This window comes from Turicibacter sp. TJ11 (genome assembly GCF_021497505.1).
In the GTDB taxonomy this organism is placed as follows: Bacteria; Bacillota_I; Bacilli_A; order MOL361; family Turicibacteraceae; genus Turicibacter.
In genome coordinates this window covers 57,672-115,342 of record NZ_CP069349.1, presented here as the reverse complement: position 1 = coordinate 115,342, position 57,671 = coordinate 57,672, and the positions used below count along the sequence as shown (strand labels likewise).

Sequence of the window (57,671 nt, the reverse complement as noted above, 5' to 3'; positions counted from 1 at the left end):
ATGAAAAATAACTAGCTACCATAAACATAGCAGTCACAGCACCACAAGTATGACGTAAGCCCCCCATACCACTTCCAAACCCCTCTGCTATTTTGAAAGCTTGTCTTTCCTCTAGTCCGATTAAATCATGATACGCACACAATACCGCTTGAGAGCAGTTATAACCCTTTTGATGATTATTAATGGCTCGTTTAATTCGCTTTTCCATAATCTTAATCTCCTAACTGTATCAAACCAAATAAGTACTCTATAGCTGGGGTGTCCTCGTTCCAAGACCGTCTAACGTTCACCCATTATTTTAAAAAAATATGAATCTAGACTTCTCTATTTTATCATAAACCAATTTTATTAACTTTATTTTTCGTTTAAAATAACCTACATACAATAGAGTTTATAATTGTTTTTCTCCTATAAACGGAATTGAAACATAGATGTGATCTTTAAAGAACTAGTTAAGTTTGATTTTTCTTAGAAACTAACTAACAGGGCATAATAAAAAACTACCTGTTTAACAGGTAGTTTTTGTTTAGTGTGTGTGATTATTGCGCTAATTCTAACGCTGCATTATAATCTGTTAATGCTTTTTCAGCAGCTTCTTCTGGAGTTGATAATCCTTCCCATACTGAACGATACATTGTTTCAGCTGCTCCCCAGTAGCTAGACATTTCAGGTAAAACTGGCATTGCTTGTGTGAATTGTGCTTGTTCTAAAATACCTAATACATAAGGATCTTCATTAATTCCCTCAATAACTGTTGCATCTTTTAATGCCGGAATTGATCCTTTAACATCATACATTACTTTTAATCCTTCTTCAGATCCTAAAAATTCTAATACTTGTTTAGCTTCTTGTGGATGCTCTGTGTAGGCGCTAATACATGCAATAATATTTCCTGAGAATGTTTCAGGTTGAACCCCATTAATGGTTGGAATTGTTGTAATTCCCCATTCAAATCCTGCATCTTGTGTTGTTACCTCTTGAATTGACCATGGACCAGTGATAATATAAGGCACATTTCCTTTAGCAAACTCAACTTCAACTGAATCCCAGTTTAAATCTGCATATGGAACATTTAAATATTCTTTCATTGATTCATAAAATGTTAAACCGTCGATAACACCTTGTGAATTTAAGTTAACTTGTGAAGCGTCATCATGAGTTGGGCCATATAATTCAAATCCACCTGCAGTTAAGAATAAATGCATGGTATATGAATTTCCTGCTTCATAACGCATTAAGAATTTATTTGATGAAGCATCATTATATTTAGCAGCTTGTTCTTTAATTTCTTCAAATGATTTGGCTACATCAAATCCGTTTTCATCTAACAATGTTTTGTTGTAGAATAAAGCAACTGTTTCTGTTGATAACGGCATTCCATAATAAGTATTATCTACTTTTACAGTTCCAACTGATGCATCAATGAAACGTTCTTCAATATCTGCTCCCATATCTGAACTTAATGGTAATAGCATTTGTCCGTTAATTCCTGTACTCATATTATCATGAGGAATAATAAAGACATCTGCTCCAAGACCTGCTGGTCCATCAAGTTCTAATTTACTTAAAGCATCTACTGATCCAACATTTTCAAAGATGATATCAATGTTTGGTAAAGCAGCTTCAAGTGCTTCTTCCATCGCAGCCCCATAATCATCATTATCTAACCATAATTTAACCTCTACCTTATCCCCACTACTTGATCCATTAGAATCAGATGTTTGTGACCCTTGTTCTGATGAATTTGGCATCGTTGTTGAAGAGTCATTTCCTCCCTCATTGCCACAACCGATTAGCCCTGCTAACGATAAAGAAGCGATTAAACCCATTGATAATAATTTTTTCATTTTCTTTGCCCCCCGTATTTAATTAACTGCTTACATTAAACAATATAGCATTGTAAGCGAATACATTCAATGAGACACCCATCTTATGTAACCGTTTTTAACCATTGAGATAACGGTTACACAAAATGCATAAAATTTATTTATTCTTTTAATTAGAATTTTAATCTAAGATCACTTACATCCTTTTTAATACATCCCATGATGTATTCACTCTCTTTTTTACTCATTTCCCCATGACAATCACAACCGACTGTAATCATTAAATCATGTTCTTCACAAAACTTAACACAGTACTCTGTTAATTCTTGACTATGAATAGGGTAATAACACTCGATTCCATCAATATGAATTGAAACTAACTGTTCAAAGTCCGCACCCACTTCACTCATTGAATGATGACGATAATACTTTCCAGGATGAGCTAAAATAGCTTTTCCACCACATTGATGAATTTGTTTAATGGCTTCTTCTACTGTTGGAAAGTCATAATCTTTATAAAAGATATGATAATCACGATAAATCTTTAAGCCGTCCATAAGCGTCTCAGTTAGTCCTCGATCATGTAAGTAGTGAATTCCTTTAAATCCACCTAGACGACGATCATAACTATAAGCTTCGTAGTCTTGCGATGAAAGATGATCATAATCTTTTTCCATCAGTTTAATTAAATCAACTCCCATTTGATCCAGTTGTTGACGTGATTTTTTAATAATAGCAGCAAATTCGTCATTCACTTTAAAATCGTATGCTAATAAATGAATTGATCGATTGTTAAAAACACAATCTAATTCTACACCTAACACGTAGTTCATTCCTAATTCTTGACAAGCTAACTCAAATTCTTCATGAGCTTCAATCGTATTATGATCCGTAATTGAAATAAATCCTAATCCTTTTTCCTTGGCTAACTCTACCACCTCACGTGGGGAAAATGAACCATCTGAATAATAAGAATGCATATGTAAATCTACTAACACTAACTCCAACCCCTCACTTTACTCTTTTAATATTATAACAAAATCTGACATAAAAAACGAACATCAATCCTTTAATCTATACTCTTTTTATAACTTTTGTACCAGATAATTAACTAAGTATACTTTGCCATGTAAAGAATTTTAACGGAATAAAAATCTTTATAACTTCTAAAAAATCTTAAATCAGCAGTGATACTAAGGTTTAAAAAATTTTTAATATTCTTTTTTTTCTTATTAAGATCTACAAGAGTTCTTTCATTTATTTTTTTTATGAGTGCAAAAAGAGATAGCCAATAGACTATCTCTTTTTAATTTAGTTTAAACCTAATGCTTTTAAAGCTTCTTCAATCGCTTGAGCTGGTTCCATGTTATTTAATACAACATTTTCAACTGCTACACCAGCTTGTGAACGTACATTATATGATGTGAAATCATCATTTGTAAAGACAACATCATAGAAGTAGTAGTCTGATTGAGCAGGACCTGCTTCTTTTGTCATGTCTCCAGATTCAACGATGTAGTTTTGATATTCTTCTGAATCTACAACTGTTTGACGGATTGGTAAGTATCCTGTATTCATTGTCCAGTAAAGGTTAGCATCATAAGTTCCTAAAAACTTAGCGAATTCATAAGCTCCATATACTTGTTCATCTGTTGTTTCACCTTGTTTCATGATAACAACGTTTGTTCCTTGTTGGATAACTGCTTTAGTCTCTTCACTTTGTTGTGGAATTGGTGCAGCCGACCATTCAAATTGATTTTCTGCTTCTGCAATTCCGTTCATAACATGTGATGCTCCTGATGTTGATCCTACATACATTTGTACTAAACCACTGATGAATGGTCCTGACATGTATTTATCTTCACCAGGTAAACGCCAGTAACCTGCATCTGTATTACGTTTGATCATTTCTAACATTTCAACAGCTGCATCTGTTTCACCGAATAATACTTCACCATTTGATGTTGTATATTCTCCACCAAATTGTTTTACTAATGTAATGAATGTATTTTCAGCTGAATCAAATCCAAGTGCTGGATGTCCTGTTAATTCTGTGATTTGTTTAGAAACTTGTTCCATTTCTTCCCAAGTTGTTGGAACTGTTAAGTTATTTTCTTCGAAGAATGTTTTATTATAATATAAAACTTCTGTTGATTTGTTAAACGGTAAAGAGTAGAATTTATTTCCTTCATATTGGCTATTTTCTTTACGATATGCTTCAGCAATATCTTCAAAGTCTTTAATTCCTACTTCTTCATCAAAAATATAATTATCTAATTCAACAACTGCTCCAGACTGTAAGTACTCTGCTACCCAATCAGGATATGCTTGAGAAATAGCTGGTGCATTTTTTGCTTTAATAGCTGCTGTTACTTTTGATTTTAAATCGTTATAAGCCCCTTGATAAACTGGTTTAACTGTAATTCCTTTTTCTTGACCAACTGTTCCATTGAAATCTTCAACTAATTTATTAACTGCTTCTTCGTTTGGTCCTGACATTGCATGCCAGAATTCGATTTCAACTGGATTTTCAATTGAAGTAACTAAATCTTTGTTTTCTTGTTCTTGGTTTTCTTCATTTCCATTTGAACAAGCTACCATAGCTGATAACCCAAATAATACTGCGCATGATGCTGCTAATTTTTTCACTTTCATGTCCTCCTATTCAATATGGCCATTGAATTTTAGTAATTTTTATTAAGAAGTGTTATCCAATAAAAGGATTATTTTACTTCTTTTTACTTATGAGAGCATTATATCCAATTATTACACAAAAATCAACATATTTACCAATATTTTTAAATAGAACACAAAAAGAACATGTTTAAAAATCTGTATGATTTAAAATTAATCTCTTTTAGATCTTAAATTAACGCTCTTTATTTCTTCTTTTAAAACTCTTATTTTCGTAACTCTTCTGCACGTTTTAATAATTTCTTGTAGATCGGGATCATTTGTGGTTCCTGACAATAATGCTCTATTTCATTAACCGAAATCCAGCCCACGTTACTATTTTCATCTTCTTTAATACGAAGCACATCTGATTCATCTGCAATTAATAAAAATGAAACATTTAAGTGCTGATGTGAACTCACATAGCTTCCCTTTTTCATATGACCCCATACAGGTAAAATATCTAGAGATATGATTTCATCAGTTAGTGGACAAATATGCACAATACCCGTTTCTTCTTTTGCTTCTTTTATAGCGACTTCTAATAAATCTTTTTCACCATCAGCATGTCCACCAGTCCACCCCCAGCTATCATAAAGGTTATGATAAATCATTAAAACTTTATCTCTTGTTTCATTTAAAATAAATCCTGAACAAGTAAAATGAGCAAAATCATTTTCTCTTGTTAAAATGTTATCTTCAAATAACTTAATATACTCAAGCATCACTTTTTGATCCTGTACTTCCTGCTCATTTTTTGGAACATATGATTCAATTTTATTTTTCCACATGATTATCACTCCTTAATCGTATTGTTATAAACTCATCTAGTGAAAATTCAAAAATCTCACTTAAGACGCCACCTTTTTTATAAAGAACTAAATCAAGACTTTCAAACATCTCATGAAGTTCCATAACTAACTTGTCACTTCGTCGTTTATATCCAAGCTTTTTTAAAAGCGTTCGAAACTTAATCTTTACATAGTCAGTCTCTGTATACTGAATTCTAAGTTTGATCACTTTTAAATAGTGTGCCATATCTTGATTAAAGCGACCACTAATGATTTTCCCATTTCTAGTCGATTCAATTTTAATCATCTCGTTCATGACCTGATCATCCAGTTGCTCTAATTGTTCATCAACTTCAATCATGAATTTTGAAAGTGATTCAGTGGGTGATAATGCTTCATGTAATGTTTTAATAAGCTTCCGTTCTTGTAAGTAAGATAAATCTGCTATGGATAAAAAGACCGCAATATCGTACACATTAATGATTTTCATGTTTTTCACCTTCTATTAATTTTCTTAGTTCGATGTTTAATTGGCGAATAAAGAATGCTTTTTTATGGAAATAAATCGAGAATAATTCTTCTGGATCAGACCACAATCGATTAATATAATCTCTTTGTTGCGATCGTGTTAAATTTTCATGAATGATGTAGGAAGCCACTGTTTCTAAATTGACACGTTCTCGATTGATGTCATCAAATAAAATAAAAGGTGGCGCTTCTTGATGCACACTAAAATAGTGTAACAAAGCTTTAATATCTCGCTCATCATAGCCTGGAATCATCGTTCCTAAAAAACAACGTCTCGTACATATATCAGTGAGTTTTTGCAATAACTTAGCAGAGGTAATTTCTCCTTGAATTTGATGATACTCAAAAAACTTAGGTAGTTGTGAAATTAAATGTTCGTATCGACGCTTCGTACTATCATAAATTAAAATCTGATGACTTCTTTCAATTCCACGATCAATCAACGTAAAAGCATACATTCCTAGTGGAACACGTTTCATGAATGAAATAGACTCTAATTGCTTCGTGTCAACACTGGCATCTAAAAGATGAATATATTCTTCTAATTTGGCAAAAGAAATACGTTCATAAATCTTTTCAATCTCTTTATCCCCTTGCTCTTCTCTCGTTGCTTCTTTCCCATTCACTAGTGTTTGAGCATTAATCCAGGCAATTTTATCTTGCCAATCATCAATAAAACTTACAATATATGCTTTCTCAGTTCCACCAGCTTTACTTCCACGTAACGCACGACCAACCATTTGAGTCATTAGAGCCATTGACGTCGTCGGCCTTGTTAAGAAAACAGATTGAGTTTGTGGTAAGTCGACCCCTTCTGTTAAAATGTTCACATTGATTAGCACATGAATATCACCTGTTTGATAAGCTTTGATGGTTGCTTCATTTTCTAAACCAAATTGTTTCATTTCCAAGACATCATCAGTTTCCTGGGAAATAATAACGCCACATTTCACGCCTGCTTTTTCAAATAATGTTTTTAAGACAACCGCATGAATTCGATTAATCGCAAAAATAATCGTCTGACCATATTTTTGATAGTTATACCGTTTTACAATTAACGCATTTCTCACTTTGTGCTTAGCCATAGTAATAGCTATATCTGGTGGAATGACGTCATCTAATTCTAAGCGTTGCTTTTCTTTTTTATTTAAATCTAAGACTAAATCAGTTTGACATTCCTCAAAATGAGGTAGCGCTAAAATTCCTCTTTTAATTAAATCTGTTAGATCAATTTTATACGCGATATCATCTGGAAAAACCTCACTCAACTGTCGCGCATCACTTCGAAAAGGAGTTGCAGTTAAACCTAATAACTTGAGATTAGAAACTTTTTGTTTTAGATAAGTTAAAATTTTTTGATAAGTGGGAGCACTCGCATGATGAGCCTCATCAATAATGACGTATAATTCTTTTTCTTGTTTTAACCAACGATTTAATTGCTTCGTTTGTTTAACTAAGCTATCTTTACTCACAATTAATAAATCGTCAGTTGATTTAATCCTATTGGCGGATTGATGAACTCCAGAAATGACACGATAACTGAAGTTTAGACGTTCCTTCATCACATTAGCATAGGCGTTTAACTCAAACGTTTGGATAGCTTGTTCAAGTAGAAGTTGTCGATGTGCTAACCATAGAACCTTTTTTCCTTTATTTAATGCACCATTTAATAGCCACCAACAAGCCGTCAATGTTTTTCCACCACCAGTTGGAATAACTAATACCGATTGAAATGATGAATGTTTATCCATTTCCTTTAATACCTCTAAAGCTTCTAACTGATGCTCATATAATTGTTTAGGATTCACTTTCGTTTTAACCCAAATTTGTCCTTCATCTCTCATGTTGTCTCTTCCTTTGTTTAATCTTAAAGTTATTATATCGATATTTTATATTTTTTGACAAATTAAAAGAGCGGTGATCCGCTCCTTTAATGTCCTGAGATAACTTCTAAGCCACCCGGTTTATTATGAATCGCACATTTTTCAAGAAGCGCTTCACATGCAGGGCTTAATCCTATCAAATGAGTTTTAATTCCATTTTTATGTAAACGAATAACAACTTTATCAACAGCGTCCACTGCAGATTCATCCCATAAACGAACATGCGTAAAATCAATTGTTACTTCTTCCACCTTTTCTTGATAATCAAACGATTGAATAAAGTCTGAAGATGAAGCAAATGATAACTGTCCCGTAATCATATAAACAATTCCATTATGATCTATTTTATCAACATGAACTTTAGAGCTTTTAATTCCAAAGAAGATAACACTTAATAAAGTACCTGCAACTACACCGTATGCCAAGTTATGTGTCGATACAACGATGATTACTGTTGTTATCATCACAAGATTATCACTCAGTGGCACACATTTCATACGCTTAAATGATTGCCAATTAATCGTTGTTAAAGAAACAACAACCATGACGGCTGCCAGTGAAACAACGGGTACCTTGACCATGAAGTCACTAAATAAAATCATAGAACTAAGCATTAACGTTCCAGCGACTGCACTTGCTAAACGGCCACGTCCACCGTAACTTAAATTCAACATTGATTGTCCGATCATCCCACAACCCGCAATTCCACCAAAAAAGCCAGACACTATATTGGCTAATCCTTGAGCAATTGTTTCACGGTTTTTATCGCTTGGTGTATTGGTCATCTCATCAATCAATTGAGCGGTTAAAAGTGACTCAACAATCCCTACAATCGATAATGAAACAGCATATGGGAAAATAATTGATAATGTTTCTAAGTTAAATGGTACGCTTGGAATTATTAATTCAGGTAATTCACTCGTCATACGTCCCATATCACCTAATGTTTTAATATCTATATTAAAAACTAAAACAATCGTTGTAATGCACGTGATAGCAACAATTGGTGATGGAATTTTTTTCGTTAGTTTTGGAAATAGATAAATAATCATAATTCCAATGGCACCTAAAACGAATAAGATCGAATTTCCTCGGAAATGTTCTAATTGAGAAATAAACATCATAATTCCAAGAGAATTAACAAATCCATGCATGACTGGTTTTGGAATAAACTTTAATAAGTTCCCAATCTTGAAGTATCCGAAGATTACTTGTAAAATTCCAGTTAAAATCGTTGCTGCAAACATATACTCGATTCCATAATCACGAACTAAACTTGCCAGGACTAATGCCATTGCCCCCGCTGCTGCTGATACGAGACCTGGACGTCCACCAAAAATAGCTGTAATCAGTGTAATACAAAATGTCGCATAAACCCCAACCATAGGATCGACTCCTGCAACAATCATAAACCCCATTACTTCAGGAATGAGCGCCATAAACACAACAATTCCTGCTAATACATCACCTTTTATATTTCCTAACCACTCTCGTTTGAATTCTTTCATGAATAACCTCACTTCTACAAATAATCACATACAGCTTTTTATTATATAAGAAGGCGTTATTGTCGTCAATGAAGTAAAAGTAAGAGTCACTTAGCGTATATCTTAGTTAAACATAACTACTTTTAGTAACTTTAGGGCCAACTCCTTACTAAGTCACTGATTATTGCTACTCATGAAGTTTTAATTCATCTAAGACATCTCTTTAAAAGTTTATCTTTTCGTTTAAGCTCATTTTAAAAAAACTCTCTAATACGAGGTTATCCACATCTATCCTCTTGAAAGTTCTGGGATAAACTCATAAAATAAAGTTATTCTAATACTAAAGAGGGTACCCATTAATGACTGAAAAAGATTATGAGACATTATTGAATATTGAAACCGGTGGGACAGATAAATATCATACTTCTCACCTTTATCATCGATATGAACCAACACCTTATGAAGTTCTTCATCACTTATTTGAACATTACGAGATTAAACCATCTGATCACGTGGTTGATTATGGCTGTGGGAAAGGACGTCTAAACTTTTATATTTATCATTACTTTCACGCTCGTGTAACAGGCATTGAAATGAATGAAACCTTTTATGATATTGCAATCAATAACAAAGCAAGCTATCTAAAAAAACATCGTCGTCCAACAGACTCTCTTAATTTTTATTGCTGTTTAGCAGAAGATTATGAGATTGATCCAACAGATAATAAGTTCTACTTCTTCAATCCATTCTCCATTCAAATTTTTAGAAAAATTATTGAAAATATCCTTATTTCTCTTGAACAACATCCGCGTGAGGTAGAGCTGATTCTTTATTATGCCTCAGATGAGTATCAATATTTTTTAGAACATCGAACGGCTTTTACACTTAAACAAGAAGTTCTTTTACCAAGTCATCAGCGTGATCATCGCGAACGATTTTTAATTTATCAACTTACTTATTAAAGACTACAAGTAGCTGTAGTCTTTTTTATATTTCTAACAAATTCTTTTCATTTGATTTCAATCGTTAACTACAAGTTTTACATAATGAAAAAGTCATTCGATATGGTAAATTATGTATTTTATTTTAGCATTTTTTACGCTTTTGCTCTTTAGACTTAGCGACAACGGTTCGCTTCGTTACAGGTTGTTTTTTTATAAATCGAATAAACTTTTTTAATTTCTCATCATTTTTTAAAGCTTCAAGTGTAAACAATCGAAGGGCTAATTCTTGATTTGAATATAGGGCATGAATTTGACGATGACAATCGGGACAAATCATCACAATATCTTTCTCCGTTCCGCCCTCCTCTCTTGGAATAATATGATGCTTTGTTAGTGTAATTTCACTACGTTCGCATAATTCGCATCTGTTTTCCATCACGATCACTCCTTCAACTATTATTTTTCCTATATTCAAGAAAACTAAGCTAAGAAAGAGTCATTTTTGTTTTATTTAAAAATTCAGGTTAATAAATGCAGTCAAATAAAAAACACAACTCACACGAAAAACTTCTTCTCAACAAAGTAGCTGAATTTAAACAAAATATAACCACCAGTGCGAACTGGTGGTTTTCTCTGCGGCTGAAAGCCTCTATTGCCGGCCTAGGCCTGAAAGGCCTCCTGAAGTCCTTAACTTCTGCACCACATTCACTTATTAATCCTCAAAGGATTTCTTGCTTACTCTCTTCATCTTGTTTTTCAGCAACCACTCATTCAAGCGTCATCAGACCAGTTACCTCTTTCCTATCTCTTTACTAGCAGCTTATCGAATTTTTACACGAATTATCTTGTCACCTTTAGCCTTACTTTCTAAATAAAGTGAAATCTTCTTTTATAATTACATTCTACCTCTTATCTCACTTCTCTTAATATTCGTCTACTTTTTACTCTAAGTACCCTTTGATTACCACGCTAAAAGCTTTCCGGAACCACCCGCATAGCAGGTGGTTTTCATTTAACACAAAAAAAGAGTAGATCACTTGATCTACTCTTTTTTTGTGTTAAATGAGTTCATATGAAAAATTCCACTGCTAAGAAGCTTGATGACTTAATTTTTCTTAAAATGTTAATGGATCTAAATGCCAAATTTGATCTGAATATTCTTGAATGGTACGATCCGATGAAAACTTACCTGAACGTGCAATATTAATCATTGACATTTCAAGCCATTTGTCTTGATTTTTATATGTTTGATTCGCTCGTTCTTGGGCACGAACGTAAGCATCAAAATCTTTTAATACGAAGTATTCATCCCCGTGATGAGTCACTGCATTAAAGATATCGCGGAACTCCTCAGTATCCGGTGTTAAGAATCCATTCACTAATTGGTCAAGAACACGGTGAATACGAGCATCAGAGTGGTAAAGATCCCATGGATTATAACCACCATTTTGATAATAATCATTCACCTCGTCTGCACTTAAACCAAAGATAAAGCTATTATCATCTCCAACTAATTCGTGAATTTCAACATTAGCTCCATCCATTGTTCCAATCGTCATAGCTCCATTTAACATAAACTTCATATTTCCTGTTCCTGAAGCTTCTTTGGATGCCGTTGAAATTTGCTCTGATAAATCGGCTGCTGGCATAATTAACTCTGCATAAGTTACATTATAGTTTTCAACGAATACAACTTTTAATAACTGATTGGTATCTGAATCGTTATTAACTTTTTCAGCAATCGAATTAATTAATTTAATCACTTTTTTAGCAAAATAATATCCTGAAGCCGCCTTAGCTCCAAAAATAAAAGATTGCGGATGGAAGTTCGCTCTAAACACTTCATCCTCTTTTAAGCGATTATATAAATACATGATATGCATCGCATTTAGTAATTGTCGTTTATACGCATGTAGACGTTTAACTTGAATATCAAAAATAGAATTTGGATCTAATAAGACGCCTTGTTCTTTATAAATGCGATCTGATAAAGCTTTTTTACGTGCATACTTCATTTTTTTAATTTCATCTTTAACGTTTTTATCGTTAATTTTTTCTTCAAACTTCGCAAGTTCAAACGTATTAGTATGATACTGTGTTCCAATTTGTTCGTCTAATATTTTTGTTAATTCTGGATTGCAGTGTAACAACCAGCGACGGTGTGTAATTCCGTTTGTTTTATTATTAAAACGATCTGGGTACATGTGATAAAAATCTTTCATTTCAATATGAGTTAAAATATCTGTATGTAACTGTGCCACTCCATTAATACTGAACGATCCAACGATAGCTAAGTGTGCCATACGTACTTGATCATGTCCAATGATCGCTAATTGAGCAACTTTTTCTGGTTGATTTGGATAACGATTTAATAAATCTAAGCAGTAACGACGATTAATTTCTTCTGTAATCATATAAATTCTTGGAAGTAATGGCTTAAATAAGTCAACTGGCCACTTTTCAAGTGCTTCAGCTAAAATGGTATGATTCGTATAAGCGCATGAATGTTGCGTAATAAACCAAGCTTGATCCCAGTCATATCCTTCTTCATCAATTAAAATACGCATGAGTTCTGGAACAATTAAAGCTGGGTGAGTATCGTTAATATGAAGTACATTTTTTTCATGGAAATTATCTAGCGTTTGATAAGTTTCTTTATGCTGACGAACGGCCCAACGAACTCCCGCTGCAACAAAGAAATATTGTTGTTTTAAGCGTAATACTTTTCCTTCTCTTGTTGAATCATCTGGATATAAAAACTCTGAAATATTTCGAACGCCTTTTTCGTAGTCAACAGCCGAAATATGATCGGGATAATCTTTTTCTGTTGGCTCTGATGACCACAAACGTAAGGTGTTCACTGTTTTATTACCACTTGTAATGTCTCCAACGACAGGGACATCATATGGAACTGCACGTACGTACTCTGCTGGTAAATGAGTATAAACATCACGTCCATCAACTTTATCAACTTTTATTTCTCCGTAAAATGGAATTTCCACTGATTCATTTGATTTGCGAACTTCCCAAACATAACCGCGTTGTAGCCACTTATCTGGAACTTCTACTTGATATCCATCAATAATTTTTTGCTCGAAGAATCCGTAGCGATAACGCATCCCATTTCCATGCCCTGGTAGTGCAAGTGAAGCAATTGAATCCATAAAGCATGCAGCTAAACGTCCAAGTCCTCCGTTTCCTAATCCAGCATCAGCTTCGATTTTTTCTAATTCATTTAAATCAATATTTAAATCATTCATTGCCGCCTCAATAGTTGATCGGATGCCTAAATTCATAATATTATTAGTTAATAAACGCCCCATCAAAAATTCCATTGAAAAATAGTAAACTTGTTTATGTTTTCCTTCTACAATTGCCTGATTCGTCTCAATCCAATTTGATGAGATATACTCACGCACAAGTGTTCCTAATGTAAAATATCTTTGATGTGGAGTGCTTTCTTCAAATTTGATCCCATAAATTTGTTCTACACGTGTCTGAAACGCCTCTTTAAATACATTCTTATCAACAAATACATTAGTCATTAGAAGACATCTCCCTTCCATTTGTGTAATCGCTTTACAATTACATTTTTTCCATCCCATAAATTTATTATAGCAGATAATGAACTAGATGAAATCACCCTCTCCCCCTGTAACGCGTTCCTTTTTATCAATCCGTCAAGATCGGTTTTTTATTGGTGAAAAATAATAAAATTCTGTAAGTATGACATACATGTTTTTTGAAATTATTCGGTTAGCGCCTATCTTTATAATAAAAAGATAAACGTACTTCATTGAGTTTAAATAGTGATAAACAAACTTATCTTTATATAGATGAAATGACTTTTTATTGATGTGGATGGTGATTCATAGTATTAAATCTTTCCGTCATGTCATGATCAAAAAGTTACCCACTTTTTAATCAATAACGTTCATCTAATCCATTCACTTCATCTTTAATCATGATGTTGCTACTCTCATGACATCGTTTTAAATCCAATTTTTAACTAAATGTATTATAGCGTCTTAACTCGAATTTATTCATCAAATTATTGTATGATTCATAAATTGAATTCATTACATTATATTGTTATTTTATATTACTGTCTTAGCTTTTTAGTACACTTTTCCTTATTATTCTATAAATAAAATAAAGAGCCTCATCATTTAGGCTCTTTATTCTTCATTTATTAAATTTCGATAAAGGTTAATGTACTTGTCCGTCGATTTTTTCCAGCTTAAATCTTGAGTCATTGCACTTTGAATCAGCTTATGCCAATGTTCTGGCATATGATAAAAGTTAATCGCTCGTTTAAGTGTAAATAACATATCATGAGCGTTATAATGTGCAAATCCAAATCCATTTCCATGCTGAATAAACTCATTATATGGAATAATCGTATCTTTTAGGCCACCTGTTTCCCGAACGATTGGAATTGTTCCATACTTGAGTGCAATCATTTGGCTAATTCCACATGGTTCAAAGCGTGATGGCATTAAAAAGATATCACTACCTGCATAAATCATTTGTGAATTATACGAATAAAAACCAATATTCGCTGATACTTTTGTTGGATATTTTCGTGCCATCTCCTTGAAGAAGCTTGTATATTTATCATCGCCATCACCTAATAAAACAAACTGAACGTCTTCAAGCATTAGTTCTTCAAATACTTTAAGAATGAGATCAAATCCTTTTTGTTCTACTAAACGTGAAACCATCCCAATGACAGGTATATTTGGATTGACTTTTAAGCCAAGTTCTCGCTGCATTTGGCACTTATTTTCTTTTTTAACTTCAATGTTTTTAGTAGAGTATCGTTTATAAATACTTAAATCCGTTGCCGGATTATTATAGTTGTAATTCACTCCATTAATAATTCCATGAAGATGATTTTTACGCGCCACAATAAAACGATCTAATCCTTCGGCAAAGTAAGGATAGCAAATTTCATTACAGTAAGTTTCTGAAACCGTTGTGACTTCATCGCTAATCACAATTGCTGTCTTCATAAAGTTGACCTTTTCAAATAGCATGACTTCGTTTGGAATGGTCTCAAATCGCGAAATAATAGCTAAATCAGAAACATCGCAAATACCTTGGTAATGAATGTTGTGAATCGTAAACACAGTTTTTGTATACATGAAAAAATTACTTCTTTTCATAAATACATACTTCATAAAATATGGAATTAATCCAGTTAGCCAGTCATGACAATGAATGACGTCATACTTCATCTGACATTTTTCAATAAAATCAAGTGTCAAATAGCAGTAAAGTTCATAGCGTTGACAATCGTCTTTATATCCATATAATTTTTCGCGTGTTAATTCCCCACATGAAATAAAATAATAATTAATCCCATCTTTTGAGTAACGATACACATCATAAGGAACCTCTAACTCATCAAGAACAATTAATGACCTAAATTCATGACTTAAATTTTCTTGATAACGCTCAGCTAATGAGTTAAGCAGCGGTAAAATCACATCAACATTTAATCCTTGATTAATTAATTCTTGCGTTAACTCTGATGTTACATCGCCTAATCCACCCGTTTTGTAAAAAGGAACACACTCTGTTGAAACTTGAAGGACATTAATTCCTTTATTTCCAACGACACGCTGACCTTTTCCAAGGACGAGTGGCGTATAATCTTGCCCACTCAACCGAGCACCATCACTAATGTAGACATGTTTATCTGTAATCACTTGCTCAACGATACTATTTTCTCCGATTACTGTTCTTGGTAAGATCACAGAATTTCTTACAATTGCTCCTCGTTTAACGGTCACATCTCGAAAAAGAATACAGTTTTCAACTTTTCCTTCAATATGACATCCGTTTGCAATCATTGAATTACTGACATCTGCCTCTTTTGTATAAAATGTCGGTGACTCATCCTTTGTTTTCGTTAATACCGGACGATTTAATAAGAAAATTTGAAATCCATACTCATAATGCAACATGTCTAAATTTGCTCGATAATAAGATAAAATGGAATCAATCGTTCGCGTATATGAATCGTGTTCATAGCGATTAATTTTAATTCCATCATTCATCTCCACTAAATCCATCACGGTTTGATACGGAGAAATTTCATATCTTAAAATTAATTCAATTAAATATTCTCGAGACAAGACGAAAATATTAACCGGCTTGTTTCGGTAATAGGCTTGTGTAACCTCTGCTCCTGATTCAATATGAGAATTAACTAATTGTTCGAACGAAATGGTGGTGATAATGTTGGCGTGATACAAAACAACATAGGTTTGACGTGATCTTAAAAAATAATCAATGTATTCTCTCATTCTAGCAAATGTTAAGGTATTAGCAATTGCACTAACATCCTTTTTAGGAGGAAGTAAAAATAATCCGTCTACTTTACGATCAAGACCCCAAAACTTTCCTGACCGAATATGATCACTTAATGAGTGATAATCACCATCAGGAAAAATCGAAACATTCGTAATTCCTGAATGAACGGCATTAGATAAGGCAAAATCAACTAATCGATAACGACCAGCAAATGGTAGGGCTGCAACACAACGTTGATTCAATAAATTTTGTAGTGATTGTGATGTATTTGTTCCATCAATCACACATAAAGCTTTATTTTTCATTAGTCATCCCCCCTACCTTGGCTTTCTAATATTTCTTCAAGATTGTCGTTAGTCACCAATATAATATGATCTTCATCTCCTAAAATATCAGTATATGGTGGAATGATAACTTCATCCCCAATAATCGCATACCTAATTCGGCAGTCATGCTCAATCTTAGCCTGGCTTAAAACCACACTTTTTTCAACTATTGATCGCTCATCGACGACACATCGATGTCCAATAATGGAATCATAAATCTCACCAAAAATCATACTACCTTCATTTAACCAAGTATTACGAACTTTAGCTCCTTTTAAGATGTGATGTGGAGGTAAGTTAGGAGTTTTTGAAAAGATAGGCCAACTATAATCATGTAAATTTAAATCATTGTCAGGATCGAGTAAATCCATATGTGCTTTCCAATACCCATCAACCGTTCCAACATCTCGCCAATAACCTTTATATTCATAGGCAAATACCTTACAATTCTCATTAATAAAGTGAGGAATGACGTCTTGAGCAAAATCAACGCCATCATAAATATGCTTATAATACTTATGAATAATATCTTCTTTAAATTTTTGCCAACTAAAAACGTATACTCCCATAGAAGCAAGTTGGCTATCTGTTTTGACTGGCTTTTCTTCAAAATCTATAACACGATTTTGTTCATCTACTTTTAACATTCCAAAACGTTTCGTTTCTTCCTTTGGAACTCGAATCGTTGAAATCGTTAGTTCTGAATTTTGCTCGATATGATAATCAATTAGCTTTCGATAATCCATCTTGTAAATATGGTCGGCTGATAAGACGAGTAAGTAATCAGGATTATACTGTTCAATAAACGGCATATTTAAAATAACTGCCTCTGCCGTCCCACCTTGCCATAAAAATCCATAGTCACGCGACGTGTAAGGTCCCATTACTGTAACGGAAGCTCCATAGACATCTAAATCCCATGAACTCCCTTCTCCAATATAGCTATTTAATTCTAATGGTTCATATTGAGTTAAAACACCTACTTGATCAATGCCTGAGTTCGTACAATTACTTAAGACAAAGTCAATTAAACGATATTTTCCTGCAAATGAAACGGCTGGTTTAGGACGATGAATGGTTAATTCTTTTAAGCGAGTTCCCTTTCCTCCCGCTAATATAATAGCAACCACATTAACAGCCATTCTTTCATCCCCCCTTCATAACCTAAAATCGACAGTTTATCGATTCCTTATTCTTATAACCCTACAATCTCTTCCTCAATGACTTCTTCATTTTTTAAAAGACTTGGTTGATATTTTAAAATCACGGCTCCATATGGTGGAATCGTCATGTCAATGTAATATGGTTTACCGTGTATCATCCCTTCTTGTGCAACTAATGGTAATCCATTATATTGATTTGATCCATGATAATAATCACGATCACTATTTAAAATCTCAACGTATTCTCCCTTCATCGGTACGCCAATCTTATAGTGATTATATGAAATTGGTTTAAAGTTTAAGACAACGACAACAAAATCATCTGTATCTTTTGCCTTACGAAGATAAGAAAACATACTTTGTTCGTTATTATGGACATCAATCCATTCAAATCCCTCAAATGAGTGATCTAACTCCCAAAAAGCAGCGTCATTTAAGTAAGTAGCATTTAAGTCTTTAATATAACGATTTGAAGCATCATGCGCTGGATATTTTAATAAATGCCAATCCACTTGTTCTTTGTCTTTCCATTCATGAAATTGTGCAATCTCATTCGTCATAAAGTTTAATTTTTTACCAGGCAGCGTCATTTGATACGTGCATAATAATCTAAATTGCGCCATCTTTTGCCAATAATCTCCTGGTGCTTTATCAACTAATGATTTTTTACCATGCACCACTTCATCGTGAGAAAATGGCAAGATAAAGTTTTCGCTATAAGCATAAGCCATTGCAAAGGTAATGTAGTTATGATGATATGGACGATAAATATTATCTAATTCAATATAATCAAGCGTATCATTCATCCATCCCATATTCCATTTATAACTAAACCCAAGTCCTCCAACAGAGACTGGTGCTGTTACTAATGGATAGCTGGTTGAGTCTTCGGCAATCATTAAGATTTTTTCATCTTCTGCAAATAATTCTGTATTTAATCGTCTTAAAAACTCAATGGCTCCTTTATTTTCTCCGCGTGATTGATTTCCCCCCCAGTAAATCATGTTGGAAACTGCATCAACACGGAATCCATCAATATGATAATACTTCATCCAAAATAGTGCGTTAGAAATTAAGAAGCTGCGTACTTCTCCTTTACCTAAATCAAAATTCGCTGTTCCCCATTCTGAAATAGCAGCGTCTGGAAATGGATATTCGTAAACAGCCTGTCCATCAAATTCAAATAATCCGTGTGCATCAAGACAAAAATGACCAGGAACCCAGTCCATAATAACACCGATTCCCGCTTCATGACATTTATTGATTAACATCATTAAATCTTTTGGTTCTCCATAACGACTACTTGCCGCATAATATCCAGTTGCCTGATACCCCCATGATCCATCAAATGGATGCTCATACATCGGCATTAACTCAATGTGCGTATAACTATGCTCTAGTACATAGTTGATTAAGTCATCCATAATTTCAGCATATGAATGAAAACTTTCTGATTCCACTAATCCTTCATGACGACGCCATGACCCTAAATGTAATTCATAAATATTAAGTGGTTGTTCAAAAATATTAGATTGTTTTCTTTTTTCAATCCAAGCATCGTCCGTCCACTTAAATCCTTCAATATCATAAATAACAGAGGCAGTATTTGGACGTTGTTCAGCATAAAACGCATAAGGATCGGCTTTAAGAATTTTCGTTCCAGAAGCTGTTGTGATTTCATATTTATACGTCTCTAACGTATTTAATTTTGGAACATATAATGACCAAATTCCATTCTCACCTATCATTTCATGATATTGACCATTCCACTCATTAAAGTCCCCAACAACACTAACAGCTTGAGCATGTGGGGCATAGACACAAAAATAAGTTCCTAACACGCCCGATTCATTTTGGATGACATGAGCCCCAAACTTTTTATATAACTGTCTATGAGTTCCTTCAGAAAAGAGATAACGATCAATTTCTGTAAACTCACAGTACGGTTTTATTTGTTTAACTAAGTTCTTTTTTAAATCATTTTTAAATAGCTGATGATTCTCCCTAGCTAGTTCAATTTCAAACATTCCAATTTCCCCCTTAAAAATATATATACTTCATGCACACTTTAATCTCTTTAATCATAACCCACCTTTATTTATGTTTGAAAAAGATTATACGTGTAAACCATTACACTTTTTAATACATGATTAGATAGTTTTTATTTTATTATAACGGAGAATCTATACTTGTTTTGTCTAATTGTGCCACATCATCTTTATTATGTATATTTTATGAAATAAAAAAAAGATTCCTTTTTTCAATTCATTCATCCTTAGAGACGCACACTAGCCATCATCTACATAGATTCATTAATTGATTAAAGAAATCTTTCTGCTCACTTGAAGACTTAACTCTATCTTACTCAGTATCGCAATATAAATCTAAACGATCTCAATCATTCATTAGACACTACGAAGAGCATCAATAGGATTTAGGCGACTAGCCTTACGTGCAGGTACAATTCCAAAAATAATACCTACGCTCGCTGAAAACCCTAAAGCTAGGACAATCGCACCAATTGAAATACTTGGTGTAAATCCAATGACAAGCGCTACAATGATTGAAATGATTATTCCTAAGATAAGTCCGATCACACCACCAAAAACAGATAAGAAAATCGACTCAATTAAAAATTGTAATTGAATACTTCTAGGCTTCGCTCCTAACGCTTTTCGAAGTCCAATTTCTGTTGTCCGTTCGGTTACTGAGACTAACATCATATTCATGATTCCAATTCCACCTACTAATAAAGCGATTGATGCAATTCCAACTAGCATCATCGTCATCATTGAATTCATGGTCTCCATCGTATCTAATAAACTTTCCATATTAATAATACTATAGCTATCTTCTTTATAGTTAAATGCTTCATTCAATATATGTTCAATATCACTAATAATTTGATCAGCATAACTAGAATCACTCATGTAAACTTCTAGTGCATTCATTTGTCTGACTCCAAATGAGCTCATCATACTAGTAGCGGGAATAATCATTTTATAATCACTATTTCCTTGTCGAGACATCATCGCCATCATATCAGTCGGTGAATCTTCTTTAATGACTCCAATGATTGTATAAGAGACGCCGTTTAAAGTCATCTTTTTGTTTAACGGATTGACTCCTAAATAAAGTTCATTAGCAATCGCTTCATTAATTAAGGCGACATTTGTTTTTTGAGCAATATCTATTGGATTAATTAATCGACCTTGAGCTAAAGATAGATGATTATTTTTGAAATAAGCTTCATTCTTTCCCTCAATCATCGTATTTTCAATCACTCGATGATTCCCAACAACTGATAAGCTTGTTTTAAGTGTGGGAGAAATTCCATCGACATAATCCACTTCTTCAATTAAATCTAAATCCGTCTCTACCAACCCTGTTTTAAACGGAGTTCCGGTGATCTGGATCGTTAATTTATTAGCTCCAAGTTCTGAGAATTGTCCCATCATTTCATCACTAACCCCTTGAACGATTGAAATTAAAGCGATAATTGACATGACACCAATCACAATTCCAAGAACAGTTAAAAAGGAACGCATCTTGTTATGGATGATATTTTGCCAAGACATAAAAATACTTTCTTTAAACATCCATAGACACCTCCTCCACAATGTTTCCATCTAAAATACGTACAATACGTGTAGCTTGTTTAGCAATTTTTTCATCATGTGTAATCATAATAATTGTCCGACCCTCTGCATGAAGCTCTTTAAATAATTCCATCACTTGATGTCCTGTTCGCTGATCGAGTGCTCCTGTTGGTTCATCAGCAAGTAAGATGGTCGGATTCGTTGATAATGCACGTGCAATGGCAACACGTTGTTGCTGTCCACCAGATAATTGATTAGGGTAATGATTTAATCGATCTGAAAGTCCAACTCGCTCAAGCATCTTTTTAGCAATTTGTTTACGTTTAACTGGGCTGACTCCTGAATAAATCATGGGTAATTCAACATTTTGCAGTGCAGTTAAGCGTGGAAGTAATTGAAAGGACTGAAAGATAAACCCAATCTCTTTACTTCGAATCTCTGCTAATTGATTTTCATCTAAATCTTTAATGTCTCGCCCTGACAGCATATACTGACCACTAGTGGCTTTATCTAAGCAACCGATAATATTCATCATCGTTGATTTTCCAGAACCCGATGGCCCAAGGATTGAAACAAACTCTCCACGATTAACCGTTAGATTAATTCCTTTTAAGATGATTTGTTCCTCTTCTCCTAAGTAATAAGATTTAGTAATATTTTTCATTGAAAGAATGTCTTCTACCATTTACATTCCCCTCCTATCACTTAGATTTTTTCATCATTTCAAATGGTGTGGTAAATTCAAGTGTTTTAGGAGTTAAAATTTCTTCTCCTGATTCAATACCCGATTTAATTTCAATGACTACGCCGTCTGTAACACCAACTTCAATGGCTTTAGTCATCACTTCCCCTTTATCATCACGATAATAAACATAGGGTGAATTTTTGTAATCAAACTGAATAGCGTTCATTGGAATGACGATAGCCTCTTTAACACTTTCATTGACTAACTTGACTTCTGTTGACATACCAACACGTAGTTCGCTATCCTCATTTAAATCAATCGTTGCAAGAAAATAAGAAACTCCATTTAATGATTGAGCTTCTTTTGAAACGTGAGAAACCGTTCCGTTAATTTCTTTATCTAAAGCATTGACTGTCACTATTGCTTCTTTTCCTACTTCAATAGACTTAATATCATACTCATCTACTTTAACTTTAACTTGTAAGTTAGTGTAGTCTGTAATATCAACAGCAATCGTTCCCGGTGTTACAACTTCTCCTTCTGTTACATAAATGGTTGCAATTTCTCCATCAATACCGGCCTTAAACTCATTTCCTTGAATGGTCGTAAATAATACATCACCTTTTTTAACTAGATCCCCCTCTGATACATTCAATGTTTGAATTTGCGTTGTCGTCGTTAAAATGATTGATTCTTTATCATTAGCTTCAATATTTCCGCTAAAGCTATAATAAGTTGTTATATCTTCAACAACTGCTGTGACTGTTTCATAGCTAACATCTTCTTTTTTCTGACTCCCGATCATGATAAAGACAAAAATCAATATCAATAAAATTGTCCATACGATCCATTTATTTTTTTTCATCTTCTATTCCTCCTAATCAAAATGATATTTTTATCACTCAATAAACTAAGTGATTACTTCGTCAAACAATTCTTTGACTAGATGTTAAACTATACTATAGTTTCATAAACTCAATGTAAACTTAATTCCATTGTAAAAATAAAATAACTATAATAATGGTAAATATTACTCAATAACTATATAAGTCCAGATAAGTTTTTCATATCGGAAAACTTTTAGCTGGACTATAGTCTGCCTCAGTATTAAAGTAATTGCTCAACTAAGACTGATATACAATGATAAAATACATTTCTGTTTCTATATAGTTTAGTCATTTTTTCAAAAAATATATAAAAAAAGTGTCTTTTCTAGAAGAATCAGACACTTTTTTCATTATTTACTTTTCTACACTTTTAGCCATTAGAACTAATGCATCTTTTCCGATTGTACCAGGTTTAATTCCTAGTTCATCACAAGCAATTGTGACTTTTGCTAAAGGAGCCTCTAACAATTGCTCAATACTACGGACACCTTCTGCGCGTCCTGCAATAATTTTTCGTGCTCGAAGTTTTTCTGAGTTATTAAAGAAATCAATATCAAGTGCTGCACACATGATGTATCCGACTTCATTAGCTACAACAAACAATGTTGTCTTAGGTAACTCAACCTCATAACTTAAAAATTCATAACCTTCAATGTTAATTTTATTTACATGTAACACAATTATCACCTCTCTATAAACTATACAAAAAGCCTAGATTTGGTGACAATTACTGATCAAAAATTGATTCATTTGAAACTTTGTTTGAATAAGGCATAACGTTTGATGGATTGTATAAACTAAAAATGAAATTTTTATACAAGGAGTACTAGATATGAAAATAAAACAATTTATGACTGATGGCATCGAAGCACTAACTCCGAACGAAACTGTTCTAAACGCCTCAAGAATTATGAAAAAACATAATATTGGATCAGTTCCTGTGATTAATGAATCCTCTGAACTTGTTGGAATCATTACTGATCGAGACATTGTTGTACGTGTTTTTGCTGACATTCTTCCGATGAATACAAAAGTTAGTGACGTCATGACACAACCTGTTCATACGATAGTTGAAACAGCTGAGGTTGGAGAAGCTATTTCTTTGATGGCTGATAAGCAAGTTCGTCGTTTACCTGTCGTTGATATCAAAAACAAGTTAGTTGGAATGATTTCGCTTGGAGATTTGGCGATTCATCAACTAACAGACGGACGTGCTGAAATGGCTTTAAAAGAAATCTCTGAACCAAATACTAACCCAAATCTTGACTTAGAAGTTGATGACTTTCCACTATAAAAAATGAGTGCCATCTCGGCACTCATTTTTTTATTACGCTTGTGTTGTTGCGTTAGTTTCATGATCATGATGATGACAACAACATTCATGTTCCATCTCTTCATAGTCGTCATCATCTTCTTCGATATCAATGACACAGTTTCCAATTGCATCATCAATTAATTCTTCATCACTTAATGTCGATAAGTCTAAAGCATCTAAAACTGGACAATAACGTGTGATACCTTCAGCCACTTTCATACTACCAAGTGCTGCCATCCAACCTCTATGTTTCATGATTCCTAAACTAATCATCATTAATCCAGCACTAATACGAACATAAGCATCCATACGTCCAACATTTTTTACACACATTTAAATCACTCCTTTCGTTAATAGTGTCTCTTTTATCGACAAATTCATACAATCAACTTAACTAGTAATTAAAGTAAAAAGGCTAATTCTACATCAAGTGAATTAGCCTTTTTATATCATTTATTTAATATGAGATTAATAATTTAGAAGTATATAAATATTGTTATCTATATCCTTTTTAGATTATCCAATTGATCCATTCATCTCTAGTTTTAATAACTGATTTAACTCAACCGCATATTCCATTGGTAATTCTTTAGCAAATGGTTCGATGAATCCCATAACAATCATTTCTGTAGCTTGTTCTTCTGTTAATCCACGACTCATTAAATAGAATAATTGTTCTTCTGATACTTTTGATACCGTTGCTTCGTGTTGAATCGTTACATCATCGTTTTTAACGATATTATAAGGAATCGTATCTGATTTTGAGATTTCATCTAAAATAATCGTATCACATTCAACATGTGATTTTGCACCTTTAGCTTTTTTACCATGCTCAACAATTCCACGATAAGTAACGTTTCCACCACCACGTGATAATGATTTAGAAATAATCGTTGAAGATGTGTTTGGAGCTAAATGAATCATTTTAGCACCTGCATCTTGAATTTGTCCTTCTCCTGCAAAAGCAATTGAAATCGTTGTTCCTTTTGCTCCTTCACCTTTTAAGACACAAGCAGGATATTTCATTGTAATTTTTGAACCGATATTTCCATCAATCCATTCCATGTGTGCATAATCTTCACAAACGGCACGTTTTGTAACTAAGTTTAAAATGTTATTTGACCAGTTTTGGATGGTTGAATAACGACAACGCCCACCTTTGCGAATGTAAATTTCAACAACAGCTGAATGTAATGAATCAGCTGAGTAAGTTGGAGCTGTACATCCCTCAACATAGTGAATATCTGCACCTTCATCGACGATAATTAAAGTACGTTCAAACTGCCCCATACTTTCTGTATTAATACGGAAATATGATTGCAACGGTTTTTCAATTTTCACGCCTTTTGGAACATAAATAAATGATCCACCTGACCAAACAGCACTATTTAAAGCTGAGAATTTATTATCTGCATATGAAATAACTTTTCCGAAATATTCTTTAAATAAATCTGGATATTCACGTAAAGCTGAATCTGTATCCATGAAGATAACACCAGCTTCTTCAAGTTCTTTTTGATTATTATGATAAACAACCTCAGATTCATATTGAGTTGATACACCCGATAAAAACTTAGCTTCTGCTTCTGGAATTCCTAATTTATCAAATGTGTCTTTAATTTCATCTGGAACGTCTTCCCAACTATTTTCCGTTTTTTCAGATGGTTTAATATAATAGGTATAATCATCAAAGTTAATTTCTGATAAATCAGGTCCCCATTCGGGCATAGGTGTTTTCGCAAAATGCGTATAAGCTTTTAATCGATATTCTAACATCCATTCAGGTTCACCTTTAATGGTAGAAATTTCACGAACAACGTCTTCAGAAATTCCTTTCCCTGTATCTTTTAAATTTTTATATTCGGTTTTGAAGCCATATTTATAGTCTGTGACAAGGCCTTCAAATTCATTTTTTTTCTCTTGTACTTCAGCACTCACCCAGTAACCCTCCATTTCGGTTTGGTATGATTTTTATGTTATTTTTTCATTTCATTGATTGCTTGTTCTGCTGCTTTCCATGAAATCGTTGCACACTTTACACGTGCTGGGAATTTTGATACGCCTTGATAAACTGGAGCATCTCCCATATCTAAATCTTCATCAAATTCATGACCTTTAACTAATTCATAGAAGTTATTTGTGATCGTTTGAGCTTCATCTAATGTTTTTTCTTTTAATGTTTGTGACATCACAGAAGCTGAAGAACAACAAATAGAACATCCAGTTCCTTCATGACGTAAATCAATGATTTTACCATCTTCTACTTTTACTTGAACGGTAATATCATCTCCGCATGTTGGATTTTTTAAATGAACTTCATGATATCCATCCTCTTGTAATAATCCTTTATTACGTGGATTTTTATAATGATCCATAATAACTTGGCGATAAAGTTGTTCTAAATTAGAAAAAGACACCGTCAAAAAACTCCTTTCCTTTTCGAGTGGCTTCAATAAATGCATCCACTTCTTCTTTCGTGTTATATAAATAAAAACTTGCACGTAACGTAGCGGGTTGACATAACCATCCCATTAATGGCTGAGCACAGTGATGACCTGCACGAACACAAACACCTTCAGCATCATAAATAGTTGCCGCATCGTGAGGGTGAACACCATCAATATTGAATGAAATAATTCCCGTCTTTGCATCTTGATTAAAGATTGTTACGCCACCTAATTCATTTAATTTCTCAACTGCATAGTTACGTAATTCTAATTCGTGTGCTGCAATTTGATCAAAACCAATGGATTCTAAATAGTCAATGGCTGCGCCGAGTCCGATAGCTCCTGCAATAACAGGTGTTCCTGCTTCAAAACGATAAGGCGCATCTTTCCAAGTTGATGTCACTTCACCAACAATATCAATCATTTCGCCACCAAATTCGATCGGTTCTAATGCGTTTAATAATTCATATTTTCCATATAAACATCCAACTCCAGTTGGACCACACATTTTATGTCCACTAAATGATAAGAAATCACAATCTAAATCTTGGACATCAATTTTCATGTGAGGGACTGCTTGTGCAGCATCAACGGAAACAATAGCTCCTACTTCGTGGGCTAAAGCAGTAATTTCTTTAATTGGAGCGATATATCCCATAACATTTGAAACATAATTAATAGCCACTACTTTTGTTTTTTCGCTTAAAACTTTTTTAAAGTTTTCAACAGTAATTTGTCCTGACGCATCTAGGGGAATAAATTTTAAAACAGCTCCCTTAATACGTGCAACATGTTGCCATGGTAAGAAACTACTATGATGCTCTAATTCGGAAACGATAATTTCGTCTCCTTCTTTTAAATGATCGAAACCATAACTTTGAGCGACTAAATTTAAGGCATGTGTTGCCCCTTTTGTAAAAACAATTTCTTCTGCTTTTTTAGCATTAATTAATTGCTTAACTTTTTCACGAGCCCCTTCATAAAGCTCAGTTGCATCGTTACTTAATTGATAAACACCGCGATGAACATTAGATGTTTTCTTTGTATTATAATGATTTACGGCGTCAATAACCACTTGAGGCTTTAACGTTGTAGCACCACTATCTAAGTATACTAATGGATGTCCGTTCATCGTTTCCTTTAAAATAGGAAAGTCTTCACGAATACGATTAACATCGATTGACATTGTCTCCACCTCTTTAAGCATTAATTTTACGTTCGATAACCTTTAAAAACTCTGATTTAACGACTTCGCTACGAATGTCATCAATAAATGGCATTAAGAATCCGTGAATAATTAAGATCTCTGCTTCACGACGAGTTAATCCACGACTCATTAAGTAGTATAATTGCTCTTCATCAATTTTTCCTACACCTGCTGCATGTCCTGCCTTAACATCATATTCATCAATTAAAAGGATTGGGTTTGCATCCGCACGTGCCGTTTCTGATAAAATCATCGCACGACTTTCTTGCTGTGCATTTGATCCGTTCATTCCTTTATTAATCTTACCAATTCCATTAAACGTTAATTGAGCATTATCTTTTGATACCCCATGATTAACGATATGTCCCTCTGTATATGGAGCAAAATGTTCAATATTAACAGTAATATTTTGTTTTTGATCTCCTTCAGCAATAGCAACTGTTTTAACTTCCGCTGTTGCTCCTTGACCAACTAAAGCCACTAAATTTTCTGAAACAGTATTTCCATCATTTAATGCACCGAGTGACAGTAAAAAGCGTCCATTTGCTTCAACAGCCGTTTTACGACACTGATAAACGGTTGAATCTTGATGTAATCGATCCATCGCTGCATACTCTACTAAAGCATTTTCTGAAACGATGACTTCTGAAATCGTGTTGATCGTTGATTTTTTATCATTATAATAATTTTCAATATATTTTAATTGTGAACTTTGTTCAGCTACAATTAGCGTGTGATTCATTAATGAACCTGTTTCTTGAACATAAACAACATTTAAAACATCTTGAACCACTTTATTTTTTGGTACATGAATAAATAATCCACTATTTAAGTTTGCCGCATGTAAAGCAACTAACTTATTCATTTCAATCGGTGTTAATTTCATGAAGTGTGACTTGAATAATTCTTCATAAGTCGTTAGCGCCTCTGTTAAATCAGCTACAACAACTCCATCAAATGAATCATTTAATTTTTTATATACAACAACTCCATCACAAACAATCACGATGTTTTGTTCATCATGATTGACTAGATGTGATACTGTTGCTGGAATTTTATTTTCTTTATCGTTAACTTCAGATCCTACTTCAATCGTCTCAAAAGCCCAGTTTTTAATCGTTGTACGGTCTGCTTTTGGTAATTTTAAAGAAGGCACTAAAGTCTTAGCTTGCTCTTGCATTTCTTTAAACCAATTTGGTAATTGCGTCATCAATCTGACCCCTTTCATCTAACTTTCAACATTTAATCTAATTAATACTCTCTTAAGATAGTCTTAGATTATAGGTCTAACATTTCTTTTGTTGCACATGTTCCGATTGATACCACTTTACGTTTTTCATCTTCAACAATTACTCGCTCATCTTCAATTCCTAATTCTTGCTTAATCCAGTCGTATCCTTCACGATCAATTCTCTCAATTAATTCTGGCCCTCCAGATTTCACGATACGACCTTTCATCATGATATGAACAAAATCAGGTTTAATATGATCTAATAAACGTTGGTAGTGAGTGATTAATAAGCATCCAAAGTTTTCACTACGCATTGAGTTAACTGCTTGACCAACAATACGTAATGCGTCAACGTCAAGCCCTGAGTCAATCTCATCTAAGATCGCAATTTTAGGTTTTAACATTAACATTTGTAAAATTTCATTACGTTTTTTCTCACCACCTGAGAATCCTTCATTTAAATAACGGTGTGGTAAGTCTTGACGCATTTCTAATTTCTCTACGTTTTTATCTAATTCACGAATAAATTTAAATAAAGGAACATCTTTTCCTTCTTCCATACGCGTTTGCATCGCAGTACGTAAGAAGTCTGAGTTTGTTACCCCTGGAACTTCTGCAGGATATTGCATCGCTAAGAATAATCCTGCACGAGCACGTTCATCCACTGACATTGATAAAACATCCTCATGATTTAATGTCACATTTCCACTTGTTACTTTGTATTTTGGATGTCCCATAATGGTAGAAGATAATGTCGATTTCCCAGTTCCGTTAGGTCCCATGATCGCATGAACTTCTCCACCTTTAATTTCTAAGTTTACTCCTTTTAAAATTTCTTTATCTTCAACGTTTGCACGTAATTCTGATATCTTTAAAACAGGCTTTTGCATGGTTTAATTCCTCCACTCAAGTCATTTGCATTTTTCAAATTAATTTTATTATACTAAATTCACACCCTAAAACCAAATGATATAGTAATCTTATTTATAATTGTCCTTACAAACTCTTATAAAACAGGTAATCTCTGGTTAGTTTTCGATTTCATCTCATATTACATACATATTTTTCAGCAAAATTCTTAAAACTGAGATTAGATAGTCAAAAATAATAAGATGAAAACAGAATGGTCATTCGATCAATAAATGGTTAAAAGTAATATTTGAAAATAAAGCAATAAATTTTTAAATTCATACTAAATAAAAAATATAATTTTTTATCTAAAACAAGATTAATCTATAAACATATTATTTTCATTTGTAAGTTTTTGTAGTATGATGGAAAAGGATAAAATTTGGAGGTAACTGTATGGAATACATTAATATCTTACTAGGGCTTTTTAGTGGATTAGCTCTGTTTTTATTCGGTATGGAGTTTATGGGAGATGGTCTTGAGAATGCCGCAGGATCACGCTTAAAATCGTTCTTCGATAAAGCCATTACAAATCCACTTAAAGGAGCTTTAGTAGGAACAATTGTCACAGCAATTATACAAAGTAGTAGTGCAACAACTGTTATGGTGGTTGGTTTCGTTAACGCTGGACTTATGAGCTTATACCAAGCTGTAGGTGTTATTATGGGGGCGAACATCGGAACAACGATTACAGGTCAATTAATCACATTTAAAATTGACGATTACATCCCATTATTCATTATTATCGGGGCAGCCTTAATCTTGTTTATGAAACAAGAAAAACGCAAAGAAATCGGAAAGATCATCTTTGGTTTTGGTCTTTTATTTATGGGGTTATCAGCGATGAAAGATGCTATGAGCCCAATTGCTGAAACAACATTTTTCCAAGACTTAATTTTAGCTTTAGAAGGAAATATGTTCTTAGGAATTTTAGTCGGAGCAGCGATGACTGCGGTTGTACAAAGTTCATCTGCATCAACAGCAATTCTTTTATCCTTAGCTGCGACAGGTGCAATTAGCTTACAAGTCGCAATTCCAATCTTATTCGGTAACAACATTGGAACGTGTGTTACTGCTTTATTATCAAGTTTAAACGCAAATAAAGTTGCTAAGAAAGCTGCATTTATTCACTTATCATTCAACTTAATCGGAACATTAATCTTCTTACCATTGATTAATATTCTTTCACAAGTTGTTGTTTATATGGGTGGAGATATTGATAAACAAATTGCTAATGCTCACACAATTTTCAATGTCGTGAATGCCATTATCTTACTCCCATTTTCAGGTGTATTTGTTAAATTAGCTAATCTAGCACTTAAAGATAACGAAGGTGAACAACCAACAATTAATCGCTTGGATCGCCGTTTCCTTGAAACACCTGCGATTGCATTTGAACAAGCATTCCAAGAAAGTTTAACTATGTATGATTTAGCAAAGGAAAACTTAACACTTGCAACGAATGCTTTAATTGACGGTAAAGCCACTGATTTTAAAAAGGTCTATGAGAATGAATCAGAAATTAACCGCTTAGAACGTGATTTATCTACGTTCTTAGTCTCAATTTCTTCTCATGATATTACAGAGGTTGATACAAACCGTATTACGTCAATGATTAAAATTGTGAGTGATATTGAACGTATCGGAGACCACAGTAAAAATATTGCTGAATTAGCCGAAGAGGTTTCAACTAGTAAGCTTAAATTTACAAACGATGCACTAGAAGAATTAAAATTAATGTATAACTATACTCTAGAATCAATTAACTCTTCTTATGCGAGTTACAAAAACAATAATCGTGAAAAAGCAAATGACACGGTTATCTTTGAAGAAAACATTGATCGCTTAGAAGAGTTATTACGTGATAAACATATCCAACGTCTAAGTCAAAACAAATGTAACGCTCATAGCGGTGCCGTCTTCTTAGACGCAATTTCGAACTTTGAACGTATCGGTGATCACTCTATTAATATCGCTGAATATATTTTAAGTTTAGAAGATAATTTTAAAAAATAATAAAAAAAGAAGCTAAGGTTAGTCGTCTTAGCTTCTTTTTTTATTAACTTTTGATTCCAAACACTAAATCCATTGCGGTTAATAACTCATGTGCTTCTTCATGACTTCGAATGGGATGATATTTAAAAAAGTCTAATGTCTTAAGTTGAGCCTCACTCACTATGCGATCAATAGGGCCTCCGTTTTCCAGTGTTGCCCTTAATCTTTCCTCTAACTCAACAACTTTGAATAAAATCTGATTCATCAGTCAAACATCTCCCTCTTTTAAATAAACTGACTTATTATGACTTAAAACTAAGCAGCTTATTCAATTTCGTCGAAGAAATTATGGACTAATTAATCGCCGAAACACGTACACTCTAAAGACAAAATCATCAATAGGAGTGAAAACAATGAACGTACTACTAATTATTATTCGTTTATTTTTTGGGCTTGGCCTTTTTTTATATGGAATGAGACAAATGAGCAACGCGTTGAAAGCATTAGCTGGTGATAAACTTAAAGAAACTGTTTCGACTACTATTACTTCACCGTATAAAGGTGCACTAATCGGTTGTTTGTTTACCGCACTTGTACAAAGCAGTTCCGCTATTACTGTATTAGTCGTGGGATTAGTTGATGCTGGACTTATGACACTATTGCAAGCAACAGGGGTAATAATGGGAGCAAATTTGGGAACGACGATTACGACTCAGCTTATTACTTTAAACCTTACCGACTTTATTCCTGGATTTATTCTTTTAGGAGCTATCGTTATGATCCTTTCTAAAAATAAAAAATTTTATCACATTGGGCATTTTCTTTTTAGTTTTGGGATACTTTTTTTAGGACTTGAAGTTGTAAAATTATCAATGAATCCCATCGTATCATCTGATTTATTTCAACGATTAATTTTTAATGTTCAAGGAAGTTCATTAATGTGTATTTTACTTGGAATGTCGATTACATTTTTAATTCAAAGTTCATCTGCCTCTACCGCCATTTTAATCTCTCTTGTTTCAACAGGGGCGATTACGCTTCATACAGCTATTCCTATCTTATTTGGTCATGAAATTGGAACTTGTTTAACAGCCATCCTTTCTAGCTTAGGAGGAAATACCGCAGGTAAACAGGCAGCTTTAATTCATTTTACCTTTAATATGTTAGGAACACTACTTTTCTTACCATTTATTGATTTATTAATTGAGTTTACCGCTATATTTAGTGCCACACCGGAACGACAAATTGCAAACTCACAACTCTTTTTTAACTTATCAACTGTTATTTTATTTTTACCTTTTAGTAAATTATTCGTTAAATTTGCTCAAACTATTTTTCATACTCCAACTCAATCCTCTTATCAACGTTATCAATGAAAAAGGGAGAACAATAAACTGTTCTCCCTTTTTTATTGATTCTGTTTTATTTTTAAGCCATGAATGCTTCAATGTCTTCAATCGATTTAATAATATCTTTTGATAAATTTTCATGTCCATCTTTTGTAATTAAAATATCATCTTCGATACGAATTCCAATTCCTTCTTCAGCGATGTATAATCCTGGTTCAATGGTAATGACCATACCTGGCTGTAATACACCTCCACGACCACCAACATCATGAGTATCTAATCCTAAGTAATGACCAATTCCATGATAGTAGTATTTTGATATCTCTTCATCTTTCTCAATTAATCCTAATGATTTGCAGCCTTCAGCTAATTTTTTACGTGCAAACTCATTTAAATCTTGTAATGAGACACCAGGTTTAATCATTTCGATCGTTGCCACTTGAGCGTCTAATACCGCTTGGTAAACTGCTCGTTGACGATCCGTGAACTTTCCGTTAATAGGGAATGTTCGTGAAATATCTGAGCAATAATACTTCCACTCACATCCTAAATCAAATAAGATTAAATCCCCATCACGGCAAACTGAATCGTTTCTATCGTAATGTAAGACTGTCGCATTTTCTCCCGCTGCTGCAATGGTATGGAAAGATGTCTTTTTAACACCTTCTGTTTTAATTGTAAAATCATAGTGTGCTTCTAACTGATATTCATACATTCCTGGTTTTGAATTTTTCATTAAACTTTCAATTCCAAGACGTGTCTTTTCAATCGCTGTACGCATATTAGCAATTTCATCTTCAGATTTAATTAAACGTAGTGCAGTAATAGCTTGATAAATATTTTGAACGTGTAAAAACGGATATTGGCGTTTTAATTCTTTTGCAAATTGAACTTGAATTGTGTCTTGGTGATGATATGATCCACGTTCGAAATCAAAATAAGCATTCTCAAAAGGGTCATTCAATAACCAACGACCTAACATGGAGCGTAATTCACTTTCAGGAAATACATTTTTAATTCCTGACATTTCTTTTGCTTCATCAGCACTCATACGCTTTCCAGTCCACTTTTCTTCCACTTCTGAAACAGTTTCAATAAATAAGTAATCTTCCATTATCCCATTAATTTTACGTAAAACATAAACCATTTTAGGACGATCTAAATTCGTTAAATAATAAAAGTTACGATGTGGTGTATACTCATAAAATTGATCACCTGAACGAACCGGTGCTTCCCCTGATAATAAGATTAATAATGAATTATCCTTAATATTTGCCCCTAGTTTTTGACGTCTAGATTTTAAGATTTCTAACATGCAAACTCACTCCTTTTCAAATATTTCTACTATTATAACATAGATTAATTCATGGCATAATAGTTTTTAAAATTTTATTCGTCTACTTTTTTAAACAAAATTAATAGCTTCATTTCAATAAAAAAAGATTTTATTTTGTAGTGGTGTTTCTTTAGATTAACTGCATGGCTTTTTTAACTGCCCAGGCCTGATGATCGAGATGAAGTTGACTTAAACATTCATCTAAACTGAGCCACACTAACTCATGATCACGCTCAATTGGTTGCGTGATCTGTTCTAATTTCGTTGCCAAGTAAAAGTGACCTGTTGCATGTAAATAAAGATGGCGATAGTTGGAGTAATAATAATTTGAGGCTTTACAAACAAATTGATTAATTTCAATGTTCCAGCCAAGTTCTTCTATACATTCACGACGTAAACACGCTTCTTTACTTTCAACACCTTCTAAACCACCTCCAGGTAAAAAATAACCATGAGGTAACCGAACCGTTGCAACTTCATTTTTATCATTTAAAATAACAGCATAAACTCCTTCACGATCCACATAAGTTTGATTTACTAACTTCTCACCAAATACATCATTAGTCATTTTCACACATCCAATCTTTTTCAATCTCTTAGCTTATTTAAAATACATGGTCTAAAATTATCTTAACATATGATGCTTTATGTAAAGCATTCGTTTTCATTTAAGTCATTAACTCTAGCCTACTTACATTTTCACTTGATAAGTATTTAAAACGAATCTTAGCATCTTAAATCACTTAACTACCTATCTTATTACTTCTTAAGCGGGAATAATGAATTTCAATTCATCTACTAACTTAACTAGAAATAATAAATTTGTCATTTCATATTTGATTATAACGAGTTTTAACCTCAGCATTTGTCAATTTTTGTTGTTTGTTTTCGTTAGCTGATTGCATCTTCTTGCAAACCAAAAAACTCTCCTGATTATCTTCATTTTAATAAAAGAAAAAAACTAAACTAATTGCAACATTCCTAATGGTCTCTCACAATCAATCTAGTTTTTTCACTGCTAATCACACCCCTATTGCCCCTTTATTATATTACATTCCCATATAAGCAGCAACAGCGATGATTGTCATTTATTGTCATCTATTATCCGAACTGTATTTCATTGAAATGGTTCGCGTTAATCTTAGCCTAAGTAAGATTTTTTGTTTCTTTGTTACGTTTATTTTAAATCCAAATCGCTGATATAAACGAAGGGCTTCTTTATTTGTCGATAAGACATCTAGTAAGTATTCACTTCCCTTTATCTCATCGATTAAAAATTTCAATAACTGAGTTCCAATCCCTCATCTTCGATACTTTGGATGAACAGCGAGTGTATTGATATAAATCTGATGATTACCCACCTTCTTTTCTTTCTGCACCACATCAAAATAAACTTGTAACGACTTCCACCCTAGTATCTCTTTTATTTCCTTCATGCTTATTTCAAACGAGGCTTGATCACGGGTTGAATAAGTAATTAGCCCAATCACTTCATGAGAATCCGTCAGAATAAAGCATTGTTGAGTTCGCATAGCTCGACTAAATAATTCAACTAAGAGCTCTTTTTCTATAGAGAATCGAGAAAATTCCTTTTTAAATTGTTCAACTAAAAATGTGGCTACTCTACCTCTTTCACACTCTTCAGCGCGTTTAATGTGATTATTCATTTCATCCATCCACTCACCCCATTCTCAAAAACTTAATTAATTTTTCATTCCACTACCTTAAAATATAATTGTTGTCATTAGCATATAGTTTATCAAAAGTTATGACTTAGGAGGAACTATGCTAAATTACATTAAGTCTCGATTAATCATTGGTTTACTTCTTATTCTTAGTTTAGATTTAATTGCTCTTTACATCACGACTACGACAGTCACTTCAATGGATGATGATTTAAAATCTCGTTTAAATCATGAGATTTATCTAATCGATCAGATTCACTATGAAAAGAATGAATTTATTTTATTTCAGGACTTAGCTACTAATCAACTTGATATTGCCATCTATGAACCGAATGCCATCTTATTTTGGCGATACAATCTCTCTAATATGGTTTCAGCTCCTAAAGGAGCACAGGTGAATCGCTGTCAAATGTATCAATCCTCAAATTATTTACTTCTTTGGGGATTAAATGAAGACTTACAAGCGAGCACTTTAAAATTAACATTCAATGATCAAACGTATCTTGAAGATTTATCTCAGGATTTATATTTTATAAAAGTTTATCCTTTAAATGGTCGTTCTTTAGAAAAGATTAACTGCTCATTTTATAATGATGATGACCATGATATTTCTTCTTACTTCTTTGAATCGTTCAATTAATGATAATTATCTTTTTAATGTCTTAATCAATAAAAAAACCACTAGATTGTTGATCTAGTGGTGCAACGATAATACATTCCCTTCACGTAATTCCTCGATTTCATTCCCCCATATGAAATCAATCCTCTAATCACTTAGAGTTTAAAAATCACAAGTAATAATTTATCATACTTTGAATACGTTTTCAATGTTATAATTGTGTTATTTTAATGACCGATAAACTAAGCACTTGATTTCTACTTTTTTAGTCATAAAAAGCGATTACTTCTTCCCAATAGAATTAATCGCTTTTTATAATTTGACTTTAAACTTAAAAATTTTTTATTTCTTTAATCTCGTTATTTTAGTTTAAATAAGACAATTTTTTAACATTTTAATTATTATAACTCCCAAATTTATAATAATTAGTATTTTTTATAAACGAACTTATTTTAAACAAAACATTACCCATTATTTATTAATACTGGCTCCCAATCCAATATTAATATCCCAAATTTGATGTCGTCTATTGATCATACATCTGTGATAAACGCCTAATTTCATTCTTCATCTCTTCAACAAGACTTGGAGGTGATAAGACTCTAATTCTTGTTGATTGACTCATTAACCACATAATAATTCCTTTACCATACACTTCCGCTTCAATGACATATTTATTAAACTCCTGCTCTAAAATGGTGGCAGTCGGTAATCGATCTAGAACAGGTTCAATTAAAGAGCCATGAAATTCAAATTTTACTTTAATTAATTCGCCTAAGAACATGAACTGAATTCTTTTTCTAAATTCCCCTTCTTCAAATCGGTTAGAATAAGGTAAATAAAACTTTTCATCTAACGCTTCATAGCTTTCAATTCGATCCACTCGGAACACTCGTAAATAATCATTATTTAATTTATCATAACTAAATAAGTAATATTTTGGTTCTTCCATATAAGCAATTAGATAAAAGTAAAAATCCGAAAACATGATACTGACGGGTTTTAAGTTTCGATGTAGTCTTCGCTCATCATGACGAAGATATGAGATTTTAATCATCTGCTGACGATTAATAATTTGACTTAAGTCCCAAACCTTATCAATCAAATCACTGTCATGCCTTAATGGAACGTAGTTAAACACTTCATTTCCTATTAATTCTTTTATGAGCTTTTGATCAGGTTCATCTAATTGAACAAGTAACATATTAATTAAATCACTTATTTCTTTTTGATTTAACGGTCGACTAGCTAATAAAATCTTCAGCATTAATAAAATTTTCTTTCGATCAAAGCTATGATTTTTACTACCTAGTAACTGATACCCTCGATGTTTTCGACTATACTTCAACTCTAAATTCGCGCAATCAGGCTGATTGGCTAAGTAAAACCGCAGATGCTCAATATCCCTTTGAATGGATTTGTTGTTAACTCCAAATTCAAGAGCTAATTGATCCTTGTTTAATATTTGTCCTTTTTCTAGGCGCTGATAAATAGATAAAACTCGATTAATTCGATGGTCTTTATCTTTTTCCATAATTTCACCATTTCCCCAATATTATATCATTTAAGATAGACATATTATGTCCATTTATATAAATTATAGGATATTTTTATCATTTTTTGAATAAAATTACTTTCATTCATTAGATGATTAACATAACAAAAAAGCTATCTCAATTGAGATAGCTTTAATTCTTATTTATTTTTTTCTACTGCCCAAGCACTAGCAATCATATCTTTAACTTCAGGATGTTTTGGTGTCCAACCTAAAATATCTTGAGCTTTTTTACTTGAAGCAATTAACTTCGCAGGATCTCCTGCACGACGTGGTGAAATAACAGCTGGAATTGGATGATTGGTTACTTCGCGTGCTGCTTCAATCATTTCAAGAACACTAAATCCTTCTCCATTTCCTAAGTTACAGATTGTACTTTCTCCACCATTAACTAAGTATTGCATCGCTAAAATATGAGCTTCTGCTAAATCGCAAACATGGATGTAATCGCGGATACAAGTTCCATCTGCTGTATCATAGTCATCACCGAAAACATTAATCGCTTCACGACGTCCTGATGCAACTTGTAAAATAATTGGAATTAAATGCGTTTCTGGATCATGTTTTTCTCCAATTAATCCTGATGGATGAGCTCCCGCTACGTTAAAGTAACGTAATGAAACATAGTTTGTTTCGTGTGCTTTATGATACCAGTTAATCATACGCTCCATCGCTAATTTCGTTTCCCCATAAACATTCGTTGGATTCGTTGGATCTGTCTCTAAGATTGGAATATTTTGAGCTTCCCCATAAGTCGCTGCTGTTGATGAGAAGACGATATTTTGAACGCCACAATCAACCATCGCTTTTAATAAAACATTTGTTCCACTCATGTTATTGTCATAATACTTATAAGGATTTGTCATACTTTCCCCAACTAATGAGTAAGCAGCAAAGTGAATCACACCATCGACATTTTCCTTACGTAAAACTTCTGTCATGAAACGATAATCACCAATGTTTCCATGATAGAACGTTGCATTTGGATGAACATCCCCGCGATGTCCTGTTACTAAATTATCCACCACTACAACGTCATGCCCTTGTTCAATTAAAGCATAAACAGCGTGTGATCCAATATACCCTGCTCCACCTGTTACTAAAACTTTCATTTCTCTTCCTCCTTATAATGAACAATTAATTGAATTAATGAATCGTTGAATTCCTTCTAATCCTTCGTCCGTTAATTTATATACACCACAACACTCTAAAATTTCAACAAATTTTTGTCCAACTTCAGTTTCAACAATAGACATTGCTTCATCAGTGCTTACTGATTCATAACGTCCTAACATTTCATTTAACCAAGGAAGGTGCTTTTCAAGTCCTGATTCTTCTAACATCTTTGAATCACGAGCTACTAACGCCTGTTTAACGATTTCAAGCTCATCTTTTAAACGTCCAGGTAATACCGCTAATCCCATAACTTCAATTAATCCAATGTTTTCTTTCTTCAAGTGATGTAGGTGAGCATGTGGATGATAAATTCCGTCTGGATGCTCATCTGATGTACGATTATTACGTAATACTAAATCTAATTCATATTTTCCATTTTTAAAGCGAGCAATTGGAGTAATCGTGTTATGTGGAGTACCGTCCGTTGAAGCAAAAATTCCTAAGGCTTCATCACTATATTCACGCCATGCATTTAAAATAATATCTCCTAATTCTACAAGACGTTCACGGCTTTCTCCTTTTAAACGTAAGACACTTAACGGCCAATTCACAAATCCAACTTCAACATCTTCATAGTTTAAGACATTTAACGTTTTTAAAATTGGAGCTGTTTCCATCGCAAACTCATACGCTCCACCTTGGAAGTGATCATGCGTTAAAATTGATCCTCCAACGATTGGTAAATCTGCATTTGATCCTAAGAAATAATGTTTAAACTGACTAACAAACTCTAATAAACGTTCAAACGTTAAACGTGAGATTTTCATTGGTTCATGAGCACCTTTTAAAACGATACAGTGCTCATTGTAATAAACATATGGCGAGTATTGTAAAAACCATTCTTCTTTTGTTAATTCAAGCGGAATAATGCGATGATTTTGTCGAGCTGGATGATTTAATGTCCCTGCATATCCTACATTTTCTTGGCAGAGTAGACATTTTGGATAGTTTGAGCTTGGTAAGCTTTTTGCCATCGCAATCGCTTTTGGATCTTTTTCAGGTTTAGATAAGTTAATGGTAATATCTAAGTTTCCATACTTCGTTTTTGCTTTCCAGCTTAAGTTTTTAGCCACACGACTGACACGGATATAATTTGAAGCTTTACTTAAATCATAATAATATTTTGTTGCCTCTTTTGGATTTTGAGCATGAAAATCTTCAAACGTTTGAACCACTTCAGATGGACGTGGCATTAAACAATCCATGATTTTTGTATCTAATAGATCGCGATGGTCCACGCTATCGCACTCAAGAACTCCATTTTCTTTAGCGTAATCTAGCATCGCTTCTAAGATTTCACTTGGATTTTCCATCGGCTCTAATTGTACTGCTTCATATTCAAATGATGGAACTTTTAAAATATCGATGATTTTGTTAGCAGCATATAATAAATCTGCTTCTTTAATCATGTCATGCTGTAATCCAAAACTGATTAAACGATTAATTTCATAATTGATGTTCATGCTCTACTCTCTCCTTATGCAAACTATGCTAATGTTTTCGTTCCGTCTCCGATTGTTGCTACATATAAATCTGCATCGTATCCGATTACTTCTTTGTATCCTTTTGCGATCGCTGATTTAACGGCTTCGACTGCATCGTTTTGAACTAAAGCAATCGCACATCCTCCAAATCCTGCACCTGTCATACGTGCCCCTAATACACCTTCTTGTGCACATGCTAACTCAACAATTGTATCTAATTCTTTTCCTGTTACTTCGTAATCATCACGTAATGACGTATGAGATTGATTTAATAATTGTCCAAACTCTTTTAAATCTCCATTTGATAATACATCAATCGCTAATTTTACACGCTCATTTTCAGTCACAGCATGTTTTGCACGACGGTATAACACCTCATCTGTTAAAACATGAGCAACTTTTTCAAATTCAGCCACTGTTAAGTCACATAAGAATTTAATATCAGCTTGTGTTTGTAATAATTCTAATGCTTTATCACACTCTTCGCGACGTTCATTATATTTTGAATCTGCCAATTCACGTTTTTTATTTGTATTCATAATTAAGATTGAGTTATCTCCTAAATTAGCTTGAGCATACTCATAACTTAAATCATTTGTATTTAATTTAATCGCGTAATCTTTTTTCCCCATTCCAATAGCGAATTGATCCATAATTCCGCAATTAACCCCAACATAGCTGTTTTCTGCTTTTTGAGATAACTTAACCATATCAACCATTGAAATCTCATATCCATGTAATTCTTTTAAAATTTGAGAAACTAGTAATTCAAGTGATGCTGATGATGATAATCCTGAACCATTTGGAATCGTTCCAAATACATAAGCATCAAAACCTGTTGGAATGTTAAATCCAGCTTCTTTAAACTGAACCATTACACCTTTAACATAAACACTCCAGTGCTCATCTTCTGTATGTGATAAATCACTTAAATCAAATTCAATAATTCCACGATCTTCGAAATTCCCCGAATATAAACGTACTTTTTGATCCTCACGTGGTGAAACAATGGCGTATGTTCCATAAGTAATAGCTGCCGGAAAGACGCATCCACCATTATAATCGATATGCTCCCCAATTAAATTAACACGACCTGGCGAGAAAAATACCTTCATTTCTTTTTCTTCACCAAACACTTTTGTAAATGCATCTTTTAACGTTTCAATCTTCATTTTCCTCTTCCTTTCTACTTTCATCCACTTTATTGAATTACTGTTATTTTTTACTATACTAAAATTTTATACTTTTTTAGTAAAAAAATCAATACCATTTACTTAAAACCCTTTCATTTTTTGAAATTTGTTAATGAGCTAATGTTTTATTTTACAAAACTTAATGATAGAATATTAGATGAAACAATGATGAACACATTCATTTTCTTTATGAAAGGAGGCTATCGTAATATGGCTAAAATCAAAGATATTGCCGATTTAACAGGATTTTCAATCACAACGGTTTCACGTGTTCTAAATCAAGATAAAAACTTTAACGTATCGGATGAAACACGTTTAAAAATTATGGCCACCGCTGAAAAACTAAATTACGTCCCTTTAAGTAAACGTAATAAAACGACTAAAAAAAATACCACTTTAACGATCGGTCTCGTTTATTGGTATTCAATGGCTGAAGAGATTACTGATCCTTATTACATGTCTATCCGTTTGGCTATTGAAAATCACTGTCAGTCCCATCATATTAATTTACAAAAAATCTATTTACCACTAACCTCATTTGATGACATTTCAGCGATGAATTTAGATGGATTAATCGCCTTAGGTAAATATAGTGACGAGGAAATTCAAAATCTTCAGACGTTAACTCGTCATCTTGTGTTAGTAGATTGTTACTCTAAACACTACAATATTGATGTCGTGATGGCTGATTTAAAAGAGGCAACAAAGGATATTATTTCTTATCTATATGATCTACAACTGAAAAAGATTGGTTTCATTTGTGGCGTTGAAAAAACACTCGATGGTCAAGAATTACTAGATATTCGCTTAACGACTTATATTAATCAAATGTCAAAACTAAAAGCATTCCATCAAAATAATGTTTACTTAGGATCATTTACGGCTGACTCTGGATATGAAATCATGTCGGATATTATTAAACAAGGGAAGTTATTAGATGCTTATATTGTTGCTTCTGATGCGATGGCGATTGGATGTTTAAAAGCATTAAACGAAAATAATATTAAAGTACCAGATGTTGTTTCAATTATTAGTTATGACAATATCTCATTATCACAATATACGATCCCATCGTTAACAACAATTGACATGAACACAAAACATATGGGAGAAACCGCACTTGACTTGCTCATCGAACGTATTACAAATGATCGTGAAATCGCCAAAAAAGTAACGATTCCAACACGCCTCATTAAACGTTCAAGCAGTCAGTAACATAGTATAAGGGGGATTTTTAAATGATAGCCTATCAGGCAGTAGAAAAAGGAACAATTAACGGAATTAACGTGGTTGAATACTGTATGAAAAATGAAGCATTAGAAGTGCGCTTCTTAAATATTGGTGGCGTTTTAACTAAAGTAGCTATGGCTGCTGATCAGTACGAACAAAACTTAGTTTTAAACTTTGATAACGTTGAAAGCTACTTCAACAACGGATGTTACTTAAATGCCATTATCGGTCGTACATCAAATCGAATTAAAAATGGACAATTCACCATTAATAATCAAACTTATCAGTTAGATTTAAATAATGGCCCAAATAACTTACATGGAGGGGCTGAGTGCTTAACATATGCAGACTTTAATGTGACACAAATTCCAGCGGGATATGCCTTAACAACGACGCTTCCGCATCAAGAGAATGGTTTTCCAGGAAACGTCACTATTAAAGTTTGCTACACACTAGAAGATAATAACTTCATTGTTTCTTATGAAGCAACGACAGATCAAGATACGATCGTTAACTTAACTCAACATGCTTACTTTAATTTATCTGGAAATTTAAGTTCTACGATTTATAACCATGAACTACAAATTAAGGCTGATTATGTAGCAGAAGTTGATGACCATTCATCATTTACTGGACAATTAATCCCTGTTGCCAATACTTTATTTGACTTCAATAAACCAACCATTATTGATCCAAAAGACAAAGAGCGTTTACCACTCTTTGAAAAAACATCAGGTTATGATCATCTATACATTTTATCTGATAAAAAAGAGATTGCGACATTAAAAGATTTAGCTTCAAATCGTCAATTAACCGTTTCAACAACCTCACCTTCTATGCAATTTTATGCTGGAAACTTTTTAACAGATGACTTAATCTTTGAAGGTAACCGCAAAGGAGAAATGCATTTAGGTGCTTGCTTTGAAACGCATTTAATTCCATTTGATTTTGAATCACAAATTTTAAAACCTGGTGAGGTTTACTCACAACAAACAACGTTTACATTCACAAAATAAAAGAGGTGACTTTCATAAAAGTCACCTCTTTTTACATTATCTTTTAATCATTAAATGCCTAAAATCCAAAAATGATCATCTTGATTCATATCTTTTTTAATCCATTCATTGATTTGATTAAAAAACATAATCATTGATTCTTCTTGAGTATCTTCCTCTAAAGCTAACTGTCTAATCTTTTCCCAATCAGTCAACTTAACTTTTTGAAGTCCATAATAAGCAAAATTAGAAAAAGTTTGATCTAGATAAGGGGCTAATCTCCAAAACTCTTCATCAATCAAATATAAAGAATCTTGATTCCAGTGATTTAGACGATCTTTAGCATAACAAAATTCATAAACATCGTGACTTTTTAATTCATCCTTTTTTAATAACTTCATGTCTTCCTCCTCAGTAATTGATGGCTTTAATTTTTAAAATAGATGACTGACAACATTACTATCTTTCATCTCTACAAAAGCGAAAAAGATTTTAAATCTGATCAATTTGAATGATAGACTTACTAACCTTTTCTAATAAGATCTACTGACATCTCACTCTGATGCAGATCATGTTAACTAAAAAATTCTAACTCAATTTATATCCGCCATACATTGTTCATTAATTACCATCTCTTTCAAATAATTAATATTTTAATACTTAAACTCATATGTTAGCAATAGAAACAGAAGGGAGTGAGTAAAATGAGAATTGCCTACTACGAAGCTGAGTACTTAGATGAGTGCGCTGAACTTTTAAGAACAGTTTATAATAACGAACAATGGGCATGTCGTTGGTCTGAGCTAAAATCCAAAAACTACATTGAAGAACTAAGTCAATTCCCCCGTTTTGTTGGATTTCTTTTATTAAACGATGAAGAAGAATTGATCGGAGCGGCTCTTTGTCACGAACGAACATGGTGGTATAAAGATGAGTTATTTATCGATGAGTTTTTCATCCATCCTGATTGCCAACAGCGTGGCTATGGCTCAAAATTACTTAAATATATGAATAAATATACGAAAGAACAAAAGTTAGCGGGATTAACGTTAATGACAAATAACTTAATCGTCGCTGATTTTTATCATAAAAACAAATTCCATGATCATGAAATTTACTTCATGTACAAAGGAATTGATTCAATTGCAGAATAATTAACATGAACGTTATGTTATTAAAATAACCTTTAAACAAGAAAAATGGGAGTGTGCCTATGAATTTTAAAATTGAACGTGCTAAAGTATTAAAAGAAAAACCTGATGAAAAAAATTTAAAATTTGGACGTTATTTTACCGATCATATGTTAGTCATTGATTATAGTGAAGAAAAAGGATGGCATGATGGACGTATTATCCCTTATGGGCCGATTGAAATGGATCCAGCCTGCATGGTTTTACACTATGCTCAAGAGACATTTGAAGGATTAAAAGCTTATCGTCATCCAAATGGCGACATTGCTTTATTTAGACCTGAAATGAACGCGCAACGGTTTATTAAATCAAACGAACGACTTTGTATGGCCACTGTTCCAGCCGATTTGTTTGTACAAGCGGTTAAAGCGATTGTTGACTACGATAAAGATTGGGTGCCTTCTGAACCTGGAACTTCTCTTTATATTCGTCCTTTCTGTTATGCAACAGAGTCTGGTGTAGGAGTACATCCAGCTAAAAATTATCAATTTGTCATTATTCTATCACCAGTTGGTGATTACTATCCTGAAGGCGTTAAACCCGTTAAAATTTGGGTTGAAGATGAATATGTACGTGCGGTTAAAGGTGGAACTGGATTTGCTAAGTGTGGAGGTAACTACGCAGCGAGTATCGCCGCACAAGTGAGAGCTAATCAACGTGGATATACTCAAGTGCTATGGTTAGATGGTGTCCACCGTAAATACGTAGAAGAAGTTGGAACCATGAATGCGATGTTCTTAATTAACGATACCGTTGTCACAGCTCCACTAGAAGGCTCTATTTTACCTGGGGTGACGAGAGATTCCATTATTACACTACTTAAAGATTGGAACATTAAAGTGGAAGAGCGTCATCTTAGCATTGATGAATTAATGGAAGCGGGACGTACTGGGGCATTAAAAGAAGCCTTCGGAACCGGAACAGCTGCTGTCATTTCCCCAATCGGAGAGCTTCATTATAAAGATGAAACCATAGTGATCAATGATTTCAAAACTGGCTCATTAACTCAAAAGTTATACGATACGTTAACAGGTATTCAATGTGGAAAAGTAACAGATCCACACGATTGGGTGAGTTACTTAAAATAAGACTTCATTAACTGATTCTTATTTTTAATGTTCTTCTGTTTAATTCTTTAATATCGTAAAACTTTTAATTAAATTCATTTTTTAAAAACGATAAACGAACTCTAGGCAATCCTCTATCTTATTTTTCAGTAATGCTAGATCGTTTTTAAAGACAAATAAAAAAAGAGGACGAGGTCCTCTTTTTTCTTACTGAGCTAATTCTAGAGCTGCTTCATAATCTTCTAACGCTTTTGCAGCTGCTTCTTCTGGAGTTGCTAACCCCTCCCAAACTGAACGATACATCGTTTCAGCTGGCGCCCAGTAGCTTCCCATTTCTGGGATACTTGGCATTGCTTGAGAATATTGAGCTTGTTCTAAAACTCCCATTAAATAAGCATCATCAGAAAGTCCATCAATGACACTTGGATCTTTTAATGCTGGAATTGATCCACGAACTTTATAAAGAATTTCTAATCCTTCATTAGAAGTCATGAATTCTAATACTTCACGAGCTGCCTCAGGATTTTTTGTATAAGAACTTATACATGCAATAATGTTTCCTGAGAAAGTGACTGGTTGAGTGTTATTAACTGTCGGAATGGTTGTAACACCCCACTCGAAGTCAGCATTTTTCTTAATTTCAGAAATTGCCCATGGTCCAACAATAATATATGGAATAGTTCCCTTAGCAAATTCAACTTCAACAGTATCTGTTGTTAAGTCAGCATATGGAACATCTAAATATTCCCTTAACGATTTATAATAAGTTAATCCATCAATAACTTCTTGTGTGTTAAAGTTAATTTGTTCTGGATCATTATGATCAGGACCAAACAATTGATAACCGAATGCCGTTAAGAACGGATGCATCGTATATGAGTTTCCTGCCTCCATACGAATAATAAATTTATTTTCAGCGTTATTATTAAATACATCACCTTGTTCTTTTACTTCATCCCATGTTTTTGCTACTTCAAATCCGTATTCTTCTAACAATGTTTTATTATAGAAGAATGCAACAGATTCTGTAGATAGTGGAACTCCATAATAGTTTCCATCAAACTCAACTGTTTGAACTGACGCTTCAATAAATCGGTCTTGAACTTGAGTTGATAACTTCTCACCTAGTGGTAATAAAATTTTAGACTGAATCGATTGAGCCATATTATCATGTGGCTGAATAAAAATATCTGGCCCCACACCTGCTGGCCCATCTAATTCTAATTTTGTACGCGTATCGACTGATTCAACATGTTCCCACACAATATCATATTGCGGAAACTTCGCTTCAATCGCCGATTCTAACTCTTCAGCGTAATCATCGTAATCTAACCACAACTTAACTGTTGTTTTTTCACCTGTCGACTGATCTGTTGACGGTGTTTCTCCTTGATCAGATGGTGTTTCTCCTTGATCAGATGGTGTCTCATTCTGATCTGTTCCTTCGTTACTGCTGCAACCTACTAATCCTACGATAGAAAGTATTGTTGCTAATAAAATTGACATAAGTTTTTTCATTTTGGTTTCCCCCTCAATACATTTTTAAATGAATTCTGACCTTACCCAAAACTCAATCATTTTGTGCTTAATGATTTAAAGTTCAAATAAGTTCATTAATGATAAATCTTAGTTTTTGTATTGGTGGGAGTATAAGTGTTGTTTTTATGTGTGTTTTTTAAATTGGTTACTGCTTGTTCCCCTCATAAATCATCTCCTCTTCATCTTTGATAACGATCACATTTTAACACAATTTCCCAATATTATGTACCTATCTTCACAAAAATAACTAATCTTTCATTAATTTTTTAATTAAACGATTTTTTTTCTTACAAAATGTTTTCTATTTAAATAAAAAAAGACATGAATTCGATCTTATTTTTTTTAGGTTTGTATATATTTGTCATCAATTGTTTTTATGATTAGATGATAATTTTTAGCATCAAATATCAATCAGTTATTCATTTTAAAAACTAAAGACAGACTTTATCTTTATTCAAAGACTTCTTAAAATCAAATCATTTTAGTAACCATTCTCTTTAAATTAGATCATTTTTATCGTGATCCATGTGGAAAATATTAAACTTCTCACGACAAGACCTTTTTGAAACGAATCAAATTTATAAACTTATTTTACTCATTATTATCTCTCATAAATGTATTTCTCAAACTAAATCACCTATAACATCCCACACATAAAAAAGGTCATCTCGTAATGAGATAACCTTTTTTTAGACTGTTAAAATTATTTAGCCGCTTCAATAACAAAGCTAAATTCGTAATTTTCATTCGCTGGAATTTCGAAGCATTCTTCAGGACGTGCACCCCAAGAATCGTCTCCTCCAACACCCATTTCTTTTAAGTTAATTGATAAGACTGTTTTATAAACTGGTGGTAATTCATAGTGGTGGTAAGCTGCTTCTAATTCGTGTGATGAATACGGAAGAGCACTAAAGCTTAATGGTGTTTCTCCACTAATGCGTAATCCTTTTCCTTCTTCATTCGTTAATGTCGCAAAGCGTACTCCAGTATGGTTTCCACATGCTTGAGGAATAACGTATCCCGCTACATTATCAGCTACTTTATTTGTAAATGTTCCAAGACGTGCACCAAACTCACGATCAGCGTATGTTTCATCTGGTCCAAATCCACGCCAAGTTAATGTATCAAAGTCTGCTGGGATGGCTAAATCCATTCCGAATTTAAACATGTTTGGTAATCCTTCTACCCCATTATAGCTCATTGTGACATGAATTTGTCCATAAGAGTTGATGAAGTATTTTACAACTGCATATGAAACGGGCATTGTATTTAAGTTATAGTTGAAAATAACTTCTAAACCATCATCATGTTTATGAATATCCATTGATTCATGGAAAGCATATAAACTTGCTAATTTCCATTGTGCCATACGAACTTGCGCTTGATTTCCGCGATCATTATCCGTTGCAGCACGCCAGAAGTTTGGCATTAATGATAAGTTTGGTTGATGAATGTACTCAACTCCATCGTATTTTAATGATACAATACGTCCTAAGTTTTTAGCAAAAATAACTTCGAATCCTTCACCATTAATTCCTACGTTTACATCACCTTCTGCAATGTTAAATGGTTTAACTTCGCGAATAACCTCTTCTTTAACAGGCTCAACCACACGTTGTCCGAATGCAATCTCATGTCCAGCCTCAGCGTAAGCTGTTGCCTCTTTTAAATGAACAGAAACAGTAATCACTTGCTCTTGTGAAGATGAAGTTGGATTAATTCCTAAATCAATAAATGCTTTTGTTAATGGTGCCAATGTTTGAACTGATTCGCCAGAAGCAATTACTTGATCTCCCTCTTCAATTTGCCACTTAACGACATACTCATTTAAATCAGTGAAGCAATGTTTATTATAAATCTCTGCTCCGCTATCTTTGACTTCAATCGCAAATGGTTGATAAGCCCCTTTAATCGCTTGGATTTTTGGTGAAATCGTACGGTCTGCGTAAATAATTCCATTCACACAGAAGTTATAGTCTGTTGGTTGATCTCCAAAATCTCCACCAAATGCCAAGAATGGTTTTCCATAACGATCTTTTGACCATAAGGCTTGATCAATATAATCCCAAATGAATCCTCCCTGATACATTTCGTACTCATCTTCTAACTCAATGTAACGATCCATTCCTCCATTTGAGTTCCCCATCGCATGGGTATATTCACATAAAATAAATGGTTTTTGTGGGTCATTATCTAAGAACTCTTTAATATCTGGAACTCGTGCATACATACGACTTTCCATATCTGATGTATCGTTAAAACGACGATCCCAGAATACTCCTTCGTAATGAACTAAACGTGTCTCATCACGATCTCTGAAATACTGTGACATTTTATATAAGTTTTCTCCACCATAACTTTCATTACCACATGACCAAATGATAATACTTGGGTGGTTTTTATCGCGTTCGACCATTGATTTTGCACGATCTAAAATAATTTCTAAAAACTCTGGACGACCATTTGGAATCGTTACATCTTTACATTCAACAGCTCCCATACGTTGCCATGTTCCGTGAGTTTCTAAGTTTGTTTCATCAATAACGTATAATCCATATTCATCGCATAATTCATAGAAATACGAAGCATTTGGATAATGTGACGTACGTACTGAGTTAAAGTTATGTTCTTTTAAGAACTTAACATCCCATTCCATCTCTTCTTTTGTCACTGAACGACCGTATGTCGCACTAAATTCATGACGATTGACTCCACGGAAGACGATACGTTTTCCATTAATACACATAATTTTATTAATCATTTTAAATTCACGAATTCCGACACGTTGACAAATAGCTTCAACGACTTCACCGTTCACCTTTAACTCTAATTGTAACTCATATAAGTAAGGATGTTCAGCACTCCATAAGTTTGCTTGCTCAACATCTAATGATAACGTCGCAACTCCGTTGATTACATCACATGTTCCTGAAGCGACTAAATTGTTGTTAGCATCTACTAAGTTAGCCACAATGGTTGCGTCTTCTCCTGGCACTTTAAACTCAACAGAAACAGTCGCATCTTGATAATTATTTCTTAATGGTGTTTTAATAAATAAATCTTCAATGTGTGTGTTTGGTGTTGTATATAAATAAACATCTCTAAAAATTCCTGATAAACGCCAGAAATCTTGATCCTCTAACCAACTTCCTGTTGACCATTTATAAACTTGCACAGCTAATTTATTTTGACCTTCACGGTTAATATATGCAGTTAAATCAAATTCACTTGGTGTAAAACTGTCTTCACTATATCCAACATACTCTCCATTACACCAAACGTTAAATGCTGTTTCTACCCCTTGGAATGAAATACACACTTTTTGATTATTCCAATCCTGTGGAACTTCGAAGTATGTCACATATGAAGCGGTTGGATTATATTTAGTTGGAATGTATGGAGGTTTTAATTCTTCATGTCCATCCCATGCATATTGAGTATTAACATAATGTGGCTTATCGTATCCTTGTAATTGGATATGCCCCGGTACGTTAATTTTACCAAAATCTGAACAATCTACTTCTAACGCCTCAAACCCCTCTGGGCGTGTAGTTAAGTTATCACTATATTTAAATAGCCATTCACCATTTAAACAGTGACGCCATGACATATCATCTCTCTTAATTGCTTGTTCTAAAGTCTTATAATAACGATGATCACTATGAGGCTTTAATCGATTGATTTCAAAAATCTCTGGATTCGTTAATAAAGCATAGATATCCTGTGGTGCTTTCATTTTTACTTCCCCTTTTAGTAAATTTTATTAACTTTTACAACTAAATTTTATCATACAGCAAAGAATGTGTAAACGATTCCCAGTTTATTTGTATTAGATTTTAAAATTAATGACAAAACAAAAAAATCACTTTTCATACTAAGTATAAAAAGTGATGAGTTTTTAGGTCCTTCTTATTTAAATAAAATGATTTATCTAAACTAGTAAGCTAAAATTTCTGCTCCATCTTCTGTAATTAAAATGGTATACTCCCATTGAGCTGATGGCTTACGATCCGCTGTATAAATCGTCCATCCATCTGATTCGTGCTCTTCAATTTCGGCTACTCCCATATTAATCATTGGCTCAATCGTGAATGTCATACCAGGAACTAATAAACAATCTGTTCCACGTACACCGACGTGACTAATATATGGTTCTTCATGAAATTCAACACCGACTCCATGTCCTCCAATATTTTGTACAACCGTATAACCATTTTTTGTGGCATGTTCTAAAATAGCTGCTCCTATATCACCTACATAACCCCAAGGTTTCGCCTCTTTAAGTCCAAGATCTAAACATTCTTTAGCCACACGAACTAACTTTTGTTTTTCTTCATCGACTTCACCAATCATGAACATACGTGAAGCATCCGCATAATATCCATCGACAATTGTTGTCACATCAATGTTAACAATATCACCTGATTTTAAAATTTCATTCTCACTTGGAATCCCATGACAAACGACTTCATTAATAGAAGTACAAATACTTTTTGGAAAACCATGATAATTTAACGGAGCAGGTGTTCCACCTAACTGTAGGGTATAATCCTGAGCTAATTTATTAAGTTCTTCTGTACTCATTCCTTCTTTAATCGTTTCGGCAATCTTATCTAAAATCATCGTATTAATTTTACCTGCATGACGAATTCCCTCAATCTGTTCTTTCGTTTTTAATAATTCACGTGTTGGAACTTCATCACCTTGATGATAATGTTTTGCGATTTTTTCCTCAATCGCTAAATGACACTGTTTATATTTTTTCTCGCTTCCACACCAACATTTATCATTACGTCCGATTTTCATTTATATCACCTTTTCATGTTTAAAAATAATCTACATCTACTAATATACTACTACTTTAAAAAATTGCCTATCTTTACACTACTGCTATTAAATAAAAAAGACTAGTTGAAAATGATCGAACTTCATTCATTTCCCCTAGTCTTTTTATGTCTGATTAAGAGGCCTTATAATTTAGTTTACTCTCAATCACTGAAACCATTCCACTCTCTTGCATTTGTGGTAATTTCAATTGTTCTTTACTTAACTCGTTTAACTGAATATATGATGCCGTTTCGATTCCACTTTTAAGTAAATTAACGGCATCTCCCATACGTGTTAATCCATTATCATAATATTGACGACTGATTCCTAAAACATTGGGTAAGATATCTGCACTATACCATCCCTGATATTCTAAGTTATGAATAGTTAAAGTCGTTTTAACATTCTGATAGAATGAGTGATATTTATAGTCCACATCTAAAATCAGTGGAATCATACTTGTATGCCAATCATTCACATAAATATCTGAAATTTCAACTTCAAGATATGGTAAGGCTTCTAAAACCGCACGATTAAAAAATGCAAAGCGAACCTCGTCATCTTCATAACCATAAATATCATCGCGTCCAAAATAGTGATCATTACCGATAAATAAATAAGTGACTGAATCTTTAACTAATTTAAACAAAGAGGCATGAGTTTCTTCTAAACCTAGTTTGATTGGTAAGTTCGTCAACCATTTCATCTCATGTCCATAACCCTCTGTCACGCTTTTATACTTTGGTAATACGACCGTTAGTGGACGCTCATGATTAATAGACTCCTCAACAAACGTAGCAGCCGCCTGTCCTAATGATCCTAAAGAAGCAAATGGTTCACACTCTGTCACAACATAAGCAACGTGTTTCACAGCTTTTTGCTTTTTCATAACTTTTGGATTTGTTTCTTCTAACCCCTCAACTGTATCTTTTCCACGACAAATATGACGGCTTAATGTCGCGACTTGCATTTCATCTAATTTAGATTGTGCTTTAACCTCTATCCCTAACTCTTGACAAATACCTACAAGTTCTTTACTTGACATGTCATAATTTCTAGCAAATTCGTATACTCTCATCGTATATCCCCCCTGTTAAACAAGATTTAACATATAGCAACATTTTAACATCTGACATCCTTTTTGAAAATCTAACATCTTACAAAACGACCCAAATATCGAAAAAGTTAATCGTTTACAACATTGATGTTACGTCTTTTTGACACACTTCTCCTCTTTAAGTTCTTCAGATGTCGGAAAAAAGGTGATGGTTTTATACATATTCGATGAAATTCATACACGAAAATGGTTTTTCCTAAAAATTACTTTAAAAATCCTAATGTTTAAGAACATTTTGATTATAAATTCTTACCTTTAATCAGTTTCTTTAATTCCGTTAAATATTTCCCCTGATCCGATGAGGTGCTATGAATGTATAATTTTTCAGATGCTCTTGTCATTCCGACATATAACAGTTTTCTTTTAATCTGATCGTTCATATCTTCACCTACATAAATCTTATCAATCCCTGTTAAAAAAACAACCTTAGCTTCTAATCCCTTTGAAGAGTGATACGTCGTTAAAATAATATTTTGATTATCACTTTCTATATCTTTGATATAGTCCATTTCATATTTAATTTCATTAGCGCTTTTTGTTTTTACACTGTAACAATAGCTTTTAGTTGGGCAAAGTATTAAGAAATCTTCGTTTTTATAGCCTTGTTTCTTTAATTCACAAATTTTATCTCCTATCATCTCTAGATTTCCAGTTAAAAACTCTACGCTTCCATCATTAACAGCAGTTAAGTCATGATTATTGAGTTCATCAATATAAAAGTTATTCACTTCTTTTTTTAGACGATCGTCATTTCTTAAAAACATTAAAGCTAGTGATAAGTGTTGCCTAGCACTTCGATAAGAAGTCTTTAAGAATTTAGAACGCCCTTGCATGTTAATACCAATCGCTTTCCAACTGATTTCATGACTATTATAAATACTTTGTAGTCGATCACCCGCTAAAAATATATTTTTTACTTTCTTTTCATTCCCCTCTACTGAATGTTCTTTACAAAGTTTTAAACAAAACGAAATCCAGTTCAGATAAAAGTCTTGATACTCATCTATTAAAATAGCATCATAAGTAGGCTTCGCTCTTTGACTTGCTAATCTAACCGATTCGTCCCTAAACCAAGTTACATTATCCATCTCTTGCGGTTTTTTGTGATAACCTGTGAGTTGAGAAACTTCTGAGTGAAAATTTTTAATGGTAATATTATCAAGATTCAACTCATTAATACCCGTTTCTTTAAGATTTTTAGACATTTGATTTAATTGACTATTAAGTTTATGACTAAGAGACTTATTGTACGTTAAAATTAGAATCTTCCAATCTGGATTTTCCTTAATTAAGTAAACTGCTCTAGCTAATAAAATAACACTTTTCCCGCTTCCAGGAACGCCTGTGACCATGTAATGACCAAAGGGAATTCTTTTAGCAAACTCCTCTTGTTCAAAATCTAATACCTTTATGTCTTGATTCGTTTTTGATTTTTCTAAACGCATTATCTCGATTTCAGGAAATAATGCGACTCGAATTTTATTTAAGTCTGTTAGCTTTAGCTTTTCTTCAATTTCTTCATGATTAAATAAATTTGATATCGTTAACTGGCTTAAATGATTTTTAAAAATATAGCCAACTTCTGATCCAATCAATAATCGTAACTTTTCATTAGATGGAGAGAGTTGATCTAGATTTGTAAAAATCACTCTCATACTTATCTCTTCTTCATCGATAAAATCAATATCCCGAGTGACTAATACCGCATGTAAAAGATTTTTATATCCTTTAATTTGCTTCGTTGGATTTTCACTCTCTCGATCAACAAGATAAACTTTAGTCTTACTAACCTCTTGAATATAGCTTTCTGACCAATCTTTAACCTCAATGATACAAATCCCCTTTTTTTCATCCATAATAATAAAGTCAGGACGCTTATTTCCGACTTTTGCTTGTACATAGATGTAGACTTCATAACCGATATCTTTATAAATTTTCTTCAATGTATTTAAAACAAGGGTCTCTCCTTTAGTTAATTCGATTCCTTTATTAATTAAAATACTATTAATGTGCAAAACTACTTCCAATTAATTTCCAGTTATAAAATACCAATGCAAAAAGAAAAAACATTAACTCAAATCCTTGTATAATTAAGTCTCGCACAACCAATTAACAAGGAGGAATTGAGTTAATGTTCATGGAAGGTATTATATCAGATTCTCATTCAATTTTCAAATTTTTAAAAGGGCTAGACTTAGACTTATTTCTATCGAAACCACAGTTTAGGCATCTTAACCATTTCCTAAATTTGATGATTAGTGAAACTTATACGGGCAAAATCTCTGCCGTTAAGCATTGTCATCGGACAACTTTTGGACGATTTTTAAATGATAGTTCCTGGGATGATGAGATGATTTCTAATCAAATTCAATCCTATCTTCTATCTTGCATTTACAATCGTTCACATCAAACAGGAAAACCTATTTACGTATTAGTAGATGATACAACATGTGTTAAAACTAAGCCCTCGTCACAGGCGACTTATCCTATTCAAGGATGTGGTTGGCACTACTCTCATCTTCATCATCAATACGTCTATGGCCATCAATTTGTTACCCTGATGCTTCAATGTGATGACGTCACCTTACCGTATCAAATCATTCCGTATGAGAAAGATAAACAGAGTAAAATTGAACTCGTTAAGGAGATTCTCACCACTTTACCTAAACCGCCTCATAAAGGATACATCCTAGCTGATAGTTGGTATACTTGTGAAACCTTATTCCAAATCGCTAATCAATTAGGCTTTTATTACTTAGGAGGAATCAAAACCAATCGAATCATTCTTCCGAAAGGCTATCGTCCGAAAGGGATTCAACTTAAATCATTTGCGAACACCTTATCCCTCAAAGATCTCGACTTAGTCACAGTTGGATCAGAGACCTATTATACTTATACATATGAGGGTCGAGTGAGAGGTGGCCATGTCGTCAAAATCATTTTGAGTTGGCCACAAAAGGCTCCACTTGAAGAAAAAGCCTTACGTTGTTTTATGAGTCATGATTTAAAATTGTCTGCTAAACAAATTCTTAAGCACTACACGAAACGTTGGCCCATTGAAATATTCTTTCGTGAAACGAAACAAAACTTTG

The 57,671-nt window shown here is 33.4% G+C and carries 48 protein-coding genes (2 of these 48 cut by a window edge); 10 read left to right on the top strand and 38 right to left on the bottom strand.

Going from position 1 to position 57,671, the window contains the following annotated elements; genetic code table 11:
* The 8 genes from JRC48_RS00555 to JRC48_RS00520 form a co-directional block, all read right to left on the bottom strand.
* Positions 1-208: the 5' end (the start) of a C-GCAxxG-C-C family protein gene (locus JRC48_RS00555; RefSeq protein WP_235069935.1), read on the bottom strand. Its footprint begins 209 nt before the window's first position; only the first 208 of its 417 coding nucleotides appear in the window; the start codon lies at positions 206-208; its stop codon lies beyond the left edge, outside the window.
* Positions 209-539: 331 nt separating this feature from the next.
* Positions 540-1,847, bottom strand: a complete 1,308-nt coding sequence (locus JRC48_RS00550; RefSeq protein ID WP_235069934.1) for a maltose ABC transporter substrate-binding protein — start codon at positions 1,845-1,847, stop codon at positions 540-542.
* A 152-nt stretch (positions 1,848-1,999) separates the two neighbouring features.
* Complete coding sequence (locus JRC48_RS00545; RefSeq protein WP_235069933.1) at positions 2,000-2,824, bottom strand: PHP domain-containing protein; 825 nt, start codon at positions 2,822-2,824, stop codon at positions 2,000-2,002.
* Positions 2,825-3,137: 313 nt separating this feature from the next.
* A complete protein-coding gene (locus JRC48_RS00540; RefSeq protein ID WP_235069932.1) occupies positions 3,138-4,475 on the bottom strand; it encodes an ABC transporter substrate-binding protein in 1,338 nt (445 codons plus the stop codon).
* Positions 4,476-4,726: 251 nt separating this feature from the next.
* Positions 4,727-5,290: an NUDIX hydrolase gene (locus JRC48_RS00535; protein ID WP_235069931.1), complete on the bottom strand. Its 564-nt coding sequence runs from the start codon at positions 5,288-5,290 to the stop codon at positions 4,727-4,729.
* Entirely contained in the window at positions 5,277-5,780 is a 504-nt protein-coding gene (locus JRC48_RS00530) for a hypothetical protein (protein ID WP_235069930.1), read from the bottom strand. Before JRC48_RS00530 ends, JRC48_RS00535 begins: the two co-directional genes overlap by 14 nt.
* A complete protein-coding gene (locus JRC48_RS00525; RefSeq protein ID WP_235069929.1) occupies positions 5,767-7,662 on the bottom strand; it encodes a DEAD/DEAH box helicase in 1,896 nt (631 codons plus the stop codon). The genes JRC48_RS00530 and JRC48_RS00525 overlap by 14 nt, the downstream gene beginning before the upstream one ends.
* An 86-nt stretch (positions 7,663-7,748) precedes the next feature.
* Positions 7,749-9,209, bottom strand: a complete 1,461-nt coding sequence (locus tag JRC48_RS00520; protein WP_235069928.1) for a SulP family inorganic anion transporter — start codon at positions 9,207-9,209, stop codon at positions 7,749-7,751.
* A gap of 338 nt (positions 9,210-9,547) precedes the next feature.
* On the opposite strand from JRC48_RS00520, the gene JRC48_RS00515 reads away from it, so the two are divergent.
* Entirely contained in the window at positions 9,548-10,150 is a 603-nt protein-coding gene (locus JRC48_RS00515) for a methyltransferase (protein ID WP_235069927.1), read from the top strand.
* Positions 10,151-10,274: 124 nt separating this feature from the next.
* On the opposite strand, the gene JRC48_RS00510 is transcribed toward JRC48_RS00515, so the two are convergent.
* The 9 genes from JRC48_RS00510 to JRC48_RS00470 all read right to left on the bottom strand — a co-directional run bounded on the left by JRC48_RS00510 (position 10,275) and on the right by JRC48_RS00470 (position 23,791).
* The gene (locus JRC48_RS00510) at positions 10,275-10,568 is read right to left on the bottom strand and encodes an HNH endonuclease (RefSeq protein WP_235069926.1); all 294 of its coding nucleotides are present in this window, start codon (positions 10,566-10,568) and stop codon (positions 10,275-10,277) included.
* A 679-nt stretch (positions 10,569-11,247) separates the two neighbouring features.
* Positions 11,248-13,677, bottom strand: a complete 2,430-nt coding sequence (locus JRC48_RS00505) for a glycogen/starch/alpha-glucan phosphorylase (protein ID WP_235069925.1) — start codon at positions 13,675-13,677, stop codon at positions 11,248-11,250.
* Between the two features lie 633 nt (positions 13,678-14,310).
* Entirely contained in the window at positions 14,311-16,758 is a 2,448-nt protein-coding gene (locus JRC48_RS00500; RefSeq protein ID WP_235069924.1) for a glycogen/starch synthase, read from the bottom strand.
* Positions 16,758-17,921, bottom strand: coding sequence for a glucose-1-phosphate adenylyltransferase (locus JRC48_RS00495; RefSeq protein WP_235069923.1), 1,164 nt, complete (start codon positions 17,919-17,921; stop codon positions 16,758-16,760). The genes JRC48_RS00500 and JRC48_RS00495 overlap by 1 nt, the downstream gene beginning before the upstream one ends.
* A 53-nt stretch (positions 17,922-17,974) precedes the next feature.
* Positions 17,975-19,969 (bottom strand): 1,4-alpha-glucan branching protein GlgB, encoded by a 1,995-nt coding sequence (gene glgB / locus JRC48_RS00490; protein ID WP_235069922.1) that lies wholly within the window; start codon positions 19,967-19,969, stop codon positions 17,975-17,977.
* Positions 19,970-20,347: 378 nt separating this feature from the next.
* Complete coding sequence (locus JRC48_RS00485) at positions 20,348-21,541, bottom strand: ABC transporter permease (protein WP_235069921.1); 1,194 nt, start codon at positions 21,539-21,541, stop codon at positions 20,348-20,350.
* A complete protein-coding gene (locus tag JRC48_RS00480) occupies positions 21,534-22,226 on the bottom strand; it encodes an ABC transporter ATP-binding protein (RefSeq protein WP_304941322.1) in 693 nt (230 codons plus the stop codon). Before JRC48_RS00480 ends, JRC48_RS00485 begins: the two co-directional genes overlap by 8 nt.
* 16 nt (positions 22,227-22,242) lie before the next feature.
* Positions 22,243-23,091, bottom strand: coding sequence for an efflux RND transporter periplasmic adaptor subunit (locus tag JRC48_RS00475; RefSeq protein WP_235069920.1), 849 nt, complete (start codon positions 23,089-23,091; stop codon positions 22,243-22,245).
* Between the two features lie 376 nt (positions 23,092-23,467).
* A complete protein-coding gene (locus JRC48_RS00470) occupies positions 23,468-23,791 on the bottom strand; it encodes a YunC family protein (protein ID WP_235069919.1) in 324 nt (107 codons plus the stop codon).
* A 154-nt stretch (positions 23,792-23,945) separates the two neighbouring features.
* Here JRC48_RS00470 and JRC48_RS00465 point away from each other — a divergent pair, with 154 nt between their 5' ends.
* Positions 23,946-24,407, top strand: a complete 462-nt coding sequence (locus tag JRC48_RS00465) for a CBS domain-containing protein (RefSeq protein ID WP_235069918.1) — start codon at positions 23,946-23,948, stop codon at positions 24,405-24,407.
* 33 nt (positions 24,408-24,440) lie between these two features.
* Here the strand turns inward: JRC48_RS00465 and JRC48_RS00460 are convergent, their stop codons facing one another.
* From JRC48_RS00460 to sufC, 6 genes are all read right to left on the bottom strand, one after another.
* On the bottom strand, positions 24,441-24,761 hold the full coding sequence (locus JRC48_RS00460; protein WP_235069917.1) for a DUF2892 domain-containing protein: 321 nt from the start codon (positions 24,759-24,761) through the stop codon (positions 24,441-24,443).
* 183 nt (positions 24,762-24,944) lie between these two features.
* Entirely contained in the window at positions 24,945-26,366 is a 1,422-nt protein-coding gene (sufB, locus tag JRC48_RS00455; protein WP_235069916.1) for a Fe-S cluster assembly protein SufB, read from the bottom strand.
* Positions 26,367-26,404: 38 nt separating this feature from the next.
* Positions 26,405-26,845, bottom strand: coding sequence for a Fe-S cluster assembly sulfur transfer protein SufU (gene sufU, locus JRC48_RS00450; protein WP_235069915.1), 441 nt, complete (start codon positions 26,843-26,845; stop codon positions 26,405-26,407).
* Entirely contained in the window at positions 26,832-28,070 is a 1,239-nt protein-coding gene (locus tag JRC48_RS00445) for a cysteine desulfurase (RefSeq protein WP_235070972.1), read from the bottom strand. The genes sufU and JRC48_RS00445 overlap by 14 nt, the downstream gene beginning before the upstream one ends.
* Positions 28,071-28,074: 4 nt before the next feature.
* Entirely contained in the window at positions 28,075-29,292 is a 1,218-nt protein-coding gene (sufD, locus tag JRC48_RS00440; protein WP_235069914.1) for a Fe-S cluster assembly protein SufD, read from the bottom strand.
* Positions 29,293-29,360: 68 nt separating this feature from the next.
* Entirely contained in the window at positions 29,361-30,203 is an 843-nt protein-coding gene (gene sufC, locus JRC48_RS00435; RefSeq protein ID WP_235069913.1) for a Fe-S cluster assembly ATPase SufC, read from the bottom strand.
* A 415-nt stretch (positions 30,204-30,618) separates the two neighbouring features.
* Here sufC and JRC48_RS00430 point away from each other — a divergent pair, with 415 nt between their 5' ends.
* Positions 30,619-32,238: a Na/Pi cotransporter family protein gene (locus JRC48_RS00430; RefSeq protein ID WP_235069912.1), complete on the top strand. Its 1,620-nt coding sequence runs from the start codon at positions 30,619-30,621 to the stop codon at positions 32,236-32,238.
* Between the two features lie 43 nt (positions 32,239-32,281).
* On the opposite strand, the gene JRC48_RS00425 is transcribed toward JRC48_RS00430, so the two are convergent.
* Complete coding sequence (locus JRC48_RS00425; protein WP_235069911.1) at positions 32,282-32,482, bottom strand: hypothetical protein; 201 nt, start codon at positions 32,480-32,482, stop codon at positions 32,282-32,284.
* Positions 32,483-32,630: 148 nt separating this feature from the next.
* Between JRC48_RS00425 and JRC48_RS00420 the strand changes: the two genes are divergently transcribed.
* Positions 32,631-33,593, top strand: a complete 963-nt coding sequence (locus JRC48_RS00420; protein ID WP_235069910.1) for a Na/Pi cotransporter family protein — start codon at positions 32,631-32,633, stop codon at positions 33,591-33,593.
* Between the two features lie 52 nt (positions 33,594-33,645).
* On the opposite strand, the gene JRC48_RS00415 is transcribed toward JRC48_RS00420, so the two are convergent.
* The 4 genes from JRC48_RS00415 to JRC48_RS00405 all read right to left on the bottom strand — a co-directional run bounded on the left by JRC48_RS00415 (position 33,646) and on the right by JRC48_RS00405 (position 36,578).
* Positions 33,646-34,881 (bottom strand): aminopeptidase P N-terminal domain-containing protein, encoded by a 1,236-nt coding sequence (locus JRC48_RS00415; RefSeq protein ID WP_235069909.1) that lies wholly within the window; start codon positions 34,879-34,881, stop codon positions 33,646-33,648.
* A 151-nt stretch (positions 34,882-35,032) separates the two neighbouring features.
* On the bottom strand, positions 35,033-35,470 hold the full coding sequence (locus JRC48_RS00410; protein WP_235069908.1) for an NUDIX hydrolase: 438 nt from the start codon (positions 35,468-35,470) through the stop codon (positions 35,033-35,035).
* A gap of 526 nt (positions 35,471-35,996) precedes the next feature.
* Positions 35,997-36,185 carry a GNAT family N-acetyltransferase gene (locus JRC48_RS12725; protein WP_370630375.1) on the bottom strand — a complete coding sequence of 63 codons (189 nt, stop codon included), beginning with the start codon at positions 36,183-36,185 and terminating at the stop codon, positions 35,997-35,999.
* Positions 36,186-36,203: 18 nt separating this feature from the next.
* Positions 36,204-36,578, bottom strand: a complete 375-nt coding sequence (locus JRC48_RS00405; protein ID WP_235069907.1) for a hypothetical protein — start codon at positions 36,576-36,578, stop codon at positions 36,204-36,206.
* Positions 36,579-36,687: 109 nt separating this feature from the next.
* On the opposite strand from JRC48_RS00405, the gene JRC48_RS00400 reads away from it, so the two are divergent.
* Positions 36,688-37,227, top strand: coding sequence for a hypothetical protein (locus JRC48_RS00400; protein WP_235069906.1), 540 nt, complete (start codon positions 36,688-36,690; stop codon positions 37,225-37,227).
* Between the two features lie 505 nt (positions 37,228-37,732).
* Here the strand turns inward: JRC48_RS00400 and JRC48_RS00395 are convergent.
* The 4 genes from JRC48_RS00395 to JRC48_RS00380 all read right to left on the bottom strand — a co-directional run bounded on the left by JRC48_RS00395 (position 37,733) and on the right by JRC48_RS00380 (position 42,593).
* Entirely contained in the window at positions 37,733-38,740 is a 1,008-nt protein-coding gene (locus JRC48_RS00395) for a YafY family protein (RefSeq protein ID WP_235069905.1), read from the bottom strand.
* Between the two features lie 161 nt (positions 38,741-38,901).
* A complete protein-coding gene (galE, locus tag JRC48_RS00390) occupies positions 38,902-39,873 on the bottom strand; it encodes a UDP-glucose 4-epimerase GalE (protein WP_235069904.1) in 972 nt (323 codons plus the stop codon).
* Positions 39,874-39,885: 12 nt separating this feature from the next.
* Complete coding sequence (gene galT / locus JRC48_RS00385; protein ID WP_235069903.1) at positions 39,886-41,400, bottom strand: UDP-glucose--hexose-1-phosphate uridylyltransferase; 1,515 nt, start codon at positions 41,398-41,400, stop codon at positions 39,886-39,888.
* 23 nt (positions 41,401-41,423) lie between these two features.
* Entirely contained in the window at positions 41,424-42,593 is a 1,170-nt protein-coding gene (locus JRC48_RS00380) for a galactokinase (RefSeq protein WP_235069902.1), read from the bottom strand.
* Positions 42,594-42,824: 231 nt separating this feature from the next.
* On the opposite strand from JRC48_RS00380, the gene JRC48_RS00375 reads away from it, so the two are divergent.
* Positions 42,825-43,829 carry a LacI family DNA-binding transcriptional regulator gene (locus tag JRC48_RS00375; RefSeq protein ID WP_235069901.1) on the top strand — a complete coding sequence of 335 codons (1,005 nt, stop codon included), beginning with the start codon at positions 42,825-42,827 and terminating at the stop codon, positions 43,827-43,829.
* Between the two features lie 23 nt (positions 43,830-43,852).
* Complete coding sequence (locus tag JRC48_RS00370) at positions 43,853-44,860, top strand: aldose epimerase family protein (protein ID WP_235069900.1); 1,008 nt, start codon at positions 43,853-43,855, stop codon at positions 44,858-44,860.
* Positions 44,861-44,910: 50 nt separating this feature from the next.
* On the opposite strand, the gene JRC48_RS00365 is transcribed toward JRC48_RS00370, so the two are convergent.
* Entirely contained in the window at positions 44,911-45,240 is a 330-nt protein-coding gene (locus JRC48_RS00365) for a hypothetical protein (RefSeq protein ID WP_235069899.1), read from the bottom strand.
* Between the two features lie 303 nt (positions 45,241-45,543).
* On the opposite strand from JRC48_RS00365, the gene JRC48_RS00360 reads away from it, so the two are divergent.
* Both JRC48_RS00360 and JRC48_RS00355 read left to right on the top strand, forming a co-directional pair.
* The gene (locus JRC48_RS00360) at positions 45,544-45,993 is read left to right on the top strand and encodes a GNAT family N-acetyltransferase (RefSeq protein WP_235069898.1); all 450 of its coding nucleotides are present in this window, start codon (positions 45,544-45,546) and stop codon (positions 45,991-45,993) included.
* Between the two features lie 59 nt (positions 45,994-46,052).
* On the top strand, positions 46,053-47,117 hold the full coding sequence (locus JRC48_RS00355) for a branched-chain amino acid aminotransferase (RefSeq protein WP_235069897.1): 1,065 nt from the start codon (positions 46,053-46,055) through the stop codon (positions 47,115-47,117).
* 186 nt (positions 47,118-47,303) lie between these two features.
* On the opposite strand, the gene JRC48_RS00350 is transcribed toward JRC48_RS00355, so the two are convergent.
* The 5 genes from JRC48_RS00350 to JRC48_RS00330 form a co-directional block, all read right to left on the bottom strand.
* Positions 47,304-48,614 carry a maltose ABC transporter substrate-binding protein gene (locus tag JRC48_RS00350; RefSeq protein WP_235069896.1) on the bottom strand — a complete coding sequence of 437 codons (1,311 nt, stop codon included), beginning with the start codon at positions 48,612-48,614 and terminating at the stop codon, positions 47,304-47,306.
* Positions 48,615-49,338: 724 nt separating this feature from the next.
* Positions 49,339-52,371 (bottom strand): glycoside hydrolase family 2 TIM barrel-domain containing protein, encoded by a 3,033-nt coding sequence (locus JRC48_RS00345; protein ID WP_235069895.1) that lies wholly within the window; start codon positions 52,369-52,371, stop codon positions 49,339-49,341.
* A gap of 200 nt (positions 52,372-52,571) precedes the next feature.
* On the bottom strand, positions 52,572-53,441 hold the full coding sequence (locus tag JRC48_RS00340) for a methionyl aminopeptidase (protein WP_235069894.1): 870 nt from the start codon (positions 53,439-53,441) through the stop codon (positions 52,572-52,574).
* Positions 53,442-53,595: 154 nt separating this feature from the next.
* Entirely contained in the window at positions 53,596-54,540 is a 945-nt protein-coding gene (locus tag JRC48_RS00335; RefSeq protein WP_235069893.1) for a translation initiation factor IF-2 N-terminal domain-containing protein, read from the bottom strand.
* 278 nt (positions 54,541-54,818) lie between these two features.
* Positions 54,819-56,594 carry a nuclease-related domain-containing DEAD/DEAH box helicase gene (locus tag JRC48_RS00330; RefSeq protein ID WP_235069892.1) on the bottom strand — a complete coding sequence of 592 codons (1,776 nt, stop codon included), beginning with the start codon at positions 56,592-56,594 and terminating at the stop codon, positions 54,819-54,821.
* Between the two features lie 116 nt (positions 56,595-56,710).
* On the opposite strand from JRC48_RS00330, the gene JRC48_RS00325 reads away from it, so the two are divergent.
* Positions 56,711-57,671, top strand: partial view of a transposase gene (locus JRC48_RS00325; protein WP_235069807.1) — the 5' portion only. Its footprint extends 230 nt past the window's final position; the window shows 961 of its 1,191 coding nt (coding positions 1-961); the start codon lies at positions 56,711-56,713; its stop codon lies beyond the right edge, outside the window.

Bases quoted from the DNA above. Each gene is read 5' to 3' on its own strand.
- JRC48_RS00550 (WP_235069934.1), bottom strand. From the start codon at position 1,847: ATGAAAAAATTATTATCAATGGGTTTAATCGCTTCTTTATCGTTAGCA.
- JRC48_RS00500 (WP_235069924.1), bottom strand. From the start codon at position 16,758: ATGAAAAATAAAGCTTTATGTGTGATTGATGGAACAAATACATCACAA.
- JRC48_RS00505 (WP_235069925.1), bottom strand. From the start codon at position 13,677: ATGACTAATGTATTTGTTGATAAGAATGTATTTAAAGAGGCGTTTCAG.
- JRC48_RS00340 (WP_235069894.1), bottom strand. From the start codon at position 53,441: ATGAAAATCGGACGTAATGATAAATGTTGGTGTGGAAGCGAGAAAAAA.
- JRC48_RS00335 (WP_235069893.1), bottom strand. From the start codon at position 54,540: ATGAGAGTATACGAATTTGCTAGAAATTATGACATGTCAAGTAAAGAA.
- JRC48_RS00380 (WP_235069902.1), bottom strand. From the start codon at position 42,593: ATGAAGATTGAAACGTTAAAAGATGCATTTACAAAAGTGTTTGGTGAA.
- JRC48_RS00495 (WP_235069923.1), bottom strand. From the start codon at position 17,921: ATGGCTGTTAATGTGGTTGCTATTATATTAGCGGGAGGAAAGGGAACT.
- JRC48_RS00350 (WP_235069896.1), bottom strand. From the start codon at position 48,614: ATGAAAAAACTTATGTCAATTTTATTAGCAACAATACTTTCTATCGTA.
- JRC48_RS00400 (WP_235069906.1), top strand. From the start codon at position 36,688: ATGCTAAATTACATTAAGTCTCGATTAATCATTGGTTTACTTCTTATT.
- sufC (WP_235069913.1), bottom strand. From the start codon at position 30,203: ATGCAAAAGCCTGTTTTAAAGATATCAGAATTACGTGCAAACGTTGAA.
- glgB (WP_235069922.1), bottom strand. From the start codon at position 19,969: ATGTTTGAAATTGAACTAGCTAGGGAGAATCATCAGCTATTTAAAAAT.
- JRC48_RS00425 (WP_235069911.1), bottom strand. From the start codon at position 32,482: ATGAATCAGATTTTATTCAAAGTTGTTGAGTTAGAGGAAAGATTAAGG.
- JRC48_RS00415 (WP_235069909.1), bottom strand. From the start codon at position 34,881: ATGTTAGAAATCTTAAAATCTAGACGTCAAAAACTAGGGGCAAATATT.
- JRC48_RS00525 (WP_235069929.1), bottom strand. From the start codon at position 7,662: ATGAGAGATGAAGGACAAATTTGGGTTAAAACGAAAGTGAATCCTAAA.
- JRC48_RS00360 (WP_235069898.1), top strand. From the start codon at position 45,544: ATGAGAATTGCCTACTACGAAGCTGAGTACTTAGATGAGTGCGCTGAA.
- JRC48_RS00475 (WP_235069920.1), bottom strand. From the start codon at position 23,091: ATGAAAAAAAATAAATGGATCGTATGGACAATTTTATTGATATTGATT.
- JRC48_RS00465 (WP_235069918.1), top strand. From the start codon at position 23,946: ATGAAAATAAAACAATTTATGACTGATGGCATCGAAGCACTAACTCCG.
- JRC48_RS00515 (WP_235069927.1), top strand. From the start codon at position 9,548: ATGACTGAAAAAGATTATGAGACATTATTGAATATTGAAACCGGTGGG.
- JRC48_RS00345 (WP_235069895.1), bottom strand. From the start codon at position 52,371: ATGAAAGCACCACAGGATATCTATGCTTTATTAACGAATCCAGAGATT.
- JRC48_RS00410 (WP_235069908.1), bottom strand. From the start codon at position 35,470: ATGACTAATGATGTATTTGGTGAGAAGTTAGTAAATCAAACTTATGTG.
- JRC48_RS00370 (WP_235069900.1), top strand. From the start codon at position 43,853: ATGATAGCCTATCAGGCAGTAGAAAAAGGAACAATTAACGGAATTAAC.
- JRC48_RS00480 (WP_304941322.1), bottom strand. From the start codon at position 22,226: ATGGTAGAAGACATTCTTTCAATGAAAAATATTACTAAATCTTATTAC.
- JRC48_RS00420 (WP_235069910.1), top strand. From the start codon at position 32,631: ATGAACGTACTACTAATTATTATTCGTTTATTTTTTGGGCTTGGCCTT.
- JRC48_RS00535 (WP_235069931.1), bottom strand. From the start codon at position 5,290: ATGTGGAAAAATAAAATTGAATCATATGTTCCAAAAAATGAGCAGGAA.
- JRC48_RS00530 (WP_235069930.1), bottom strand. From the start codon at position 5,780: ATGAAAATCATTAATGTGTACGATATTGCGGTCTTTTTATCCATAGCA.
- JRC48_RS00395 (WP_235069905.1), bottom strand. From the start codon at position 38,740: ATGGAAAAAGATAAAGACCATCGAATTAATCGAGTTTTATCTATTTAT.
- JRC48_RS00355 (WP_235069897.1), top strand. From the start codon at position 46,053: ATGAATTTTAAAATTGAACGTGCTAAAGTATTAAAAGAAAAACCTGAT.
- JRC48_RS00405 (WP_235069907.1), bottom strand. From the start codon at position 36,578: ATGGATGAAATGAATAATCACATTAAACGCGCTGAAGAGTGTGAAAGA.
- JRC48_RS00375 (WP_235069901.1), top strand. From the start codon at position 42,825: ATGGCTAAAATCAAAGATATTGCCGATTTAACAGGATTTTCAATCACA.
- JRC48_RS00520 (WP_235069928.1), bottom strand. From the start codon at position 9,209: ATGAAAGAATTCAAACGAGAGTGGTTAGGAAATATAAAAGGTGATGTA.
- sufD (WP_235069914.1), bottom strand. From the start codon at position 29,292: ATGACGCAATTACCAAATTGGTTTAAAGAAATGCAAGAGCAAGCTAAG.
- JRC48_RS00485 (WP_235069921.1), bottom strand. From the start codon at position 21,541: ATGTTTAAAGAAAGTATTTTTATGTCTTGGCAAAATATCATCCATAAC.
- galE (WP_235069904.1), bottom strand. From the start codon at position 39,873: ATGAAAGTTTTAGTAACAGGTGGAGCAGGGTATATTGGATCACACGCT.
- JRC48_RS00460 (WP_235069917.1), bottom strand. From the start codon at position 24,761: ATGTGTGTAAAAAATGTTGGACGTATGGATGCTTATGTTCGTATTAGT.
- JRC48_RS00365 (WP_235069899.1), bottom strand. From the start codon at position 45,240: ATGAAGTTATTAAAAAAGGATGAATTAAAAAGTCACGATGTTTATGAA.
- JRC48_RS00430 (WP_235069912.1), top strand. From the start codon at position 30,619: ATGGAATACATTAATATCTTACTAGGGCTTTTTAGTGGATTAGCTCTG.
- galT (WP_235069903.1), bottom strand. From the start codon at position 41,400: ATGAACATCAATTATGAAATTAATCGTTTAATCAGTTTTGGATTACAG.
- JRC48_RS00510 (WP_235069926.1), bottom strand. From the start codon at position 10,568: ATGGAAAACAGATGCGAATTATGCGAACGTAGTGAAATTACACTAACA.